Source organism: Phyllobacterium myrsinacearum (genome assembly GCF_002980555.1).
GTDB classification, from domain to species: domain Bacteria; phylum Pseudomonadota; class Alphaproteobacteria; order Rhizobiales; family Rhizobiaceae; genus Phyllobacterium; species Phyllobacterium myrsinacearum.
Genome location: NZ_PVBT01000001.1, coordinates 1363470 through 1416421, shown reverse-complemented (window position 1 = coordinate 1416421; position 52952 = coordinate 1363470). Strand labels below are relative to the sequence as shown.

Sequence of the window (52952 nt, the reverse complement as noted above, 5' to 3'; positions counted from 1 at the left end):
GCAAAGCCGCCATTCAAGGTGAGATCGCCGGTCACCCCCGTCGTATTGATCTTCAATCGCCCGCCGGCATTGGCCGTCACCGCCGCTGCCGTGCCATCGACGGTCAGAAGCCCGGTATCATTGATGACCGATGCCGAAATGATCGAACCGCCCAGCCCGATGCCGAGTTCGCCGCCATTGATCACCGTATCGCCGCGATAGCTGTTTTTGCCCGTCAGCCACAACGAACCCGCACCGGATTTCGTCAGGCCCGCATCATAGGATTTCACGTCGGCAAGCTTGCCGGAGAGATAAGCCGTGCGGGTTTCGGTGAACTGGTATTCTGTTTCCAGTGGCATCATCAGTTCCGCCAGCATTGACTGTTTCAACACTGCAAGCGGATCGTCCTTGCGGTTGGTCTTATAGGCCGCATAATCGAGGCTGGGATCTGTTCCGTAGGTTGTGACTGCTTTCGGATAGGCTTTTGTGAAGTCTGCAAGCAGGACTTTGGCGAGCGGATCTGCTTTGATTTTGCTGTTTGCGAATGCTACATCCAGATTAACTTTAGTGGTAGCGTTAGCAGCCACGGCTTTGAAGAGATTAGCCAACAGGCCCTCAGCGGTTGTGAGCTTGTCCGAGGAAAATTTTGGCTCGATTATCTTCGCCAGCTCCGAGCGCTGCTTCTCGCCAATACCGCTCTCCCAGCCCTGCGCCTTCTTGCGCGCAGCCCACGCCGCCACTTCCTCCGCTTCTTCCCGCTTGCGCTGGTCCAGCGCCACCTGCGAGATGTCGTTGCTCCAGGTGTCCCGCACACCAGCACCCAGATTGGCGTCAAACCGGCCCATGAACTGACCGGGGCCGTTCATGGCTTTCTGCAGGTCAATGAGTCCCCAGCCATAAAGCTTATCAGGTGTGTTTGCATCACCCGTTCCAAGATGATTAGACGTTGTCAGTAATACATCGCGTGCCTGTGCATTTGTAAGGTAGTGAAAGCGTTCGAATACCAATCCCAATGCTCCAAGTACGTGCGGAGCGGCTGCAGACGTGCCGGTAAAATCTTCATAAGTTTCTATTTTTTTGTCACCGCCTCCGTTGAATGAAGACGTGTTTGTCAGATGACCAGGAGCAGAAACGCAATACCATTTCGTATAACCACAAAAGTTGGTATAATTTGCAGGCGATCTTTGGGATGTCAGCGCTACTACGGTGATCCAGTTAGCTTCAATATCCGGCCTGAAATAGGGAAGGCCCGGAATGCTTTCCGGTTCGGAACCGTAATCATTTCCTGCCGCAAAAACTTGCACAATGCCAGCCCGTGCTACTTTTTCGGCGGCGGCATAAGTCCCATGTGTAGGATTGGAATAATATTGAGCAATACCATCGCTCAATTTGTAGGGTTTGGTACCGACGCGGTATAAAGGTGGCGGCAGGTTAATTCCATTTGTTTTTTCATCATAACCGATACCCCAACTGTTGACGATACCTCGCACGCCTGCATTAATGAGAGCATCAAACCCAGCGCGGTATATGTTCTCGTCGTTGCCTTCAACGATGCCGTCCTCTGGTCCTGGGTCGCCGTTGCTTGCGGCAACGATGCTAGAGTTAAATGCAATACCATGCATGCCTTTTCCATTGCGAAGAGCTCCGACAATGCCTGCGACCCCTGTGCCATGATATATACTTCGGGATGCCCAAGGGATTGAATCCCCTCCATCCAATACGAATGGGTCTCCTTTGTTTCCAGATTGTTTGGCAGCCAACACATAAGGATCCGTATAGGCCCGTGTGCCCGTCGTGGTGATGGTTTCTAGTTTGCCGGGATCGGCGAACTCCGAGTGCCCTCTCCACGTTCCGTTATCAAACACTCCAAGTTTTATATGGGCACCACTCAAACCTCTGGCATAAGCGTATTCTGTTTTCATCGCGCCGACGCCAAAATTTCTTCTGAATTCTGGATCGTTCCGCCACGTCGCCGCCGCCTTCTCCAGATCATCCGTCTTTGAACCATCCGCATTGAAATACTTGCCCGGCACATCCTGCGCATGGGCGCCGGAGCCGGAAGCGGCGATGATCAGCGCGGCGCAGACGCTGCTCATCAGATGGTTGCGGAATTTGGACAGACAATCAGAACGCGCGGAAAAAGCCGCACCTGTGGCATGAAAAAACATGAAATACGGTTCCCAATATATATGTCGTTTGAAATGCAGGAATGTAAACAGGCAATATGGAGACAAATAGAGTTGCAATGATGTGTAATAGTCAAGTGCAAATTCTAGAGAAGCGATTTCAACCGCAAATTTTTCCAGTAACTTAGACTAAAGTATTACGAAGTTCCGCCCGTTTTTCTCTTGTAACTAGAAACGGTGAGTGGGCTCTACTTTTCTATGTATCTGTGGATGATTCTCTACAGCGAGAACAATGTGTCCGCTAATTCCTGCGCCGTATCAGCCGGGAACCGACCAGAAGCGCGTAACCGGCGAAGAATACCGCCAATGACACGGCAAATCCGCCGGGGCCCATCGCATCCATGCCAAGCCCGAGTGCCTGCGGGCCGACCAGCATGCCGACGGCATAGCAGAACACGAATGCCGCATTGGCCGAGGCGAGTTCGCGCCCCGTGAGCTGCGAGCCGAGATGCGCAAGGCCCACCGTGTAGAGCCCGGCCACCACGCCGCCCCAGATGAAGAACAGGCCCGCCACCAGATACCAGTTGGCGGTGATGAAGGGCAGGATGCACATGCCGGCAAGCCCGACCAGCGCGCAGGTGAGCAGGATCTTGCGGCGGTCGCGCACATGGTCGCTGAGCAGGCCGATCGGGATCTGCATCAGCACATTGCCGAGGCCGATCGTGGTCAGCAGCAGGGCGGCATCGGCCTCGCTGTAGCCGATGCGCGAGCCATAGACCGGAAACAGCGCGAAGCCGCCGGTTTCCACCGCGCCGAACACGAAGACGGCGGCCGTTGCCGTCGGCACCGCCCAGATGAAGGGCGCGAAGGGCACATGTTCTTCCTCGTGAAAATCGGGGCTTTCCTTCCAGGCAAGGAGAACGGGCAGCATGGCGAAGATGATGATGCCGAAGCCGACGGCGAACGGCGTGATGCCGGTGCTGCCGATGCGCGAAAACAGCCAGGGCCCCAGCGCAAAGCCCATGGACAGCACCGTGGCATAGACGCCGAGCACCAGCCCGCGCTTTTCTGGCGGCGCGGCGGTGTTGATCCAGTATTCCGACAGGATGAACAGCATGGTCAGGGCGAAATGCAGGAAGACGCGCAGCACCACCCACACCCAGAAATCGCTGAAGACATAGAAGCCGAAGAAGGAGCAGGCGCCGATCAAAAGCATCAGCAGCAGGGTCGGCACCACGCCGAGCCGGGCGGCGATGGAGGCGGCGAAGGGCGCGGCAACGATGGAGGCAATGCCGGCAACCGCCGCATTGAGGCCGATCATCGTGGCGGAATGGCCGCGATTCTCCAGGATGACGCTCAGAAGCGGAATGCCGAGGCCGATGGCGACACCGACGGCGCTGATCGTTGCGATGGCCGCAACGAGGGCGCGCCAGGATGACCGGACCACGATCTGGTCGGACGTCTTCTGCATTGCATCCATGAGCTAGAAGACCTCTCGGACGAAACGCCCGTATTTCATGCGGTATTGAACAACGCTGTGGCCGGGCGACAGCTCGGGATTGGCGCCGAGGACCAGCTGCGCCTCCTGGATGATGGCGCGGGTGATCGTCGGAATATCGAGCTTCAGGGCGTCATGGAAGGGCAGCCAGCACAGTTCCTCGAGTTCGAGCGACGGTCCGGTGCCTTCCGGCAGGCTGTCGGCCACCGCCTCGCGGAAGGCCATGAAGAAGCGCGTGTCGAAGCGGCGCGAGCCGCCGGGGGGCGTGGTGGCGCGGGCGAAATAGCGCATGGCCGAAAGGTCGGGCAGGATGCCGCGCTGGTCAAAGGCCGCCCAGTCGGGATGGCCGATGGCGGCGGGTGCGCGCCGGCCGAGGAACAGCCCGGCTTCTTCATAGGTTTCGCGAATGGCGGAAAGGGCGAGGGCGCGGCAGCGCTGGGCGCTGGGGCGCGTGCCCATGCCCTTCAAAAGATTGTTTTCGTCGGAGGGCGTCAGCTCGCCAAAGGCGGCAATGCGGCCATCGGCGCGTTCGGTGCGCCCGCCCGGAAACACGAATTTCCCCGGCATGAAGACATGGCGCATGTGGCGCCGGCCCATGAGGATGCGCAGTTCCTTGCCGGTGCGGTCAACGAGCAGCAGCGATGCGGCATCGCGCGGCCGCAGGCGGGCATGGGCGGCGGCTTTGGCAGGCGCGGATTTGTCGAGGTCGCTCAATGGCATCGTATCACCGTTCCGGCGGTTCCAGCTCATCGGTTTCGCCGCCGAAACCATGCATGTAATTGGCCCATTGCAATCCAATGATCGCGCCCTTTATCGGTTGGAGCAGGGCGATGGACATGGCAACCGTGAGGGGTGCCCAGATTGCCAGATGCACCCAGCTTGAAAGCAGGACGAGCGTTTCCACCGCGAGGAATCCGCCCAGCACAATATGGCCTACAATTGTGATGGTTATATAAGCAGGAAAATCATCGGCTTGCTGGTGGGTATAGTCCTCGCCGCAGACCGCGCAGCGGTCGACCGATTTGACGAAGGCGCGGAACAGTTTGCCTTCGCCGCAATGCGGGCAGCGGCTGCGAAAGCCGCGCCACATGGCCTGACCGACCGGGCGGACGGGTCTTGCCGGGGCCGTATCCGCACCAAAAATCTGTTCCGTCATCCCTTACCTCTTCGCCCGCCGCGGGAGAACCCGCCCGGACGCTTCTGACTTCCGCGCGCAAAGCGCTTGGCCTTGTGATGCGAGCGCACGCCGCTTGGAACGGCATGCGGTTCGGTCAGCATTTCGAACCGCAGTGCACCCGCCACCGGCAGGGCCTCGATCAGGCGCACATCAACGATATCGCCCAGCCGAAAACCCTTGCCGCTTCTTTCGCCCGACAGGGCATGGTTGGTTTCGTCATAAAGATAGTAATCATCGCCGAGGGTTGAAATGGGAATAAAGCCATCGGCACCATATGTCGCAAGGGCAACGAACAGCCCGGCCTTGGTCACGCCGGAAATCCGCCCCTGGAAACTGCTGCCGACCTGTCCGGCGAGGTGATGGGCGATCAGCCGGTCGACCGTGTCGCGTTCGGCCGCCATGGCGCGCCGTTCCGAGGTGGAAATCAGCGCGGCGATCTCCGGCAGGTCTTCCTCTTCCTTGTGGGTGATGCCATCGGGTCCAAGCGCCAGCGCTGCGATCAGCGCCCGGTGCACGATCAAATCGGCATAGCGGCGGATCGGCGAGGTGAAATGCGCATATTTCTGCAGGTTGAGGCCGAAATGGCCAATATTCTCCGGGTTGTATTCCGCCTGCGACTGCGAGCGCAGGACGACCTGGTTGACCAGCTCCTGTTGTTCGCTGCCTTCGACGCGCTTGAGAATGTGGTTGAACTGGTTCGGACGCAGTTCGGCGCCGCGCGCCAGCGAAATATCCAGCGTGCGCAGAAACTCGCGCAAAACTTCCTGCTTGGCCAGCGAGGGCGCATCATGAATGCGGAAGATCAGCGGCTGGCGCTTGCGCTCCAGTGTTTCGGCGGCGGCGACATTGGCCTGGATCATGAATTCTTCGATGAGCTTGTGCGCATCGAGCCGCGGCGGAATCACCACCTTGTCGACCTTGCCTTCCGGCGTCAGCAGGATTTTCTTCTCCGGCAGATCGAGTTCCAGCGGTTCGCGCGAATCGCGCCCGCGCTTGAGCACGGCATAGGCCGCCCAGAGCGGCTTCAGGATGCTGTCGAGAATGGGCGCCGTCTTCTCATCGGTCGCGCCGTCAATGGCCGCCTGTGCCTGCGGATAGGACAGGCGCGCATGCGAGCGCATCATGATGCGGTGGAATGTGTGCGAAATCTTGCGCCCGTCCGCGCCGAAAATCATGCGCACGGCAAGGGCGGGGCGGTCGACCAGTTCCTTCAGCGAACACAGGTCGTTGGAAATGCGCTCGGGCAGCATGGGAACGACGCGGTCGGGAAAATAGACCGAATTGCCGCGCTTCAATGCTTCCCGGTCCAGCGCCGAACCCGGCGTGATGTAGGCGGCGACGTCGGCGATGGCGACGGTGGCGATGAAGCCGCCGGGATTCTTTTCGTCCGTGTCCGCTTCGGCGTAAACGGCGTCGTCATGATCCTTGGCGTCGGCGGGATCGATGGTGACAAGCGGCACCTGCCGCCAGTCTTCCCGGTGCGCCATGGTGGCGGGCTTGGCCTTTTCCGCTTCGGCAATGACGCTGTCGGGAAACACGTGCGGGATTTCATGCTCGTGGATGGCGATCATCGACAGCGCCCGCTCGCTGGCGACGGAGCCGATGATCTGGCTGATCCGGGCAAGCGCCAGCCCGTAGCGGCCGATCTTGCTCACTTCGACTTCAACGAGGTCGTTCGCCTTGGCATTGTTCAGCTGGGCGGGATCGACGGAAAGCTCGGCCTGCCGCCGCTCCACCGGCTCGATCCGCCATTCGCCATTGTCGAGATGGCGCAAAACGCCGAGCACCGCATCCTTGCGGTGTTCGATGCGCTTGATGACGCGGGCCGTATAGGCCGGACCGCTCGGGTCGGCGCCCTGAAAAATGCGGGCGAGAACGCGGTCGCCAACGCCGGGCGTCGGGCCCTTCTGGTTGCGCGAAGCGCGGATGAAAACCGTGGGCGGCCGGTCCTCGTGATCGGCGGGCCATTCGGCCGGCTTGGCTATCAGGCCGCCATCACCGTCGCGTCCGGTGATATCGAGCACGGCAACGCTCGGCAGGCTGCCGGGAACGGCAAGGCGCTTCGCCCGCTTTTCCACGAGGCCGTCATCGGCCAGATCGCGCAGAATGTCTTTCAAGCCGATGCGGGCATCGCCCTTGAGGTTGAAGGCTTTGGCGATATCGCGCTTGCCGGCACGGTCCGGATTCTCCTTGATGAACTGGAGAATTTCCTCGCGGCCCGGCAGATAGGGCTCGCGACCGCTGTCTGCGGAACTGGCAGGCCGCTTTTTTCCTTTGGGTGGAGAGATACGGCGTGCCAATTCTTGGGTCCTTAACTTGCTTTTTTCGCTGCCGCCTTTTTGGCGGCTGGTTTCTTGGCGGCGGGCTTTTTCGCCGCTGGCTTGCGGGCAGGGGCTTTCTTGGTGCCCTTGGCCCCGGCCTTCTCGGTGATCAGGAGCAGGGCTTCCTCAACCGTGACGGTTACCGGGTCCTTGCCCTTCGGCAGGGTCGCGTTGACCTTGCCCCAATTGACATAGGGACCATATTTGCCGTCACGCACGGTGATCGGCCCGCCATCGGGGTGCTCGCCCAGCTCTTTCAGCGCCGCCGGTGTGCCGCGTCCGCGGCCCGGGCCCTTGGCCAGTTTTTCCGCCAGCACGGTGACAGCGCGGTTGAGGCCGATGGAGAACACGTCCTCCGCGCTTTCCAGATTGGCATAGGTGCCGTCATGCGAGAGGTAGGGACCGTAACGGCCGATACCGGCTGAGATCATCTTGGCGGATTCAGGATGCTGGCCCACATCCCGTGGCAGGGACAACAGCGCCAGCGCCTTTTCATGGTCCATGGCGTCGATGGTCCAGCCCTTCGGCAGGCTGGCGCGCTTGGCTTCCTTGCCGTCGCCGCGCTGCACATAGGGGCCGTAGCGGCCGTTGCGCACGCTGACGTCTTCGTCCGTATAGGGATCCTTGCCGAGCAGTTTCGGCTCGTCGCCATTGCCGTTTTCACCGGAGCCTTCACTGCCGCCGAGCTGGCGGGTGAACTTGCATTCCGGATAGTTCGAGCAGCCGACGAACGCGCCGTACTTGCCGAGCTTCAGCGAGAGATTGCCGGTTCCGCAGACCTGGCAGATACGCGGATCGCTGCCATCTTCGCGCGGCGGGAAGACGAGCGGGCCAAGCTGGTCGTTCAGCGCATCGAGAACATTGGTGACGCGCAGTTCCTTGATGCCGTCGACCGAACCGAAGAAATCGGTCCAGAAATCGCGCAGGACATCCTTCCAGCGCAATTTGCCGTCGGAAATCTCGTCGAGCTTTTCCTCAAGATCGGCGGTGAAATCATATTCCACGTAGCGCTGGAAAAAGCTCTCGAGGAAGGCAATGACCAGACGGCCCTTGGCTTCGGGAATGAGCTTGCGCTTTTCGATGGTGATGTATTCGCGGTCGCGCAGGGTGGCGAGGGTCGCCGCATAGGTCGAGGGGCGGCCGATGCCGAGCTCTTCCATGCGCTTGATCAGCGTGGCTTCGGAATAGCGCGGCGGCGGTTCGGTCGAGTGCTGCGTCGCGTTGATCTTTTCGCGGGCGAGGGCCTCGCCGGCACGGATTTCGGGCAGGCGGGCGCCGTCCTCATCGACATCCTCTTCCTCGCGGTGATCCACATAGGCACCGAGGAAGCCGTCGAACTTCACCACGGAACCATTGGCGCGCAGCTGCGCGAAACTGGAGCCGTTCTGTGCGTCAATGTCCACGACAGTGCGTTCGATATCGGCCGACTGCATCTGGCTGGCGATGGCGCGCTTCCAGATCAGCTCATAGAGCCGCGCCTGGTCGGCATCGAGGAACTGGCGCACATCCTTCGGGTGGCGGTTGAAATCGGTCGGGCGGATGGCCTCGTGCGCTTCCTGGGCGTTTTTCGCCTTGGTCGAATAGAAGCGCGGCTTCTCCGGCACATATTTTTCGCCGAACACCTTGCCGATGGTCTGGCGCGCGGCCTGAACCGCTTCGGGCGCCATCTGCACGCCGTCCGTACGCATATAGGTGATCAGACCGGCGGTTTCGCCGCCAAGGTCCATGCCTTCATACAGGCGCTGGGCGATCTGCATGGTGCGCGAAGCCGAGAAGCCGAGCTGGCCGGATGCCGCCTGCTGCAGGGTGGAGGTGGTGAAGGGCGGTCCGGGGTTGCGCTTGGTCGGCTTGGCTTCGACGGATGCCGCCTTGAAGCTCGCGCCCTCCAGCATGGTGCGCAGCGCACCGGCCTGTTCGGCGTTCTTGATATCGAGCTTGGCGAGCTTCTTGCCCTCGACGGAGATCAGCCGGGCTTCGAAGCCGTCATTGCGCGGCGTCTTCAAGAGCGCGGCAATGTTCCAGTATTCCTCGCGCACAAAGCGTTCGATTTCCGCTTCGCGGTCGGCGACCAGCCGCAGGGCGACCGATTGCACGCGGCCGGCCGAGCGGGCGCCGGGCAGTTTGCGCCAGAGCACCGGCGACAGGGTGAAGCCGAAGAGATAGTCGAGCGCACGCCGGGCGAGATAGGCATCCACCAGCGGCATGTCGATGTCGCGCGGATTGGCCATGGCGTCGAGCACCGCGCCCTTGGTGATCGCATTGAACACCACGCGCTTGACCGGCTTGGTGCCGATGGCCTTCTTCTGCCGCAACACTTCCAGGACGTGCCAGGAGATTGCTTCACCCTCGCGATCCGGATCGGTTGCCAGAATGAGGCCGTCACTGTCCTTCAGGGCCTTGACGATGTCGCCGAGACGTTTGGCCGATGCCCCGTCGACTTCCCACGACATGGCAAAATCTTCGTCCGGGCGAACGGACCCATCCTTGGCAGGCAGATCACGGACATGGCCGAACGAGGCCAGAACCGTATAGCCTGAACCCAGATATTTGTTGATTGTTTTAGCCTTGGCGGGCGATTCGACGACGACAACGTTCATTATTGACTTGGGCTTTCCTGCTCTTGTCACATTACAAAAGCACAGTTTTCACTTCGAAACAGGTCTGTGAAATGAACAGGCTTGGTCGGAACGTCAAGGCCTGTGCGTGAAAAATCGTTAAATGCAACTTAAAGTTGCTATTTGAAATATTGCAATTAATGATATTATCCATACGTCTCAAGTGCTTTATTGAGAAAGGCAGCGAGTCCTGCCTTTTTTAAGAAAGCGAATCACTATTTGATTGTTTTTGTGGAGGTTCGGACTGGCAAACTGTGAAATCCACCGGATTAAAGACCTGTATAATATAACTTTATTTATTTCTGTATAAATGCGTATTTAAGGACGAAGTCATGGGTGAGAACAAGTTCAGTCGAACAGAAAACATAAGATATATTCAGCAAATGCTGGGAGAATTGCGGAGCATGGCCAAGTTGAATGACCTGGACATGCTGGCCTATCTCATCGAGATTGCCTATATCGAGAGCAATGATCTTCTTGCAAAAGAGACAAACACTGTCTCTCCTCTAAAGAAGCGAAACACTTCCACCTGAGTGACGCTGCAGCCGGCCGGCCAGATCCAATTCGAGCAGAATAAGCGATATGGCCGCCGGATGAATTCCGCTCATCCTGATCAGTTCATCGATATCGGCCGGGGTTGGACCCAAAAGGGTGATGACCCGGTCGCGGTCTGTCTCATTGGGCGGCGGAATCGGCGGAAATGCGGAGTCCGGTGCGAAAAACGCCGTATCGTCAGGGGGAGGCCGGTCGAGGAGCGGCCCGATGGCCGCGAGGATATCAGCCGTTTCGGTGACGAGGATGGCGCCGGTCTTCAAAAGAGCATTGGTGCCCTTGGCGCGCGGATCGAGCGGCGAACCGGGGACGGCGAAAACCAGGCGGCCGAGTTCCCCGGCAAAGCGCGCGCTGATCAGCGAGCCGGAGCGCTCGGCTGCCTCGACCACCAGCAGGCCGAGGGAAAGCGCCGCGATGATCCTGTTGCGGCGTGGAAAATCCCGGGCGCGCGGCTCCCAGCCGAACGGCATTTCGCTGATGACGGCGCCGCCGCTTGCGGGGATGGCGGCGAAGAGGTCGAGATTGTCGGGCGGATAGGGCTTGTCGAGGCCGCCGGCCATGACGGCAACGGTGCCGCTGTCGAGGCTTGCCTCATGTGCCGCCTTGTCAATGCCGCGGGCAAGCCCGGAAATGACGGCATAACCCGCCTGTCCCAACTCCCGCGCCATGATGCGCGTCAGCTTGATCCCGATCAGCGAGGCATTGCGCGCGCCGACGATGGCGACTGCCGGAAGACGGAACACTGCCGGGTCGCCCTTGATCGCCACGAGCGGGGGCGGATTATCGGCGTGGCGCAGATAGCGGGGATAGTCGGGTTCACCGATGCCGGTGAAGACCGCCCCCATGCGTGCGGCCATGGCCATTTCGCGCCGGGCCTCATCGAGGCTGGCAATCCGGATGGGACGGCGGCCGCCGCCGCGGCGCACGAGTTCGGGCAGCATCTCCAAGGCAGCCGATGCCGAGCCGTAGCGGGCGATCAGGTGGCGGAAGGTGACCGGGCCGACATTTTCACTGCGGATCAGCCGGAGCCAGCTCAGTCGCTGGCTGTCAGAAAGGCGGATGCCTTTCTGGTCCTCCGTCACCCCTTGGACCCGATCTTGCCTTCGGTTCCGGCAAGAAGGCGCTCGATATTGGCGCGATGCTTGATGAAGACGATGACGGTCAGGACGAGGAAGAGCAGGGCGATGGCGTGGTAGCCCATGACATAAAGAATGACCGGGGTGGCAACCGCCGCAATCAGCGCCGATAGGGAGGAATAGCGGGTGGTGTAGGCAATGATCAGCCAGATGGCGGCGAAGATCAGGGCCACCTGCCAGACAAGGCCAAGCAGGACGCCGAGATAGGTGGCAACGCCCTTGCCGCCCTTGAATTGGAGCCAGACCGGAAAAATATGCCCGAGGAAGGCGCCGAGACCGGCGACAATGGCGGCCTGCGGACTGATGGCGCCGGCGATGAGCACGGCAGCGGTTCCCTTGAACATGTCGAGCAGCAGCGTTGCCGCGGCCAGCTTCTTGCTGCCGGTGCGCAGCACGTTGGTGGCGCCGATATTGCCGGAGCCGATGTTGCGCACGTCGCCGAGGCCCGCCAGCCGTGTCAGGATCAGCCCGAACGGAATGGAGCCGAGCAGGTAGCCCAGAACCAGTGCGGCGAAAAGATATCCTGCCTGCCCATTGATGAAATCCGACATGCTCTTTTCCCCGGTTCTATTTTCAGATCGTGAAAACCGACTTGCCTGCCACAAATGTCTGCAGAACACGGCCCTGGAAACGGGCGCTTTCAAAGCAGCTGTTCTTGGAGCGCGACCGCAGCTGTTCTTCCTTCACAATCCATGGCTCGTCAAGATCGACTATGGTCATATCCGCCCGCGCGCCCGGCTTGAGCGTGCCCGCGTCGAGGCCGAAAATTTTGGCGGGGCCGCTGGAAAGCGCTTCGACGACCCGCATCAGCGGCACGTCGCCATTGTGGTAGAGCCGCAGGGCAGCGCCGAGCAGGGTTTCCAGGCCGATGGCTCCGGCCGCCGCATCGGCGAAGGGCAGGCGCTTGGTGTCGACGTCCTGCGGATCGTGCGACGAGACGATGATGTCGATGGTGCCGTTGCGCAGCGCTTCCACCATGGCCAGCCGGTCTTCCTCAAGCCGCAGCGGCGGCTGCAGGCGGAAGAAGGTGCGGAATTCGCCGATGTCATTCTCGTTGAGCGAAAGATGATTGATGGAGACGGCGGCGGTGGCATTGACGCCGTTCTGCTTGGCCCGCGCCACCACCTCGGCGGACATGGCCGTCGAGATTTGCGCCGCGTGATAGGTGCCCTTGGTCAGCGCGGCAAGGCGCAGGTCGCGTTCAAGCGGAATGACTTCCGCTTCGCGCGGCGTGCCGGAAAGGCCGAGCCAGCTGGCATAGAGGCCTTCATTCATCACGCCCGATATGCCGAGATAGGGGTCCTGCGTCTCATGCGCCAGGACAACGCCGAAATCCCTGGCATAGGTGAGGGCGCGGCGTAAGAGCTGCGTGTCGGCGATGGAATGGCGCCCTTCCGTGATCGCCACGGCGCCTGCCGCGCGCAGCAGGCCGATCTCGGTCATTTCCTCGCCCTGCAGACCCTTGGTGACCGCTGCCGCCGGATAGACATTGACCACGGCCGTGTCGCGCGCCGTGCGCCGGACGAACTCGACCAGCGCCACATTGTCGATCACCGGATCGGTATCCGGCATCATGATGATGGAGGTCACGCCGCCGGCCGCAGCCGCATGGCTGGCCGAGGCGATGGTTTCGCGGTGTTCGGCGCCAGGCTCGCCGATGAAGACGCGGGCATCGACGAGGCCCGGCAGCACGGTTTTTCCCGTGCAGTCGACAACCGTCGCGCCTTCTGGCGTACCCTGGTTGCGGGCATCGGCACCGCTGGCAGCGATGATGCCGTCCTTGACGATAATCGTTCCGGTCTCGTCGAGACCGCGGGATGGATCGACGATCCGGGCATTGTGCAGAACGGTCGTGCTCATCCCGCTACTCCTTCCGCGTTGCGGCGCGGGTCAAGCAGCGCTTCCATCACCGCCATGCGCACGGCAACGCCCATTTCAACCTGTTCCTGAATGACGCTCTGCGAGCCGTCGGCCACATCCGAGGCGATTTCGACGCCGCGGTTCATCGGGCCGGGGTGCATGACCAGCGCGTCGGGCTTGGCATGCCTGAGCTTTTCGCGATCAAGCCCGTGATAGTGGAAATATTCGCGCACCGACGGCACGAAGGCGCCCGCCATGCGCTCACGCTGCAGGCGCAGCATCATCACCACGTCGGCGTCCTTCAGGCCTTCTTCCATCGAGTTGAAGACCTCGACGCCCATCTGGCTGATCCCGGCGGGCAGGAGCGTGGACGGGGCGATCACCCGCACCCGTGCCCCGAGGGCATTGAGCAGGAGAATGTTGGAACGGGCCACGCGCGAATGCAGCACGTCGCCGCAGATCGCCACGATCAGCCGCGCAACCTTGCCCTTGGCGCGCCGGATCGTCAGCGCATCGAGCAGGGCCTGCGTGGGGTGTTCGTGCGCCCCGTCGCCGGCATTGACCACCGAGCAGCCCACCTTCTGCGCCAGCAGCGCGGCGGCACCGGCGGAGCCGTGCCGGATGATCAGGATATCCGGGCGCATCGCATTCAGCGTCATGGCGGTATCGATCAGCGTTTCGCCCTTTTTCACCGAGGAGTTGCCGACCGACATGTTCATCACGTCGGCGCCAAGCCGTTTTCCGGCCAGCTCGAAGGATGACTGTGTCCGGGTCGACGCCTCGAAGAACAGGTTGATCTGCGTGCGCCCCCGCAGGACACTCTTTTTCTTCTCCGACTGGCGCGAAACCGCGATCTCGCTGTCGGCAAGGTCGAGAAGAATATTGATGTCCTCGGGGGAAAGGTTCTTGATGCCAAGCAAATGGCGGTGGGGAAACAGGAGGGGGAGCGTTTTTGATGTCATATCAAGTCCCCCCTATAGGCTCGATGCCGCCGCCCCGCAAGCGTTTGGCAGCATATCCTGCCCTGTTCCCCCTAAAAAATCCCGCTCAATGCGCCTCGGCCGCCAGAATGGCCTCGCTGCGGATTTCCTCCGTCAGCTTCAGCCGCATGCCGGTGAACTCGGGGCTGGCCTTCACCGTATAATGCCGGGGATGGCCGAGCGGCACGGGCATGATGGATTTGATCCGGCCCGGCCGCGCCGACATGGTCACCACCCGCGACGCCATGAAGATTGCTTCCTCGATATCGTGGGTGACGAAGATGACGGTTTTCTGCTCGTGCTCCCAGATGCCGAGCAGAAGCTCCTGCATCAGCCCGCGCGTCTGGTTGTCGAGCGCGCCGAAGGGTTCGTCGAGCAGCAGGATTTTGGGATTGTTGGCGAGCGCCCGGGCAATCGCCGTGCGCTGCTGCATGCCGCCCGACAGCTGTTTCGGCCAGTGGTTCTCGAAACCGCGCAGGCCCACCTTGTCGATATAGGAAGCGACGATCTCGCGCCTTTCCTTCTCGCCGATGCCGCGTTCGCGCAGGCCAAAACCGATATTCTGCTCGATGGTCAGCCACGGAAACAGTGTATAGGACTGGAACACCACGCCGCGATCCGCGCCTGGGCCTGTCACCGCCTGTCCGTCAAGCGTCACGGTGCCGCTGGTCGGCCGGTCGAGCCCGGCGACGATGCGCAGGAGCGTGGACTTGCCGCAGCCGGACGGACCGAGGATCGAAACGAAGTCGTTATGGGCAACGGTGAGGTCGGTTGGCTGCAGCGCCTCGGTCGGCTTGCCGCCGTGCACGCCCGGAAAAATGCGGCTGACGCCTTTGATGACGAGCGTGCTCATGCGAGCCTCCAGGCGAAAAGCCAGCGATTGACCGATTTGAACAGGAAGTCGGAAATCAGGCCGATGATGCCGATGACGATGATGCCGAAAATGATCTGCCCGGTGGCGAGCAGCGCCTGGCTGTTGATGATCATGTAACCGATGCCGGAGGATGCGCCGATCATTTCGGCGACGATGACATAGGTCCAGGCCCAGCCCAGCACCAGCCTCAGCGTTTCGGCGATATCCGGCGCATTGGCGGGAATGAGCACGCGCTTGACGATGCCGCTGTCATTGGCGCCGAGCGTATAGGCGGCTTCCACCAGATCGCGGCGCGTATTGGCGACGGCCACGGCCACCATCAGGATGATCTGGAACACCGCGCCGATAAAGATCACCAGCAGCTTTTGCATCTCGCCGATACCGGCCCACAGGATCAGGAGCGGAATGAAGGCCGAAGCGGGGAGATAGCGGGCAAAGGAGACGAACGGCTCCAGCATGGCCTCGATCGGCTTGTAGGCGCCCATGGCAATGCCGAGGGGAACGGCAATGACGGCAGCGATGACAAAACCGCCGACAACCCGCCAGATGGTCATGCCGATATCATGGAGAAAATTCTGCTGGGACAACAGGAACCAGCCGTCATGCAGCATGGTCAGGGGATCGGCGAGGAATGTGCTCGATACGAAGCCGCCGAAGGTGGCTGCGGACCAGGCCGCTATGAACAGGATAAAGAAGAGAACGCCAAGCAGGATGCGTGACGACGCCCCGATCGGCTGGAGAGGTTGAACCATGACTGTCCCGATACAAAGAGAAGGGAAAACGCGGTGCTGCCCGCGTTCCCCTGAATAAAGGCGGATTACTTGATGAAGCTGGTGTCGACGATGGTGCTGATGTCCGGCTTCTTCTTGATGATGCCGATTTCAAGCAGGAGGTCGGCGGCTTCATCGGAGAATTTGGCAAAATCCTTCTCGAAGAAGGCCTGGTTGGCGGCCTTGTCCTGCCAGCGCAGATACTGGGCGGAATTGCCGAACACCTCCGCCGACTGCTTCACGTCGGCGCCCATGATGCCGTAGGCCTTGTCCTTGTCGGCGGCGATGAGTTCCAGCGCGTCGAAATAGCTCTTGGCGAAGGCTTTGGCCGCTTCCGGGTTCTTGTCGAGGAATGCATTGGTGCAGCCGAACGTGTCCATCACGACGGGATAATCCAGCGTGGTGGCGATGATCTTGCCCTTGTCCGGGGCGGCGCGCACGGTGGAGAGATAGGGCTCATAGGTCATTGCCGCATCGTTCTGGCCGGCAACGAAGGCCTGGGCCGCCGGTCCCGGCTCGAGATTGACGACCTTCACGTCTTTCAGCGACAGGCCGTTGTGCTTCAGCATCCATGCCAGGACGAAATAGGGCGATGTACCGGGCGCAGAGGCGGCGATGGCCTTGCCCTTGAGGTCGGCAATCTTGGCGACGTCGCTGCGCACGACCATGCCGTCGGCGCCGAACGACTTGTCCATCTGGAAAATCTGCTTGGTGGCGACGCCATTGGCGTTCCAGGAGATCCAGGTTTCCACCGTGGTCGCGGCGCACTGCACGTCGCCCGATGCCAGCGCCAGATGGCGGCTTGCCTGCGGAATCTTGGTCAGCGTGACGTCGAGACCGTTCTTCTTGAAGATGCCGGCTTCCTTGGCCAGCGTCAGCGGGGCAAAGCCGGTCCAGCCGGAAATGCCGACGGAAACCGCCGTGTCCGCCTGTGACGGGGCGGCGGAGGCCAGAAGCGCTGCGCATGCGGCGCCGAGATACCATTTGATTTTCATGTGATGACCCCTTTGTTCATTTTTTTGGCACGATGAATATACAGGCATGATAGGCGGGCAGGATTTCTTTTGTCTAGACATAAGCTTGCGCCCGGATACAGAAAAAGCTGCCTGAGACATTTTGCATCGGCGCGGCCATTAAGCTAGAAGAAGGTGGATCGGTTAACCGCTTGTCAGAACCTTCATTCCATAAATGCGCGACTCATGATTGCGGCGCTGACGTGTTCGGATGAAACGGGCCATGCCGTAAAGACAGCTCATATTGGATCAGGACATTTTCTTGAAAACCCACGACGTTCTCAACCAGACACCCTCCATGATCGGCCTCAACGCCTATCTCGGCGATCCGTTGCTGATGCAGATCACCAAGCGGTTTCCGCAGGCGACCCGGACGGAGCTGGAACAAAGCGGCCGGTTTGTCCTGTCCGGTGATGCGCAGGATCTGGCGCGGCTCGCCAACACGGAAACGCCGAAGCTGCGCACCCATGACCGCCAGGGCTTTCGCGTCGATGTCGTGGATTACCATCCGGCCTATCATGCGCTGATGCGCCGTTCCGTGGCGCAGGGCCTGCATTCATCCATCTGGGAAGACGGCCCGACGGAAAACGGCCTGCGCCACCAGGCACGCACGGCGCGCTTCTATACGGCAGCGCAGCTGGAATGCGGGCATCTCTGCCCGATTACCATGACCAGCGCGTCGCTGGCGGCATTGATGTCCTCGCCAAGCCTGTACCGCGAATGGTCGCCGCTGGTCCTGCCGCGCAAATATGATTCCAGCAACAAATCCCCGGCCAAGAAGGCAAGCCTGACGCTCGGCATGGGCATGACGGAGAAGCAGGGCGGCACGGATGTGCGCACCAATACGACGCGCGCCGAACCCGCCGGCAGCGGTTTTTACCGGATTACCGGCCACAAATGGTTCATGTCGGCACCGATGTCCGATGCGTTTCTGGTGCTGGCGCAGGCGCGGGAAGGCTTGTCCTGCTTCCTCGTGCCGCGCATCCTGCCGGACGGATCATCCAACGGTTTCCGTTTCCAGCGGCTGAAGGACAAGCTCGGCAACCGCTCCAATGCCTCGTCCGAGGTCGAATTCGACAATGCGCTGGGCCAGATGGTTGGCGGTCCTGGAGACGGCGTCAAAACCATCATCGACATGGTGACGCTGACACGGCTGGACTGCGCCATCGCGTCGGCCGGAATGATGCGCGCCGGTCTTGCCGAGGCGGTGCATCATGCGCGCCATCGCGTCGTGTTTGACGGGCCGCTGATCGACAAGCCGCTGATGCTGCGGGTCATGGCCGACATGGCGCTCGACGTGGCTGGCGCGACGGCACTGACCTTCCGGCTGGCGCGTGCCTTCGACAATGCGGCGCAGAATCGCGGCGAGGCGGCCTTTGCCCGGGTGATGACCCCGGTGGTTAAATACTGGGTCGCCAAGATCGCTCCGGCCCTGTTGTACGAGGCGATGGAATGCCTTGGTGGCAATGGTTACATCGAGGAGGGCAATCTGGCCCGCCATTACCGAGAAGCCCCGGTCAATGCCATCTGGGAAGGTTCCGGCAATGTCATGGCGCTGGATGTGCTGCGCGTGCTCAAGCGCGGGCCGCAGCTGTTCGACGAGGTGTTGAACTGGATCGGCGCACAGCTCGGACGCGGCGGGCAGGGTACGGTCGAGGTGCTGCGCGCGGCCATGCGCGTGGCGGAAAACGACGAGGGCGCTGCGCGCATCCTGACCGAACAGCTGGCGCTGGCCGCAGCGGGTGCGGAACTGCGGCACCTGCATTCGGAAGATATTGCCGATGCCTTCATTGAAACCCGCCTTGGCGGGCAGTGGCGCACGACCTACGGCATGCTCGATGCCCGTCACAACGCCAAGAGCATCGTCAACTCGCTCTATCCCCCGGCCAACTGAGGACCGTTTCCGCCGGCGTGGCGGTCGAACCACGCACAGTGCCCGCTGCGTTTCAGCAGCGCGGACACCACTTTTGTCAAATACGTGCATCGGCCGTTGATCGGCCCTCTCGCAGGGCCAAAAACCGCCCCGGCTAATACCTTCAATTTTAATAAAATTTTTTTAAATTAACCTTAACAAACGGTTTACGTTGCGCCTAAACTCTTAGCAGATATCAATGTGATTCGAAAATACCTCGTGATTTCACGGGGTTACACAACCCGCCACCGTCTTCCCCGCTAGGAGAAATGAATGCGCAGCTTCCTGATATTCTGGGCAGGCCCGTTAAGCTTTCTGTGGGGTTGGTATTTTCTGTCGTACTACGATCTGAGCATGGGGATGTACTTCTTCAGCCGTGAAATGCACGATCTGGTCTTCACCATTTACGGCAATATTCTGGGGATCGCGCCGGACAGCATTCCGCCGCTGGTCGCCCGTGCCTGCATCGTCGATACGGGGCTGGTTTTCTGCCTGATTGCCTTCCGCCGCCGCAAGCAGATCATCGCCTGGGGCAAGGTGTGGCGGGCAAACCGTGCCGCCGCCGCGGCATCGGCCAATACGGCGCTGGCCTATTCGAAGGAATTGCCGTCGGCGTTTTGACGCAGGCTCTGCAACCGGTCCAATGCGCCTTGCAGGATGAATGCCGCCGCAGCGGAATCGATCCGCTCGGCGCGTTTTTGCCGTGATACATCCATGCCGATCAGCGCGCGCTCTGCCGCAACCGTCGACAGGCGCTCGTCCCAGTAGACGAAGGGCAGGTCGGTCAGCTTTTCCATGTTGCGGACAAAGGCGCGGGTGGCCTGCACGCGCGGGCCTTCGCTGCCGTCCATATTGACCGGCAGGCCGATGACGATGGCGCCGACATTGTCGCTTTTCAGCGCCTTCAGCAGATCCTGCGCATCGTGGGTGAACTTGCTGCGCTTGAGCACAGGGCGCGGATTGGCAAAGGAAAAACCCCGGTCCGAAATGGCGATGCCGATGGTTTTCGTGCCGAGATCGAGCCCCGCGACGGTCTGGCCGTCGGCGACATGATCTTCGAGCTGTTCAATGGTCAGAACCGTCAAGGGTGTTTCCTGCACTTGAATTGGCCGGCGAAAGGCCGTTGTAATTCGACGTTGTAATTCGAATGAATGTCACATAGCTGCAATAGACGGTTGTGGCGAGCAAAGACTGACAATGGAAGGGAAAACCCCATGAAGATTACCTGGCTTGGCCATTCGGCCTTTCGCATTGAAATCGCCCAGAGCACGATTCTGATTGATCCTTTCCTCAACGGCAATCCGGGCGCGCGCGGTGTCGATCCGAAGGAAGCGGCGCGCGGCGCCACCCACATCATCCTGACGCACGGTCATGGCGACCATGTCGGCGATACCGCCGCCATCGCCAAGGATACCGGCGCGGTGGTGATCGGCAACGCCGATCTGGTGACCTGGCTCAACAATCGCGGTGTCGCACGGGTCGATCCAACCAATACCGGCGGGACCGTGTCGCACAATGGCTTCACCGTGACCTATGTCAACGCACTGCATTCATCGGCACAGATCACCGAGGATGGCGTGTCGCATTCGCTGGGTTCGGCCAATGGCGTCGTCCTGCATTTCGACAATGAGCCGACGCTCTATCACATGGGCGACACGGACATCTTCTCCGACATGGCGCTGGTCAACGAACTGCACCAGCCGGAGATCGGCATCGTGCCGATCGGTGACCGCTTCACCATGGGCGGTGCCGTCGCCGCATTGGCAACGCAGCGCTATTTCAAATTCGCCAGGGCAATTCCGTGCCATTACGGCTCGTTCCCGATCATCGACCAGACCGCCGACAAATTTGTCGCTGGCATGGAAGGCAGCAAGACGCAGGTCTTTGTCGCCGGGACAAATGATCAGTTTACGGTTTGAGTTTGGGTTGCTAAAGCCGTTGTGAATTTGGTCGTCACCACGACGATGGACTGAGCTATTGGAGGTATTGTGCGTAAACTATTCCTGATTTCCTGCGTCATGGCGCTGTCGGCACCGGCTTTCGCCCAGACGATCGACGCCAAGGGCGCCGATGAACTTGCCAATACCCTGTCGAAATATGTCGGCAAGACCGCGCTCAAGAACGGCATTCTCAAGGTAGCGCCAGAGGCCGACGGCTACCGCATCACCTTCAGCACCGATGCTTTCCTCAAGGCCATGCCGAAGCAGGACCTGCTGAAGGGTAGCCTGGGTGAGTATAGCATTCTGACCAAGCCGCTGGCCGACGGCACGTGGAACGTGACATCGGGCAACATGCCCTCGGCTGCGTTCGAAGTGAGCGGGCCGAAGGGGCCTGAGTCGTTCCAGTGGTCGGTCGATGACGGCAGCTGGACCGGATTGTTCGACCCGAAGATCGGCACGTTCTCGACCTCGACCTTCGCCTATGATGCGTTCAAGCTGTCGCTGAAGTCGGCCGAACAGGATATTGATGCCAGTGCCAGCGCGGCAAAGGGGCAGATGCTTGCCACAGCCGCCGCTTCGGGCGGTGTCGATCTCAACATGACGCAATCCTTCGCCAACTTCAACGAAACGATCGTCACCAAGCTCCCCAATCTCGACGCAGCCTCGGATGAGGGCGAAGCGGCCAAGACTGAAACGCCCAAGACCGAAACGCCGGCCGCCGGTGAACCGGTAAAGGTGACACTGCGCAGCAGCGAACTCGGCAGCGTTGCCGAGGGCAAGGGCTTGCGCAACCGGGAGCTGATGGATTTGTGGGCGTTCGTCATCGCCCATGTGGACGAGAAGAAGCTGAACAAGGCCGGACAGGATGAACTGAAGCAGAAGCTGAAGGCCGCGCTGCCGCTTTGGGACAAGCTCAAGGGCGAGTATCATTTCAAGGACTTTGCCGTTGAAACGCCGCTGGGCAATTTCGCCGCTCAGAACATTTCGCAGGAAACCAACCTCGACGGCATCAGCAAGGATGGCGCCTATCACTACGCCATGCGCACCAACGGCCTGAAATATCCGGCCCTGCCGATCCCTGAATGGGGTGTGCCGTTCCTTCCGACCGATGTGGAACTGGTGATCGGGACGGCCGGTGTCGATCTCGATACGGTCGTCAAGGGCGCCATCGACGATATGGACCTGAACCGCGAAAAGGTTCTCTCTGAGGAGTTTGAAGCTGCAACCGCAGCACAATTCCTGGTTGCGCCGCCCAAGCTCGTGATTTCGAAGAGCCTGGTGCGCACCGCCGATGCGGAGCTGACGGTCGAAGGCGAGATGACCTTTACGGGGTTGAAGCCCGCCAGCCACACCACGTGGGAGATGGCCGGTTTCGACAAGGTCGTGGAACGCCTGAACAAGGCGGCGGAAACCGATGCCGAGATCAAGAACTACATCACCTTCGTCAAGCTGGCGAAGGATTTCGGCACGGAAGTGGACGGCGGACGGGTCCGGTGGGTCGTTGACCAGAAGGCCGACGGTTCCGTTGCCATCAACGGCAATCCTGTGAAGGGCCCGGACCCCGTTGTCGAGCCGGGCAGCGACGACACCATGGATGTGCCTGCGCCCGAGGATGAAGAAGACAATCCGGATGCGCAGACGGACAAGGCGCAGTAATCGGCGCCTGCCGCGCCGACTTGTCCGTTGCGCTTGCCCGCAACGGACACTATAGCTGCTTGATCAAGATTTGAATTTCGGGAATCCCAATGTCTGTCGATATTTCCACCGTCAAACGCGTCGCGCGTCTTGCCCGTATTGCCGTGAGTGAGGACGATGCGACCCGCATGACCGGCGAGCTGAATGCCATCCTCGGTTTCGTCGAACAATTGAACGAAGTGAATGTGGATGGCGTGGAGCCCATGACGTCGGTCACGCCCATGGCGATGAAGAAGCGCCGGGATGTCGTCAATGACGGCGGCAAGGCGGCCGATATCGTTGCCAATGCGCCGGTCACCGAGGAGAATTTCTTCGTCGTTCCGAAAGTGGTGGAGTAGGCGCAGCCATGCCGGTCACCGTCGCCATCGAAACGCCCCTGCAGGATGATGTCCGCGCTCTGGTCGATGCGCTGAATGCGCATCTTCTGCCGCTGTCGCCGGTCGAATTCCAGTTCAAGATGACGGTGGAGGAGATGGCGGGTGACGACACCACGGTTTTCATCGCCCGCGACGAAACCGGACAGGCGGTCGGCTGCGGCGCGCTGAAGCGGCATGATGCTGAAACCGGCGAGATCAAGCGCATGTTCACCCTGCCGTCCGTGCGCGGCAAACGTGTCGGTTCGATCCTGCTTGCGGCCATAACCGGGCTCGCCCGCGACAAGGGCATATCCCGGCTTGTGCTGGAGACGGGCGTTGGCCCCGGATTTGATGCGGCATGGCGGCTGTATGAGCGTTCCGGCTTCACCCGCTGCGGCGTACTCCTCGATTATCCGGATTCGGAACACAGTGCATTTTACGAAAAGCGGCTCGCCCTCGCGCCAGCCCAATAAACAGGACTTGATATGACCGATCTGACCGCTCTCACCATTGCCGAGGCGCGCGACCAGCTGAAAGCCAGGGCGATCACCGCCACCGAGCTGACCAGTGCCTATCTCAAGGCAATCGAGACTGCGAACGGGGCCCTCAATGCCTACATCGCCGTCACGCCTGACAAGGCGCTTGACATGGCCAAGGCATCCGATGCCCGTCTGGCTGCAGGCAAGGCCGGTGCGCTGGAAGGCATTCCGCTTGGGATCAAGGACCTGTTCGGTACCGAAGGCGTCCACACGCAGGCCTGTTCGCACATTCTCGACGGCTTCAAGCCGCATTACGAATCCACCGTCACATCCAACCTGTGGGCCGATGGCGCCGTCATGCTCGGCAAGCTCAACATGGATGAGTTCGCCATGGGCTCCTCCAACGAAAGCTCCTATTACGGTCCGGTGAAAAACCCGTGGCGCGCCAACGGCTCCAATGCCGATCTGGTGCCCGGCGGCTCGTCCGGCGGTTCGGCCGCGGCGGTTGCCGCCCGCCTGTGCGCCGGTGCGACAGCCACCGATACCGGCGGCTCCATCCGCCAGCCCGCCGCCTTCACCGGTACTGTCGGCATCAAGCCGACCTATGGCCGCTGCTCGCGCTGGGGCATTGTTGCCTTTGCCTCGTCGCTGGATCAGGCGGGTCCGATTGCCCGCGACGTGCGCGATGCGGCGATCCTGCTCAAATCCATGGCCTCCGTCGATTCCAAGGATACGACATCGGTCGATATCGCCATTCCCGACTACGAATCCATCATCGGCAAGCCGCTGACCGGCCTCAAGATCGGCATTCCCAAGGAATACCGTGTCGAGGGCATGCCGGAAGAGATCGAAAAGCTGTGGCAGCAGGGCATTGCCTGGCTGAAAGATGCCGGTGCATCCATCGTCGATATCTCGCTGCCGCACACGAAATACGCGCTGCCCGCCTATTATATCGTGGCACCGGCGGAAGCCTCGTCGAACCTTGCCCGCTATGACGGCGTGCGTTTTGGCCTGCGCGTGCCGGGCAAGGACATTGTCGACATGTATGAAAGAACCCGCGCCAGCGGTTTTGGCGACGAGGTCAAGCGCCGCATCATGATCGGCACCTATGTGCTGTCAGCCGGCTACTACGACGCCTATTACCTGCAGGCGCAAAAGGTCCGCACCCTGATCAAGAAGGATTTCGAGGACGTCTTCCATGCCGGCGTCGATGCGATCCTGACACCGGCGACGCCTTCGGCTGCCTTCGGCATTGCCGATCAGGATCTCGCCTCCGATCCGGTGAAAATGTACCTGAACGATATTTTCACGGTGACCGTCAACATGGCCGGGCTTCCCGGCATCGCCGTGCCTGCCGGACTGGACAGCCGGGGCCTGCCGCTTGGCCTGCAGCTGATCGGACGCCCGTTTGACGAGGAAACCCTGTTCCAGACCGCCTATGTCATCGAACAGGCCGCGGGCCGGTTCAACGCGCCGAAATGGTGGTAATCAGGCCTGCCGCGCAAGCCGACATCGCGGCCCTGGCCGCGGTCGGCTCACGGGCCTGGGCTTCGAATATCTTTTCCTTCGAGCCGGAGCTGCCCGGCATGCGTGCCCATGTCGAGCGTGCCTACCAAGCCTTTGCCGAGGAACACTTTGCCCGCGTGCTCGTGGCCGAGGCGGATGGTGTCATTCTCGGCTGGGGTGCGCGCGAAAAGAACGATGATTACATCTCGGATATGTGGGTTGATCCCGTGTATCAGGGGCAGGGCATCGGTTCGCTCCTGCTCAAGGCGCTGAAAGCCGACATTGCCGCTGCGGGATATGCAACCGCGCGGCTTGAATCCCATGCGCGCAATGCCGGTGCCATACGCCTGTACCAGCGCGAAGGCTTTGCAATCGTGCACCGGAGCCTCGAATGGTCCGAGAGCCTCGAGCGCAAGATCGAGAAGGTCAAAATGCTGGCGAAGCTGACGTAGGAATTTTCAATGTTTTTCTTTGTTTCCAAGCTGTTCTGGTTCGTTGCTCAACCTTTGAATTTTTCCATTCTGCTGATGGGCCTCGCATTTTTTGCCGTGTGGTTCTCCTGGCGGCGCATTGCGATGACCGCATCCGCCAGCGCATTTCTGATCCTGGGCCTCGCCGTCTGGAGTTCGCTGGGTGCGCTTCTCCTGCATCCGCTGGAAGACCGGTTCCAGCGCCCGTCGCCCGCACCCTCGCATGTCGATGGCATCATCGTCCTTGGCGGCGGTTTTGAAGGCGGGGTCAACCTCGTGCGCGGCGGCTATGAGCTGAACGCCAGCGGCGACCGTTTTGTCGAAACGGCGGTGCTGGCGCGGCGTTACCCCGAGGCAAAGGTCGTGGTGACAGGCGGTGGCGGTACGCTGGTGCTGGAGGGCGAGGGCGATGCCGCCACGGCGCCGCGCCTGCTGACGGCCCTCGGCGTGTCCGCCGACCGGCTGGTTCTCGAGAATGAATCGCGCAACACCTACGAGAATGCCCAGTTCACCAAAAAACTGCTTGATATCAAACCCGGTGAGACATGGCTGCTCGTCACCTCAGCCTTCCACATGCCCCGTTCGGTCGGGCTGTTCCGTAAGGCGGGTTTCCACGTGGTGCCGTGGCCTGCCGATTACCGTACCTCCGGCATCGAATATCCTGGCTTTGCCCAGGACAACCCGATTGACTCCCTGCAGAACCTGACGATCGTCCTGAAGGAATGGGTCGGGCTTTTCGCCTATTGGGCCACCGGCCGCACCGATGAACTGCTGCCGTCGCCATGATGAAGCAGGTGGACGTTCTCATCATCGGCGCGGGCGCCGCGGGCATGATGTGCGCTGTCGAGGCGGGCAAGCGCGGCCGCTCGGTGCTCATTGTCGATCACGCCAGGGCGCCGGGCGACAAGATCCGCATTTCCGGCGGCGGGCGCTGCAATTTCACCAATCTCAACGCTGCCCCGCAGAACTACATCAGCAAAAACCCGCATTTCTGCATTTCCGCGCTGCGCCGCTACACCCAGCGCCATTTCATCGCGCTGGTCGACCGCTATGGCATCGCCTGGCACGAGAAGACGCTGGGCCAGCTGTTCTGCGACGGTTCGGCCAAGCAGATCATCGATCTGCTTGTGACGGAGATGAAGCAGGCCAATGTCGATCTGCAGTTGCAGACGGTGGTGGAGTCCATTGAAGCAACGGCGGACGGTTATACCGTCGTGCTGTCCGGCGAGCGTGTGCGCTGTACCTCGCTGGTGGTGGCCTGCGGCGGTAAATCCATCCCCAAAATGGGTGCAACCGGCTTTGGCTATGATGTTGCCAAGCAGTTCGGTCTGGCGCTGACCGGCATCCGCCCGGCGCTGGTGCCGCTGACCTTCGATGACAACACGCTGGCACCCTTGAAACCCCTGTCCGGTATTTCCGTCGATGCCGTCGTCAGCCACGGCAAGACAAAATTTGCCGAAGCCATGCTCTTCACCCATCGCGGCCTCAGCGGTCCGTCGATCCTGCAGATTTCGTCCTACTGGCGCGAGGGCGACACGATCAGCGTCGCCATGCTGCCGGGCGTCAACATCCTTGACGCGCTGCGTGCCGCCCGCGCGCGCAATGGGCGGCAGGCGCTGCAGACAGCCCTGTCGGAGCTTTTGCCGAAGCGGCTGGCGCAGCTGATCGCCGAAAATAGCGGCATCCACAGCCATCTCGCCGATGTCTCCGACAAGCAGTTGCTCGGCGTCGAAAAGGCCATCAATGAGTGGCAGGTCAAACCGGCGGGGTCCGAGGGCTACCGCACGGCGGAAGTCACGCTGGGCGGTGTTGATACGGATGGGCTCGACCAGAAGACGATGGAAGCCAAATCCGTCAAAGGCCTCTACTTCATCGGTGAAGTGGTCGACGTGACGGGCTGGCTCGGCGGCTACAATTTTCAGTGGGCCTGGTCATCCGGCTGGGTGGCGGGACAGGCGGTCTAGGAGAGAAACGTGAGTGATGATCTGAACTGGCGTGCCGAGGAAGCCTGTTTCAATGCGTGGCCGTCGCCGCGGCAGATTCTGCATGGCGGCTGGCTGATGCGGTTTGCCGGCGGCGGTGTTCGCCGCACCAACTCGGTCAACCCCTTGCGCGGACCGCGTGCCGCGCCCGCCGGCGTGATCGATGCGGCGGAAAAACTCTATGGCGCGCTTGGCCGCGACTACATTTTCCGGGTGCCGACCATTGCCGATGACATGGAAGCCATGCTGGTCGAGCGCGGCTACCGCTTCGAGGGCGGCAGCACGGTTTTGCACTGCGACCTCAGCCGCCATCGCATGGGCAGTGCAGCCGCTGCCGACCTGTCGCGTGAGATGACGCCGGGCTGGGCGCGTGACGGCAAGCGCATCTCCGGCTGGCCGGATGATGAGCAGGCGGTTTTTACCGATATGATCGCCTCCATCGTCGTGCCAAAGGCTTTTGCCTCCGTCACCATGGATGGCCGGATCGTCGCCAAGGCCTACGGCGCCATCAGCAACGGCCTGCTCGTGCTGGAATCCGTTGCCACCGATGCGGATTACCGCAAGCGCGGCTATGGCCAGCGGGCGGTCGGAACCTTGCTTGACTGGGCGCGGGACGAGGGGGCCGAGGGTGCCTGCCTGCAGGTTCTCACCGACAATCAGCCGGCGCGGGCGCTCTATGCCTCGCTGGGTTTCGAGCGCGAACTCCACAGTTATCACTATCGCCGGAAACCATAGACGGCAAGAATCTCCGCTAATGCCGTTAATCGAATTGCCTGATTGCGGGAATCCTGCTTCCTTGACGGCAGCAGCGTGTCTGTTCAAGCCGCTGCTGCAGTCAAACTGGGAGGTAAGACAGCCATGTGGATCAAACTGACCGACGTTAACGGCGATCTCATCACACTCAATTTCGCCCATGTCGTTTCGTTCAACCCTTACGGGACAGGAACACACATCGTTACGACAACCGCTGGTTTGACCTTCTTCGTCAAGGAAACCATTGACCAGATCCAGAGCAAGGTCGGCATCGAGTCCATTTAAGCCGCCACGCGCTCACCCCCGTTGCAATGCCTTGGTGCGTGGTTCCCTGAACCACGCGCTCACCCCCGGCCACACCTCTGCATTAACCATAAGGGTAGAGGAATCCCGCCCCAAAACGGTGTTTTACTGTTGTTTCATAATGTAATATTTGCGTGATATTTACGGACGGGGAACCTTTTTACGATTTATTGGTTTTATTCAAACGAGAGTCAAAATCGGATACAAATAGTGATTTGTTAAATCGTTTGAATTTTCTTAATGTCACAATGCATCCGAAATACAGACGCATGCTGAAACAGGATTATTCTCTTGGCGAGAATAGTTTAACTAGAGGTGTGAACAATGCTAACAATAAATAAAGAAACGTCGTCGCCGTCTGAAGCACGTGTCATCAAATTGCCGAAGGTCGGCGTGAAGTCGAGCGCAACAATGGTCAAGGCCGCCGCCAAAATGGCAGAGCCATGCGACAAGCGCACCATCTCGCAGATCCTTCGCGAATCCAGCGGCGGCTTCAGCTTCCGCCGTTAAATCCCCGATATTCTTTTTGTCTTGAACTGCCGATATCCCGCCTTAAAGCGGGATATTGTCATGTTTCTTCCAGGGATTTTCGAGATCCTTGTTGCGCAGCATGCGCAGTGCCCGTGAAACCCGCTTGCGCGTGGAATGGGGCATGATCACCTCATCGATATAGCCGCGCTCGGCCGCCACGAATGGCGACAGGAACCGGTCCTCGTAGCGTTTCGTGTGCGCCGCGATTTTCTCCGCATCGCCAATATCCTTGCGGTAGATGATTTCCACCGCGCCCTTGGCACCCATCACCGCGATCTGCGCCGACGGCCAGGCATAATTGATGTCGCCGCGCAGATGCTTGGACGCCATCACGTCATAGGCGCCGCCATAGGCCTTGCGCGTGATGATGGTGATTTTTGGCACCGTGGCCTCCGCATAGGCGAACAGAAGCTTGGCGCCATGTTTGATCAGGCCGCCATATTCCTGCGCCGTACCGGGGAGGAAGCCCGGCACATCGACGAAGGTGACGATGGGAATGTTGAAACAGTCGCAGAAGCGGACGAAGCGCGCCGCCTTGCGCGAGGCATCGCTGTCGAGCACCCCGGCAAGAACCATCGGCTGGTTGCCGACGATCCCGACGGTGCGGCCCTCGACGCGGCCGAAGCCGACGACGATGTTTTTGGCAAAGCTTTCCTGAATCTCGAAAAAGTCGGCCTCATCCACGGTTTTGCGGATCAGTTCCTTGATGTCATAGGGCTTGTTGGCATTGTCCGGCACCAGCCGGTCGAGCGAATAGTCCGGTTCATCCGTATCCTGGAAACATTCGATCTCGGGAATATCGGCGGTGTTGGATGCCGGGAGAAAATCAATGAGGCGGCGCATCTGCAACAGCGCCGCCACGTCATTGTCATAGGCGCCGTCGGCAATCGACGATTTGGTGGTGTGGATCGACGCGCCGCCCAGCTGTTCGGCCGTCACCGTTTCATTGGTCACGGTCTTCACCACATCAGGCCCGGTGACGAACATGTAGGAGGTGTCGCGCACCATGAAGATGAAATCGGTCATGGCGGGGGAATAGACATCGCCGCCCGCACAGGGGCCCATGATGACGGAGATTTGCGGGATAACGCCCGATGCAAGCACATTGCGCTGAAAGATTTCCGCATAGCCGCCGAGCGCCGCCACGCCCTCCTGGATGCGCGCGCCGCCCGCATCGTAAAGCCCGATCACCGGCGCGCGGTTGCGCAGGGCCATGTCCTGGATTTTCTGCACCTTTTCCGCATGCGCTTCGGACAGCGAGCCGCCGAACACGGTAAAATCCTTGGCGAAGACGAACACCGTGCGCCCGTTGATGGTGCCCCAGCCGGTCACGACGCCATCGCCGGCAAATTTTGTCTCTTCCATGCCGAAATCGGTCGAGCGGTGTTCGACGAACATGTCGAACTCCTCAAAGGAGCCTTCATCGAGAAAAATGTCGATGCGCTCGCGCGCCGTCAGCTTGCCGCGCTTGTGCTGGGCCTCTATCCGCGCCTTGCCGCCGCCCTCCCGCGCAATGGTCCTGCGGCGCTCCAGCTCGATCAGCACATCCTTCATGGCATCCTCCTCATTGTGACATTTCTGATATCAGGACAAACCGGCCTGTGAAAGCGGTTTGTCGGCGATATCAAACGGCTGTTGAAGCGAAATTCCGGCCGCGCGATTGCTATCCCGCCCCAAGTCGGGCTAAGCAAGTCGCAGTGTCCAGTTCGACAATTCTGTTTCGGGGGAAACATGGAAGGCTCGCCACACGTACAGTTCGGCCGTCCGGCTGAATATACAGGTCACCGGTTTGCCTTTTCCGGCACCGGCAAAGAGTATTTCGGCATCTGGATCGTCAATATATTGCTGACGATTGTAACGCTCGGCATCTATTCTGCCTGGGCAAAGGTGCGGCGCAATCGCTATTTCTTCGGCAATACCAAGCTGGCCGATGGCTGGTTCGATTATCATGCCCGGCCGAAACAGATTCTGATCGGACGCATCCTCGTCGTCGGCTATCTCATCCTCTACAATCTGCTCCTGCGGTTTTCGCCGCTCCTTGGCGGACTGCTCGGCCTGGTGTTCATCGTCGCGATCCCCTGGCTGATCGCACGCGGCCTGCGTTTCAGCGCGCGCGTCACCAGCTACCGCAATGTGCGCTTCGATTTCACCGGCGGTTACTGGGGCGCTGTCCGGGCCTTTTTCCTCAGCAGCCTGGTGGCTGGGCTCAGCTTCGGCCTGCTTGCGCCCATCGCCAGCCGGTGGACGCTGCGCTACACCCTCGGCAACCTGCGCTATGGCGGAAAGGTGTTTTCACCCGATCCGACCCTCGGTGCGCTCTACCGCGCCTGGGTGCTGCCCGCAGTGCTGACGGTCGGCGGCCTTGTCCTGCTCGGCATCATCATCGGCGGTTCGGCCGCCGGCCTGCAGGCGCTGAAGGCCAATGACTTTGCCAATGATCCTGCCCGCAACGTCGCCTTCATCGTCACGCTCTATCTCATGCTCCTGCCGGTCCTGCTGCTCTACGCGGTTGTCGGGCTGCTGTATTCGGCGGGTGTGCGCAATGCCGGTTTTAGCGCCACCACATTCGACGGGCGCCATTACCTCTTCTCCGACATGCCGCGCTGGACCTATGCCTGGGTGATGGTCTCCAATCTGGTTGTCACCATCCTCACACTCGGCCTGATGCGGCCCTGGGCCGCCGTCCGGCTGGCGCGCTTTCACGCGGACTATACGGCTATTGTCTTTGACGGCGATGTCGGCGAGATTTTCTCGGATATCAAGGACAGCGGTTCGGCTGTCGGTTCGGAATTCATGGATATCGAAGGTATCGATTTTGGTTTCTGACATGGGGAAACTGACGACAGGCCTCTGGTACCGCGAAGGATCGAGCGCGGGACGGGGAGCCAGTCTGGTTTTCGCCGACGATGCCGTATCCGTCGTTGCCGTGGACGGAACCATCCTGTCCGCCGCCGCCTTCGGCCAGATCGGCATCAGCGACCGCGTCGGATCGATACCGCGGCGCCTGACCTATCCCGACAGGACCAGTTTCGAGACGATGGACAATGACGCCATCGATGCGCTGGTGGCGGCGCAAAAGGGGCGCAGCGCCGGGTGGATACACCGGCTGGAGCGGTTCCACCCCCGGCTGCTGGTGCTTGTCCTCCTGACCTTCGCCTTTGCCTTCTCGATTTACCGCTTTGCCGTGCCCGCTCTGGTCGAAGTTGCCGTTCTGGTCACGCCGCCGGTTGTCCCGGCACTCATGTCGAAGGGAACGCTGCAAACGCTCGACACCACGGTTTTCTCGCAAAGCACCCTGACAGATGCCGACAAGGCCGGGCTGAAGGACGGTTTTGAGAAACTCGCGGCCAAATCCGGCCTCGGCGCTGGCGGCTTCAACCTGAATTTTCGCGATGGCGGCATCATCGGCCCCAATGCCTTTGCCTTGCCGGATGGCACGGTTGTCATCACCGACCAGCTGGTCAAGCTGGCGGATGGCGACACGGAAATGCTGCTCGGCGTGCTTGCCCATGAAATCGGCCATGTGGAGCTGAAACACAGCCTGCGCCAGCTCTATCGTGCCGCCGGGGTTGCCGGGCTGATCATGCTGATCGGCGGCGATATCGGCGGCAGCACCCATGATGTGCTGGTGCAGGGCGGCGGTTTACTGGCCTTGTCCTACTCACGCGCCGATGAAAGCGCCGCCGACCGGCACAGCGTCGAATTGATGCAGAAGGCCGGGTTTGATCCCGCCGCCATTGCCCGCTTCTTCGCGCTGGTGGAGGACAAGCTCAACGACCACAGTCCCACCAGCATGCTGGAAACCCATCCCGGCACGCCCGAGCGGCGCAAAATGGTACTCGATTATGCCGGGGAACTGAAGGCGAGGGCCGGGACAAGCAACTAGCTCAGGCCAGTTGCTGGACGAAGGCTGCCAGCTGGCCAATGGCGGTGCCCCAGCCCTCCTCAAATCCCATCTCTTCATGCTTGCGGGCGTCGGCGGCGTCCTTGTGCAGAACGCGCGAGGCGTAGCGGGTGCCGCTGCCCTCCGCCTCGAAGGTGATGATCGCGGTCAGGGCCAGCCAGGGTTCGGCCGGTTTCCAGCCGCCGGTCATGACGGTGGTGAAGACGAGTTTTGCTTCCGGCACGATCTCCAGGAAACAGCCATCGACATGCGGTTGGAAATCGCCGCCGTCCTCGCGCATGCGCGTTTCGAACGCGCCGCCGGGGTGAAGATCGAGCTTGACCACCTTGCATTCGATGGGGGCGGGGATCCACCATTTCGCCAGATGTTCCGGTGTGCTCCAGGCCTTCCACACGAGGGCGGGCGGCGCCTTGATGAAACGCGCAATGGTCAGTTCGGATGGGTTAGCCGGCATCGTCAACACTCCCGTTCATCTGGGTTTCCACATAATCGGCCAGCCGGTCCGCCCGGCCCTGCCAGAGGGCCCGCTGCTCGGCGAGCCAGGTTTCAGCGGCCGCGAGCCTTTCGGTATCCACCCAGCAGGTGCGCACGCGGCCGGTCTTTCTGGAATGGATCAGCCCGTCGGCCTCAAGCACCCGCAGGTGCTTCATGAAGGACGGCAATCCCATGGCAAAGGGTTCCGCCAGTTCCTTGACCGGGGCAGGGCCGCGGGTCAGGCGGCTGACCACGGCCCGGCGGGTGGGGTCGGCGAGGGCGTGAAAGGCGGCATCCAGCGAAGTCTGATAGTTTTCCATATGGAGAACTATAGACAAAAGTTTTCCATTTGGCAAACTGTTTTAGCTGCAGACGTGAAATGCGCTAATCCGCCAGCCGCACCCCTGCGCCGCCGGCACGCTCGGCGCCCTTGTCGAGAAAGACCACGCCGGCGGCCGACAAGGCATTCTTGAGATCATCAAGCGTCCGGTCATAGGGGATGCGTTTGCCGGTTTCGAAGGTTGCAATGGTCGCCGGTGCAACCTTTGCCACCTCCGCAAGCCTGGATTGCGACCAGCCAATCAGGGCGCGTGCAGCGCGGCACTGCGCGGGGGAGAGCGTCATGCTATTTCAGCCTGACGCCCGGCCCGCCATCGACCGTCTGGCCATCGGCGAGGAAGACCACGGACTTGGCTTCAAGCGCCGCTTGAATAGCCCGCAAAGTGGACGCCTTGGGGTCGGCCAGACCGCGTTCGATATTGTTGAGACCGGTTGTCGACAGGCCAGCCAGTGTAGCCAGTTCCGCCTGGGTCAGACCCAGCATCGCCCGTGCACCGCGTATTTGCTCAGGAGTAATCACGTTCTTCGTGTCGGGCGGCCACGCGCGGCGATTTCCTTGTCGATTTCACGCGCAAGTTCGGGAAACACCTCCCTGAACGGCCGCATCTGCCGCATTTCGTCGTCGGTCAGTTCGGGGTTGTCGACGGCATCCCAGTCTTCTCTTGTATAGCCGCGGTCCGGTTGGAACGCTTTCTGCAATTCGCGTTTGACAGCCATCAGATGAGCTTCCCTTCATCTTTCCGGGCGGCTGCGCGCGGCGATCTCCTTGTCGATTTCACGCGCAAGTTCGGGAAACACCTCCCTGAACGGCCGCATCTGCCGCATTTCCTCATCGGTCAGTTCGGGATTGTCCGCATCTTCGGCAATGCCCCGCTGTATCCGGACTTCCTCCTCATCGCTGAAAGGGAGCAGGTTTTTGAGTTTGCCGTTCATCACAGGCTCCCTTTCCTTCCAGTCGCCATTTGCAAGGCGTGCGGTGCGTGGTTCGCGCTTCGGCACGCTCAGGAAGCTCACCATGAGGGACGACGAGGATTGCAAGAAACTCTATTCTGCAACATTTCCGATCAGCTTGGCAGCTATCATTTTGGCTAACTTTGCAGCCCGCGACCTTGCATCAAACACCATCCGTCACCGCCGCCCCGTTGAGGACGGCGGTGGCGTCGGCATAAAATTACCAGCTGCCGGTGTTCGGCATTGACAGCCAGGGTTCCTGCGGCGGCAGCGGTGCGCCCTTCTGCAGGATTTCGATGGAAATGCCGTCGGGCGAGCGGACGAAGGCCATGTTGCCGTCGCGGGGCGGGCGGTTGATGATGACGCCGCTGTCCTGCAACTTCTGGCAGGTGGCGTAGATATTCTCGACGACATAGGCGAGGTGGCCGAAATTGCGCCCGCCCGTATAGGTTTCCGGGTCCCAGTTATAGGTCAGTTCCAGTTCCGGCGCCCGTTCGGCCACGGCGCGGCCCTTATCGTCGGGAGCAGCCAGGAAAATCAGCGTGAAACGGCCTTTTTCGTTTTCCGTACGCCGAATTTCCTCAAGGCCGAATTTGTTGCAGTAGAAATCCAGCGATTCATCGATATCGCGGACGCGGACCATTGTGTGAAGATAGCGCATCGTTTTCCCTTGATGTGTGCGTCAGTGTGTGAAAGGCGGCAGCAACCGTCCAATTGCCGGGTTCATCGTGCAATTGCCACCGGGTCCATCATGCGATCGCCCAGGCTGCGCGCCTACATCTTTTTGGTAACATTATTTTCATGACGTCACAAATTGACATGCATGCAACGGGTGGTTGAACCGGTGATCACAAGATTTGCACCTGTTTTTCAACAAAAACAGCCAGATGATACTTGCCCTCATCCATCGGACAGGTGTTATTCTGAATGAAGAGAATCAGTGGTTGCTTTCAGGAGAGGAGGGGCTCGCTTCATGTCAGACAGACCAGTATCAGCCCGGCATTCCCCCGATGATGAACAATTAGCCGATGGCCTCGACCTCATCGAGGTTGCGGGCGCTATCAAATGGTTCGACGTCGCCAAGGGATATGGTTTTGTAATCCCCGACAATGCTGATCTGCCTGATATTCTGCTGCATGTGACCTGCCTGCGCCGCGACGGTTTCCAGACCGCGCTCGAAGGCGCGCGCGTCGTCTGCGAAGTCAAGCAGGGCGAGCGCGGCATGCAGTGCTTCCGCGTGCTGTCCATGGACAGTTCCACCGCCGTTCACCCGACCGAACTGCCGCCGGTGCGCACCCATGTCTCCGTCACGCCGTCGAGCGGACTGGAGCGGGTTCTGGTCAAGTGGTTCAACCGCACCAAGGGCTTTGGGTTCCTTACCCGCGGCGAAGGCACCGAGGATATTTTCATCCATATGGAAACCCTGCGCCGCTTCGGCCTGACCGAACTGCGCCCGGGACAGGTGGTGCTGATCCGCTTCGGCAATGGCGACAAGGGCCTGATGGCTTCGGAAATTCACCCGGATATCGGCACGCAGCTGCCGGCATCCCACTAAGACATCCCATGAACAGGCTCTTGCGCGTGTGCCGGTCTTTGCTGATCGGCCTCCTTGCGCTGGTCTTCGCCGCAACGGCCGCGCCCGCCGCCGACCAGCAGCCGATGCATCTGCCCATCGATGCGGCGCCGCTGGTGATCAACACCGCCAAAGGCGATGTTCCCTTCCAGGTCGAGGTGGCCGATACCGACGAGGCGCGCGAGCGCGGACTGATGTTCCGCACCGACCTCAAGGACAACAGCGCCATGCTGTTCGTGTTCGAGGACAGCCGTCTCGTCACCATGTGGATGGAGAATACCCCTTCGGCGCTCGACATGATTTTCCTCGATGAAAACGGCCGTGTGTCGGCAATTCGCGCCAATGCGGTGCCGTTTTCCCGCACGACGATTTCCTCCGGCGGTCCGGCGCGGTTCGTCATCGAAGTCAAGGCGGGCACGGCCCGGCGGCTCGGTGTTGCGGTCGGCGACAAGGTCCGCCACCCCGCGATTGCGGCGGTCTGCGGTACCTGCAGCAAGAAATAGGTTTGATATGCAGTTTTTTGAAAATGACGGACTGAAGCTCGCATATCTCGATGAGGGCGCGGGCGAACCGGTCCTGCTGATCCATGGTTTTGCCTCGTCGCACTTCTACAATTGGGTGCAGCCCGGCTGGGTGCCGGCCCTGACTGCTGCGGGCTACCGGACCATCGCCATCGACAATCGCGGCCATGGCCAGTCGGACAAGCCGCACGAAAAATCGCTGTATACGCCAACCCTGATGGCGGGCGATGCCGCGGCCCTGCTCAGGCATCTCGGCATCGCCAAAGCCCATGTGATGGGCTATTCCATGGGCGCGCGCATCACCGCTTTCCTGGCGCTGGAACATCCCGAACTGGTGCATGACGTGATTTTCGGCGGGCTTGGCATCGGCATGGTGGAAGGCGCGGGCGACTGGACCCCCATCGCCGAGGCACTGCTGGCGCAAGACGCCGAAACGGTGACGCATCCGCGCGGAAAAATGTTCCGCATGTTCGCCGACAAGACCAGAAGCGACAAGATCGCCCTGGCGGCCTGCGTCATCACCTCCAAGGAGGAAATCAGCGAAGCCAATATGGCGCGCATCACCCAGCCCGCGCTGGTGGCAGTGGGAACCAGGGACGACATTGGCGGCAGCCCGCAGCGGCTGGCGGCGCTGATGCCGCAGGGCGAAGCCATCGATATCCCCAACCGCGATCACATGCTTGCCGTCGGCGACAAAGTGTTCAAGGAAGCCGTGCTCAGGTTTTTGAAAGCCCATCCGCTCTGAGGGCGGCGGTGTAAACCGCGACACTGTTTCAGTCCGCTGAATTTGAGGTGTCAACACATCGCTTTTGCCGTATGCTGGTGGCAACGCAAGACGATTGGCTGATTGCCTGGAGTAGGACATGTCCGCAAGCAACCCGATGAAAATGACCGGATCGGTCAAGCAGATGGATCCGATCTGGCTGTCCATCCGTGCCGAAGCCGAGGAAACCATCCGTCAGGAGCCGCTGCTGGCGACGTTCCTGTACACCACGATTCTCAACCACCAGTCGCTGGAGCAGGCGGTCATTCACCGCATTTCGCAGCGGCTCGATCATCCCGATGTGGAATCGGAGCTGCTGCGCCAGACCTTTACCGCGATGATGGACGCCACGCCATCCTGGTCGCAGATTCTGCGCGTCGACATCCAGGCCGTCTATGATCGCGATCCCGCCTGCACCCGCTTCATCGAGCCGATCCTCTATTTCAAGGGGTTCCAGGCGATCCAGACGCACCGGCTGGCCAACTGGCTGTGGAATGAGGGCCGCAAGGACTTTGCCCTCTATCTGCAGAGCCGCTCGTCCTCGGTGTTTCAGACCGATATCCATCCCGCCGTGCCGATGGGGCAGGGCGTGTTCTTCGACCATGCCACCGGCATCGTCGTCGGCATGACCGCCGTCATCGAGGACAATGTGTCGATCCTGCAGGGTGTCACCCTCGGCGGCACCGGCAAGGAAACCGGCGACCGTCATCCAAAAATTCGCCACGGCGTGCTGATCGGCGCCGGAGCCAACATTCTTGGCAATATCGAAATCGGCCATTGCTCGAAAGTTGCCTCCGGGTCCGTGGTGCTCAAGCCCGTGCCGCACAATGTCACCGTCGCCGGGGTTCCCGCCCGCGTCGTTGGCGAAACCGGCTGCGCCGAACCGTCGCGCGCCATGGACCAGCTCATCACCAATTTCGACTGAAACCGGGCGCTTCAGCGATTGAAACGACTGCACCGGCCCTTTACAGGGCCGGTTGCTGCATGCCACAAGCCCGCTTCACTATTTTGCATTCGACAGGAGAAACCGCGTGAAACCCGAAGAACTGAAAAAACTCGACAGCTATTTCAAGCGTACATTCAGAAACACGGAACTCACGGTAAAGGCCCGTCCCCGCAAGGACGATTCGGCTGAACTCTATCTTGGCGATGAATTTCTCGGCCTGATCTACAAGGACGAAGATGAGGGCGAACTGTCCTACAACTTCTCCATGGCCATTCTCGACATGGATCTCTGACGGTAAATGCCGTTTGAAAATGGAGGCGTCACTTCGGTGTCTTGAGGTGACCCTCGGCAAAGGCCAGGACCTTTTGCTCCAATTCCTGCCAGTTGGCGAGAAATTCGCGCGGGAAACGGTAGGTCAGCTGCAAATCCTCACCGATGAAAACATCGCGCTGGCAGGAGGCGAGGTTGCTTTTCGATGTTGCTTCATCGAGGCAGCGCGCCACAAAGAAGCTGCGGCCCTTGCTTTCCGGTGAGGAGATGAGCTGCTCGCTGACGAAACCGCTGGTGGCTCGAAAATTCTGGATGGTGAGGCCCGCCGGACCTTTGATGCCGGGGCCGTCCGTCAGGGTACTGTAGACCGGACCGTAGCGGCCGGACATGTCGCGCGAGGTTGCGCGCGGCTCGAACGTCAGGAAGAGCAGCGCTTTCTTGTCCCCTGCACCGTTGAAATCCCGGATGAATTCCGGCCGGTAACCCTGCATGTCGGGCCAGTGCAGATAAAGGTCAACCCGCTGTGCCACGCCGTCGCGCCGCTGCGCCCGGAAGCGAATGGTGTTGGCCGGCAGCGCCAGCACGCTGTTGCCGATGACGACCTCATGCACATCGGTGTCTTCCGTATGCCCGCCAAGGGAAATCGTGTGGCCGACATAATGTCCGGCAACGACCAGCACCACGGTCAGGAGCGCCAGCGCCGCCGCGCCATAGAAAAGGCGTTGCAGAAAGGGGCTGCCCGTTATCGATTCCACGCGCTGTGCGGAAGTCTGCATCAACCTTCAGGTCCTGTTGCCTTGGTTGATGGGGAGACTAACGTTAAAGTGCTGATTTATGGTTAACCACACGTGAAAGTTGTACTCGTATCGGCATCGCCAAGCGGGCGGCAGCTCGCTAAGCTTGCCGCACAGAATCTCAGGAGGAACGATGCCCCTATTCACGCTCGACGGCCACGCGCCCGAATTTGAACACCGGAAATCCAACTGGATCGCGCCCGACGCGACGCTGGTCGGCAAGGTCTTTCTCGGCGAAAATGCCGGCATCTGGTTCGGTGCCGTTCTGCGCGGCGACAATGAACGGATCCATGTCGGCCGCAACACCAATGTGCAGGAACATACGGTGATGCATACGGATATGGGCTATCCCCTTGATATCGGCGAGGGCTGCACCATCGGCCACCGCGCCATGCTGCATGGCTGCACCATCGGCGAGAACACGCTGATCGGCATCGGCGCCATCATTCTGAACGGCGCAAAAATCGGCAGGAATTCGCTGGTTGGTGCCGGGGCGCTGGTGACGGAGCGCAAGGAGTTCCCCGACAATGCGCTGATTGTCGGATCGCCGGCGCGGGTCATCCGCACGCTGGACGATGCTGCCATCGAGCAGCTCCGGCTTTCCGCCGCCCATTATGTCGAGAACGGCCGGCGCTTCATGCGCGGGCTTGAGGTCAGCTGACCTCGTCCGGCATTATTTCCCGATGCTGCCGACCAGAACCTGGCGGTCGTCGGTGATCGATACCCATGCGCCGGTATACTGCGTCGACTGGCGCTTCAGATAGTCATAGCTCGTTTCGTTCCACGGCTTGATCTGCGGTTCCAGATTGTCGAGGATATAGTCGCCCCGGTCGGTGCGTACGGTCAGAACCGCATGGCCTTCGCCATTCATCTGGCGCACGACGGTGATCAGCAGCGAACTGACGGGCAGGCCACGCTGCATCAGCATCCGGCGCTTGAGCAGCACATAGTCTTCACAGTCGCCAACTGTGGTCGGATAGGACCAGACCTCTTCCTTGCCCCAGATTTCCATATCGGTCGCCGGCTTGATATCCGTGTTGACCTGGGTGTTGACCTGAACCAGCTGCGCCCAGAGCTTTGGCGTCAGGCTTACCGGCGTATCGCTGATGCTGCGGATGCGGCATTCGTCCTTGTAAATCTGGCAGAAGTCGTAATGGCCGATGGGCTGCGATGTGCGCCCGCCGGTCTGCATCACCGTCGCCGTGGACCGTGCCGGACCCGCCTGGGTGCCTATGCTCATCAACAGAAGGGCTGCGCCCGCAAGAATTATGCTTTTTATCATACCGTCGTCTCCCCGGTTGAGGCGACAATGACATGCAGACCTTGATCTGATGGAAATCTGAAGCAGTAAATCTGAACAATGCGGGTAGCAAAAAATAAACTATTGCGCGTTGCAATGTATTATTGAATGTTACTGTTTTATTTAAAGTAAGAATTGAATGAAGTATACAAGGTATATACCGGTTAAAGTTTGGTTTTTCTCATAAAACAATCATTTATGATTGCTTAAGGCTCTCCAATACACGGAGTGCGCGCTGAAGTCATTTGGTAACCAAGCAAGGGAGATTTAATTCTGCAGGGAGAGTTCGATGGCTTCGCGGCTCTGGACCGTGGCGAATTCGATGGCAATGCCTTCCTCGAAATGGCGCACGACGCGCCCGCGCATGGTGCCGAGAACGACCTGGCTGTGCAGGGCAGGGCGCATGCGGATTTCGACCGCCGCGCCGGAGATCGACAAATCGATGATGCGGCAGGGATATTCGCGGCCATCCGCCATGCCGAGCTTGGCAATGGGATTGCGCGGCGCGATGCGCTGGTGGCGCCGGTCTTCCGGCATGTCCAGCTCATGCTTGTTGGCAAGCCAGGTCAGCTGTGCCGCGATCTTGTTCTTCTTGCGCTCCGATGCGACGAGCGAAAGGTAAAAGCCGTTGCTGACGAGGCGCTCCACCGTGCCCTCGATGCGGCCGATGTGATCGACATAGGCAATGACGCGCTCGCCCGGGGCGGCCATGACCTCGGTGGTGAACAGGGCTTCGCCCGGCGACATTTCACTGATCTGGCCGACATGCTCGGTCCGGTCCTCCAGCATGAAACGGCCGTAGAGCTCGACCTTCACGCGATGGAATTTTCCCGTCGTGGCGATGGTCTGGGTTGAATCGTCACGGGTCAGATGCATGAAGTGTGTCCGAAAGCTTATAATGATCTTTATGTCTAAAGATTAGAACACAAGTCTTAACGGCGATGTAACAGATGCACGTCTTGCTTAGGTTTTACTAACCTAGAGCAAATTTTGTTTATACGAAGCCAGTTCTGTTTCTCGGATGGCGAGACAATCCACGCGGAAGGTAGCGAGGCCGATGTTTACCCATCGGACGAAGCTGCCTGACAAAGTGGGTGTCCGCCAGCCGGAAACCCGGAGGGCCGGGTGAATTTGGCCCAATTCCATCGGGCTTCGGCTTCGCCCGATGGAAAGACATCGGTCTCGCCAAACCCCTCGACCTTGAACCAAATTCCCTCCGGCAGAACGGCTCCGTATAAACAAAACTTGCTCTAATCCAAGATTTTCCCGCCGTCGAAGACCATGAGATGCCTGACCCGGCGGCTGCCGCTGGGAGCAGGCAGGAGTGTATTGGATATCAGGGGTTTATGATCTTCAGCCCGGTGGCCACCGGCAGGCCTGTTGGCCGGTTTGCGCGGATCGATCATCGAGATCGAGCGCAGGCTGTTTTCGATGATCGCGTCGGATTCCAGCCAGAACGGCTTGCCTGCCGGTGCGATCATGCCGAGAAGATGCCGTTCATGCACCTCGTTGGCGAGGGGCAGCAGGATGAGATTGAACAGCATTTTGCGCCCGCGGCTGCTCTTGCCCTCATAGGCCGACTGGACGACGGTCTTGCTGGTCAGGCTGCTGGCGACGATGCGCGCGATGACGGCCTTGTCCTTGGCCTGCCAGATGGAGCTGAAGCTCTGGCCTTTCAGTTCGCGGCCATAGATCGAACAGATACGGGTTCCCGCCAGCCGGAACCGCGCTTCGCCGGGGCCGCTGGCACGCAGGATGAACGTGTCGGACAGGCGCGAGCGGATGAGGGCGGGTGAAATCTCACGCCGTTCCGGCGCTGCGCGGGTGCCGCGCAGATCATTCCAGTAGGCGAAGATCTCGCTGGTTCCGTCGTGCCGCATCTGCCGCTTCCTGTTGCCATGCCTGTTCGGGTGGTGAGCGCGTTGCATCGCGCACCATCCAATATCGCAGGCTTTGGTAATGCCGGCACTTTGGCACCGGCGGCCGGGAAGCGCCATTGGCGAAGCGGCGGCGTCCACCGCAGGGAGCGATTAAGGTTAACAAATGGTTTAGATTGAGCCTGTGCTGCCGGTATGCGATAAGGGGGGCGAGTAGAGTTCTATGTTCATGTATCCAGCTTGAGGCCGTTCAACATCATTGAACGGCCTTATTTTTGTTTGGAGAGTTTGCTGCTAAGCACAGTTTCCATGAATCGGCTGCGGGAAGAATGACTGACCTATGAGCACCCCTGATCAAGCACCGGCCCGCGAGCCGATCTTCAACATTCCCGGCGTGATCCTCGCCATATTCGCGATCTGCGCGGCGGTGTTTCTGGTCGAGACCTATGTGCTGACCGAGGCGCAGGACAATAATTTTCTGCTCGACTACGCCTTCATTCCAGCCCGGTTTTCCCAGTTTGGCGGATGGCATTCGCCCGCCGCCTGGCTGACCGCCATCACCTATTCCTTCATGCATGGCAGTTTTGCCCATATAGCGCTGAACATGGTCTGGCTTGCCGCCTTCGGCTCGCCGCTGGCGGCGCGCATCGGGCCGCTGCGCACCTCGCTGTTCTGGATCGTCACCGCGGTTGCTGCCGTCATGATGCATTTTGCCATTTACCCCGACAGTCAAATTCCCCTGGTCGGTGCCTCCGGCGCCATATCCGGCATGATGGGGGCGGCCGCGCGTTTCGGTTTCCGCCGTTCCACCCAGCGCAATTCCGCAGCCTTTACCGGGCCGATCCTGCCGATTGCCGTCGCGCTGCAAACCCGCACCGTTCTTGTTTTCGTCGCCGTCTGGTTCATCACCAATATCGGCACCGGCCTCTTCGCCGTGGCGCCGGGGGAGTCCGCCACCATTGCCTGGGAGGCGCATATTGGGGGCTTTCTCATCGGTTTTCTGGGCATTGCCCTGTTTGACCGCAGCGACCGGCGCTGAATTGCTGGTATGATTGCAAAGCTGTTGCATTGGCGGCAACATACGCGCACCATGGCGCATTGACCGGCGGGATAAAGGAGGATCGCGGCGGTCAGCGTTAGGACTTATGTGCAAGGAGGACGTACATGACAGTCAAAATGATACTGGAACGCAAAGGCTACGACGTTTTTAGTGCAGCACCGGAAACGACCCTTGGCGACGCGGTCGCCGCACTTGCAAAGCATAAGATCGGCGCCATTGTCATCGTCGATGACAAGAAGGCCATCAAGGGCATTCTCTCCGAGCGCGACGTCGTGCGCGCCCTTGCTGCCGATGGCGCCGATGTGCTCTGGCGTCCCGTTTCCGAAATCATGACCATCAAGGTCAGCGTGTGCACGGAAAGGCATACGGTCAATCAGGTCATGGAAATGATGACCCGCGGCCGTTTCCGCCACTTGCCGGTCGAGAAGGATGGCCAGTTGCACGGCATCGTGTCCATCGGCGACGTGGTCAAGCTGCGCATCGAGGAAGTGGAGCGCGAGTCCCAGGAAATTCGCAGTTACATCGCAACCGCCTGAAGCGGTTGCGCTGACAGATCGGGTCAGAACACGACCTTCTGCATGCGCTCGAGCTCACCGAGCCGGGCCATGGTTTCCTCATAGCCGAGTTTGATCGCCTCGTCGGCGCGGTGAAACTCGGCAAGCCCCACATGGCCGATTTTCGGCAGCAGCGCGATGTCAGGCGGATCGCCGGCCATGCGGGCGCGGGAAATCCGGTCCTGAATGATGTTGAACGATTCCATCATCACGCCGGTAATGCCAAGCCGCGTGGCCCGCGCCGCACGGAAATGCGCCACCGCGCCCTCGCGTTCCGCATCGGCGGCAAGCGGTGCTCCAGCGGAATGCTTGATCACAGCGGCACGGCCGAACTGGTCGTAATGCAGGTTCACCGCCACCACCAGCGGTTGTTCGTAGGAACGGCAGACGGAAACCGGCACCGGATTGACCAGCGCACCGTCCACCAGGATGCGGCCGTTGCATTCAACCGGCTCGAACACGCCGGGCAGGGCATAGGATGCCCGCATGGCGGTGATCAGATTGCCGCGCGTCAGCCAGATTTCGTGGCCGGTATTGATTTCCGTGCACACCGCGATGAACGGCTTTGGCAGGTCTTCGATGGAAAGCTCGGAGAGATGATCGCGCAGGCGCTTGTCAAGCTTCATGCCGCCGAACAGGCCGCTGCCGCCAAACCGCAGGTCCAGCAGCGAGAAAATGCCGCGCTTGGTCAGGCTGCGCGCGAATTCCTCCAGCTGGTCGAGCTTGCCGCCGAGATAGCAGCCGCCGACGAGGGCGCCGATCGAGGTGCCCGCAATCATCGAAATCTCGATGCCGGCCTCGTCGAGCGCGCGCAGCACGCCGATATGTGCCCAGCCGCGCGCCGCGCCGCCGCCCAGGGCCAGCGCAATCGGGGCTCTCTTGTCACTGTGGGGGGACGGGTCCATGACCGGTGTTTCAGGACCGTTCGTAACGCCAATCGGTTCTGCCGCACGTAGCCGTCGCGATGCCCATTCGAGCATGGCATGCACTCCTAAAGTCGTATTCGCACATTATCCCCTCACTTTGGTATCCAAAGGATGAATATTGCGGAATTATGGCCGCTTAGCCAACCAATCAAAAATGAGACAGGGGAGTACAGGGCGCCGGAGAGCAGAAACGTGCTACGCCTCCGGTGTCATGACCAGGTGGGATGTGCCATTTTCGCTGATGACCTGACGGTAGAAACATGATCGGCGGCCAGTATGGCACGTCGGGCCGTTTCCAGCCACCGTTACCTCCAGCCAAAGCGCGTCCTGATCGCAATCGGTGCGCATTCTGACGACGGTCTGCAGATTTCCGGAGGTTTCGCCCTTCTTCCACAGCGACTGGCGCGACCGCGACCAGTAATGCGCAATGCCGGTCTCCAGCGTCAGGCGCAATGCCTCCGCGTTCATATGCGCGACCATCAGCAGATGGCCGTCACGCGCATCGGTGACGACGGTGGTGACGAGACCGGCGGCATCGAAGCGCGGTGCGAACACCGCGCCTTCTTCGTTTGCATGCTTGTCGGCGAGGGCCGGTGAAAAGGAACTGTTGGACATGACTGCCAATTCTGGAAAAGACTGGTTTAGTGGAACGAATTTGACATTCGCATCCCATTTGACATGACGCGCAGCATGCGAATGTCAAATTCAAAGTTCCACTAGAATCTTATAGTTGCTAGTGGTCCTTTGATTCTGACATTTGCCTGAACGGCCTGTATCAACGGGATGCAAATGTCAGAATCGGACCACTAGCGACCCTTGAGAAGGGTCATGAAGCGCACCTGTTCGTTGACGTCACTCTTGAAGGCACCGGTAAAGGTGGTGGTGGTCGTCGTTGAACCGGACACGCGGATGCCGCGCATGGCCATGCACATATGCTCGGCCTCGATCATGACGGCCACGCCGCGCGGGCGCAGCGCTCCCTGGATCGCATTGGCGATCTGGGCGGTCATGCTCTCCTGCGTCTGCAGGCGGCGGGCATAGATATGCACGACGCGGGCGATCTTTGACAGGCCGACCACTTTCTCGCCATCGGGCAGATAGGCGACATGCGCCTTGCCGATGATGGGCACCATGTGATGCTCGCAGTGCGAAAAGAACGGTATGTCCTTGATGAAGACGATGTCGTCATAGCCGGCAACTTCTTCAAAGGTGCGTCCGAGCACCTCTTCCGGGTCTTCATGATAGCCCGAAAACAGTTCCTTATAGGCTTTTGCCACGCGCTGCGGCGTGTCGAGCAGGCCTTCGCGGTCCGGATTGTCGCCAGCCCAGAGCAGCAGCGTGCGAACGGCGGCTTCCGCTTCTTCCTGGGTTGGGCGTCGTAGATTATTCTGATTGCCAGTCGGTGACTGCAAACTTTTGATTACCGCATCCATCGCGATCTCCCGTAGTCGCCCTCGATGGAGCGACGAGTTAAACGGCAATACACGATAGTCGTTGCGAAACGAATACGTGGTGTATTGAAGCCGGCTTGGCCCTGAGGCTTGAACCTGGGCCATTACATCTACCACTGGCGCAGAATTTACGCCATGGCGCTTTGTGCTCGCCCGCTCACATACTATATAGAGAGTGAATTTGGGATTCATAGGGCCTAAGCGATAGACAATTGTCTGTTTGCGCTTCGCTTCGGGCCGTGCCACCAGCGGAAGCTCATTATGATCAATGATGTCTACAACACGCGCATTCTGGAGTTTGCCGGAAACATCCAGCGCCTCGGCCGTCTGGACAATCCCGATGCGACGGCAAAGGCCCATTCGAAGCTGTGCGGATCGACCGTGATCGTCGATCTCACGATGAAGGACGGCGTGGTGACGGATTTCGCCCACGACGTCAAAGCCTGCGCGCTCGGGCAGGCATCCTCGTCGATCATGGCGCGGCATGTGATCGGCGCCACCGGCGGGGAATTGCGCGCGGTGCGTGATGCCATGTTCAAAATGCTGAAAGAGAATGGTGCGCCGCCGGAAGGCCGTTTTGACGACCTGAAATTCCTCGAACCGGTGCGCGATTACAAGGCCCGGCACAATTCCACCATGCTGACCTTCGAGGCGGTGGTGGATTGCCTCGACCAGATCGAGAAGAAAAACGCCGAAGCAGCCGCCTGAGCCGCCAATGTGCGCTGACCCGGCCCACAACCATCCGCCTGCGGCGGGCAAAAAATATTCCCGCAACTGGAGCGGGCCGTGGCGCAAGACGCCGGGGCGACTGTTCGGCACGGCGTTTGTCCGGCTGTACCAGCTGACGCTGTCGGGTTTCATCGGCAATTCCTGCCGCCACCTGCCAACCTGTTCCGAATATGCCTATGAATCCATCGCCCGCCATGGCCTGTGGACCGGCGGGTGGATGGGCCTGTTCCGGTTCGTGCGCTGCGGGCCTGGCGGCACCAGCGGCCTTGATCCGGTACCGGCAACGCTGGACAAGCGTTTCGTCTGGTACATGCCCTGGCGGTATTGGGGGGTGAGCAAAAATAGATAGAATGGGTTGTCAGCATTGATCTAACGCCACCCGGGTGCCGATTAAGCGCGGGTCATCTCGGATTCGGCCCATGCGGCGTATTCTTCGAGTTGGGTTAGCAGTGACTGGGCGTCAGAGAGCAGCATGAAACGCCCGCCATATTGGGCCAAGTCCTTATTCCCGAGTATTCGGGCCAATCTCGTTTCTTGGGCCTTTGGTAGGCGATTTAAGCCGTGGCTGGCGTCAACTGCTTTCGTGGAGCCGCTTCTTGTCACGTTGGAATTGCCTTATCAGGAACTGCTTGAAAGATGGATGTGGGGCGCGGACCGCTGACCACCAAAGCATCGGCCGCAAGTGCTTGCCACAACGGATCATTGTTTCCCATTAATCGTCTAAGATCGGCGCGTGAAAGCGTATTGACCGATGGTGAGAACGATAGGTCCTCACCTCTGGCCAATAGAAAATCGACGCTCCCGCTTTGCACAGACGAAACATCGGCGTCTTGAGCGATAAGGACGATATCAAGATCGCTTTCCGCACGATCTTCTCCCCGGGCGACACTGCCATAAATCCATGCCGCTATCACTTTGTTGCCGAGTGAGGCTACGCACTCTCTTAGAGCATCGATAACAGCATTGAAGCGTGCCTCTTCTGCGTCGAAGAGAGACAGAATGGACGTGTTGAGCGGCGATGTTCGGCTCATGCTGAAAAGCCGAGTGCGTCCACTGCCCACTTCGTCAAGTATGCCGAACGCGACGAGAATGGAAAGCGCATTGAGCACCGAAGGCAGCGTCAGTTTTGTTCTCTTGACGAGAGTGGATGCATCCAGTTGACCGCCATGGCGTGACAGTTCACGCACGACCCTGACGTTGGCTTCGGTTCCGAAAACCGAAGAGAGAGGAAAGCGAATAGCGCTCTGGGGCTTTGGGCGGGCCACGATAACTCCTGAAAGATATCTGCCTTTATATATGAATATCTTTATAAAACAATAGATATCTTTAGTTTACTATTGTTATCTATATAATGGTGCGTTCGATCCCGATGCGTAGGGTTGCCGATTTGTGCCAGCGCCACAACGCGGTAAAACCCAAATAAAAGTGTCTGGAGTATGCATGCCGGTATCAGGGAACCAGATCAAAGCGGCGCGTGCCTTGGCGGGGATGGACCAGAAAGCCCTTGCCGACGCTGCCGGGGTTGGCATCAACACGATCCGTAATTTCGAGGGGGCAGGCCAAGCAATCGTTCGCGGCAGGATCGACACGCTGGAAGCCATTCGCAGCGCGCTGTTCACCGCCGGTGTCGAACTGCTTGACGACGGCCAGGCCTCCGCAAGCGGTCCGGGCGTGCGCTTGCGCCGGGAATAGCCCACACGCATCCTTGACCGTAAAACCCGCTTTTCCGCAACCGCCACTTTACGCCGGGCAAAACTGCGCATAAAAGTCCGCTCGCCGGAGCCGTTCCGGTCATGAAACACCACCCGCGATTGTTGGCGGGACTGGATAGGAGCAACTGATGTCACAGACAGTTTCCAAAACTGTATCCATGCAATTCCCCGATGGCTCGAAGCGCGACTACGACGCGGCCCTGTCCGGTGCGGAACTTGCCGAATCCATTTCGAAATCCCTGGCCAAGAAGGCCGTGGCCTATGCGGTCGACGGCGTCGTGCGCGATCTGTCCGATCCGCTGCAGGACTCCGGCAAGATTGAAATCCTGACCCGCGACGATCCGCGTGCGCTCGAGCTGATCCGGCACGATTGCGCCCATGTCCTTGCCGAGGCCGTGCAGGAGCTGTTTCCGGGCACCCAGGTCACCATCGGCCCGGTGATCGAGAACGGGTTCTATTACGATTTTGCCAAGAACGAGCCGTTCACGCCCGATGACCTGCCGCTCATCGAGAAGAAGATGCGCGAGATCATTGCGCGCAACCGGCCGTTCACCAAGGAAATCTGGTCGCGCGAAAAAGCCCGCAAGGTTTTTGCCGACAAGGGCGAGGCCTACAAGGTCGAGCTGGTCGATGCCATTCCCGAAGGGCAGGACCTGAAGATTTACGCGCAGGGCGACTGGTATGATCTGTGCCGCGGCCCGCACATGGCCTCGACCGGCCAGATCGGCAATGCCTTCAAGCTGATGAAGGTGGCCGGCGCCTACTGGCGCGGCGACAGCAACAACCCGATGCTCAGCCGCATTTACGGCACCGCTTTTGCCACCGATGCCGAGCTGCAATCCTACCTGCACGTGCTGGAAGAGGCGGAAAAGCGCGATCACCGCAAGCTCGGCCGCGAAATGGACCTGTTCCATTTCCAGGAGGAGGGCCCCGGCGTCGTGTTCTGGCACGCCAAGGGCTGGCGCATGTTCCAGACGCTGGTCAGCTACATGCGCCGCCGTCTCGACGGTGTCTATCAGGAAGTCAATGCGCCGCAGGTGCTGGACAAATCCCTGTGGGAGACGTCGGGTCACTGGGGCTGGTATCGCGACAACATGTTCAAGGTCACGGTCGCCGGCGATGAAACCGATGACGAACGTGTTTTTGCGCTCAAGCCGATGAACTGTCCGGGCCACGTGCAGATCTTCAAGCATGGCTTGAAGTCTTACCGCGATCTGCCGGTGCGGCTTGCGGAATTCGGCAATGTGCACCGCTATGAACCATCGGGCGCGCTGCACGGCCTGATGCGCGTGCGCGGCTTCACGCAGGACGATGCGCATGTCTTCTGCACGGACGAGCAGATGGCGGCCGAATGCCTGCGCATCAATGACCTGATCCTGTCGGTCTACAAGGATTTCGGCTTCGACGAGATCACCATCAAGCTGTCGACGCGCCCGGAAAAGCGTGTCGGTTCCGATGCGTTGTGGGATCGGGCTGAAAGCGTGATGATGGGCGTGCTGGAGCAGATCCAAAAACAGTCGAACGACATCAAGACCGGCATTCTGCCGGGCGAGGGTGCCTTCTACGGTCCCAAGTTCGAATACACGCTGAAGGACGCCATCGGCCGCGAATGGCAATGCGGCACGACGCAGGTCGATTTCAACCTGCCCGAGCGGTTCGGTGCCTTCTATATCGACTCCACGTCGGAAAAGAAGCAGCCTGTCATGATCCACCGCGCCATCTGCGGTTCGATGGAGCGCTTCCTCGGCATTCTCATCGAGAACTTTGCCGGTCATCTGCCGCTGTGGTTTGCGCCGGTGCAGGTGGTGGTGGCCACGATCACCACGGAAGCCGACGATTACGGCAGGCAGGTCGCCAAGGAACTGAAGGCGGCGGGGCTGCAGGTCATCACCGACTTCCGCAATGAGAAGATCAACTACAAGGTGCGCGAGCACTCCCTGCAGAAGGTCCCGGTCATTCTCGTCTGCGGCATGCGCGAGGCGGAGGAGCGGACGGTGAACATGCGCCGTCTGGGTTCGCAGAACCAGACGTCGCTCAGCCTTGACGATGCGATCCGCCAGCTCGGCGAGGAAGCCACGCCGCCGGACCTGCTACGCGCCGCGGCGCAGTAAGTCCGTACATTGCTTTGTGACAGCGTGGTGACGTTCATCACGCTGTCATGGCGTTGCGTGCGCCGGGTTAATACAGCTGTTTCAGTGGGCGCTGAGCAAGGCGGGCTTGTATGCCTCGGTAGCTCTGCGGATTCCTGGGATGCACATCGCCTGATAAACTGCCTCCACAAATGCAATGTGGATGGGCACGCCATGGCCGGGGAAAACGAAGCAGTTTCATGCTATCCCGGCGACTTTGGCGGGTCGTTCTTGAAAATTGCTCTGACGGATTCTCAATCACTTTGGCATGAAATCGGCTGAGAGATTATCTTGATAAATCTTTCCGATATTCTTCCGCGAGCGGCTATTTTGTGTAATCCGGCGCTCGCCGGAAGCTACTATGTCGTTGTCGCAAAGACATTAGACTGGATAGATGCGGGGAGTTTTTTGTCCCTTGAAGCCTTGTTCTTGTTTCCGATTTCCATTGGGATTCTCGTCTTCCATCTGAAGGAACTGGATAGAGATACAGTGGTTTCAGGCCTCTTGCTGGGATCCGTATTGTTTTTGAACATGTTCATAAGCGTATGGTCGATTTCTTTCACGATGGTGACGAACGCGGGTTTTTATCCTGCACTCATTGGTCCCATGACAGTCTTCGCTGCATGGCTTGTTTTCGGCATAGAGCTTCTATCGCGCCATCTTCTGGCCGCGCTTATTGCATTCGCTGGAGCAGTGGTCCTCATCTCCAGCGGTTTCAATGCCAGTGGCAATTGGCGTGGAGACATTTTAGCATTTGTCGCAACGGCTGTTTTTGTTCTCTATATTCTATTGCTGGAACGCCGGGCTGGGGAGAGAGCCAATTCGCTGATCTTGTGGGCAGCACAAATGCTTACGGTTTCTGCACTTGCGATTGTTGTTTATATTGGAATCGGAACCGCGCCACTTCAGGTGTTTCATAGCAGGGACTTTGTATTTGTTGGTGCTTACTCGGCTATATTTACGACGATGCTGCCGGTTTTGTTCTCGACATATGCTCAAAAGCACCTGTCTGCGGTATTCGTATCGTTTACTTATTTACTGGAACCTTTGTGGGCTGCAGGTCTGGCGTTCCTGATCATTGGCGAGCGCCTGGGATATCTGCAATTTCTCGGTGGAGTTTTGATTTTAACAGCCTCGCTCATTATGTGGGCAGGAGATCGCCGTGAAAAAGCAGCAGTGCAGGCCACGGTCAGAACGGGAGCTTGAATTGCCTATGGCAAGGGTCGAAGCGGTTAAGATTAATCTGATCGGCCCCCAAAAAGCATCCAACGGAGCGCGACGAGATTGTCCTTCGCAAAAGCTGTCCGAAGAAATAATTCTTGCCAATTGGCAATAATCTGTTAGGTTTATGCCAGAAAGGGAGGTTGCCATGCAACTCCAGCCTATCGCTTCGACTCCATTCAACCGGTCATCTGCTGAAATCACCGATGTGGAAGCAGGGGCGCTTGCCCGCACGACGGTGAACCTCTTCAACGCCTGGAAACTCACCGACGCACAAGCCTGCACCTTGCTCGGTGGTTTGTCGGCCCGCACCTGGGCGCGTTGGAAAGAAGGCAATGTAGGGCGTGTCGATCGAGACCTGAAAATGCGGATGGCGCATCTGATGGGGATTCATAAGGGCGTCCGGCACCTGTTTAAGGACCCGGCAAGAGGATATGAGTGGATTAAAGCGCCCAATACGGCCTTTGGCGGTAAGTCAGCGCTCGATGTGATGCTTCAAGGCGAGCTTTCTGATCTGGCGGTAATGCGTGAATGGCTCGATGCGGAGCGCAGTGCGTGGTAAGTGGCCTTGCTGTCCGAACCCAGGTACAGTGGCCCAAAACCTACCGCATTATCCGATCCATCTATCCG

61 protein-coding genes and 1 pseudogene (1 of these 62 only partly in view) are annotated in these 52952 nt (G+C 59.9%); 32 read left to right on the top strand and 30 right to left on the bottom strand.

What is annotated here, in order from left to right; all coding sequences use genetic code 11:
• The 6 genes from C5750_RS26335 to topA all read right to left on the bottom strand — a co-directional run.
• A partial coding sequence (locus C5750_RS26335; protein WP_146118182.1) for a S8 family serine peptidase occupies positions 1 to 2147 on the bottom strand: 2147 nt, incomplete at its 3' end.
• 259 nt (positions 2148 to 2406) lie between these two features.
• Positions 2407 to 3585, bottom strand: a complete 1179-nt coding sequence (locus C5750_RS06930) for an MFS transporter (protein WP_105733029.1) — start codon at positions 3583 to 3585, stop codon at positions 2407 to 2409.
• Between the two features lie 3 nt (positions 3586 to 3588).
• Positions 3589 to 4323 carry an NUDIX hydrolase gene (locus C5750_RS06925; RefSeq protein ID WP_105733166.1) on the bottom strand — a complete coding sequence of 245 codons (735 nt, stop codon included), beginning with the start codon at positions 4321 to 4323 and terminating at the stop codon, positions 3589 to 3591.
• Between the two features lie 4 nt (positions 4324 to 4327).
• The gene (locus C5750_RS06920; RefSeq protein ID WP_105733028.1) at positions 4328 to 4759 is read right to left on the bottom strand and encodes a DUF983 domain-containing protein; all 432 of its coding nucleotides are present in this window, start codon (positions 4757 to 4759) and stop codon (positions 4328 to 4330) included.
• Positions 4756 to 7080 carry a ribonuclease R gene (gene rnr, locus C5750_RS06915; RefSeq protein ID WP_162800140.1) on the bottom strand — a complete coding sequence of 775 codons (2325 nt, stop codon included), beginning with the start codon at positions 7078 to 7080 and terminating at the stop codon, positions 4756 to 4758. The genes C5750_RS06920 and rnr overlap by 4 nt, the downstream gene beginning before the upstream one ends.
• 11 nt (positions 7081 to 7091) lie before the next feature.
• Positions 7092 to 9698 carry a type I DNA topoisomerase gene (gene topA, locus C5750_RS06910; protein WP_105733027.1) on the bottom strand — a complete coding sequence of 869 codons (2607 nt, stop codon included), beginning with the start codon at positions 9696 to 9698 and terminating at the stop codon, positions 7092 to 7094.
• Positions 9699 to 10048: 350 nt separating this feature from the next.
• Between topA and C5750_RS06905 the strand changes: the two genes are divergently transcribed.
• Positions 10049 to 10249, top strand: a complete 201-nt coding sequence (locus C5750_RS06905; protein ID WP_105733026.1) for a hypothetical protein — start codon at positions 10049 to 10051, stop codon at positions 10247 to 10249.
• Here the strand turns inward: C5750_RS06905 and dprA are convergent.
• From dprA to C5750_RS06870, 7 genes are all read right to left on the bottom strand, one after another.
• Positions 10223 to 11350, bottom strand: coding sequence for a DNA-processing protein DprA (gene dprA, locus C5750_RS06900; protein WP_105733025.1), 1128 nt, complete (start codon positions 11348 to 11350; stop codon positions 10223 to 10225). The genes C5750_RS06905 and dprA overlap by 27 nt on opposite strands.
• Positions 11347 to 11955: a glycerol-3-phosphate 1-O-acyltransferase PlsY gene (gene plsY, locus C5750_RS06895; RefSeq protein ID WP_105733024.1), complete on the bottom strand. Its 609-nt coding sequence runs from the start codon at positions 11953 to 11955 to the stop codon at positions 11347 to 11349. Before plsY ends, dprA begins: the two co-directional genes overlap by 4 nt.
• 22 nt (positions 11956 to 11977) lie before the next feature.
• Entirely contained in the window at positions 11978 to 13264 is a 1287-nt protein-coding gene (locus tag C5750_RS06890) for a dihydroorotase (protein ID WP_105733023.1), read from the bottom strand.
• A complete protein-coding gene (locus C5750_RS06885) occupies positions 13261 to 14226 on the bottom strand; it encodes an aspartate carbamoyltransferase catalytic subunit (RefSeq protein WP_105733022.1) in 966 nt (321 codons plus the stop codon). Before C5750_RS06885 ends, C5750_RS06890 begins: the two co-directional genes overlap by 4 nt.
• An 85-nt stretch (positions 14227 to 14311) precedes the next feature.
• The gene (locus C5750_RS06880; RefSeq protein WP_105733021.1) at positions 14312 to 15097 is read right to left on the bottom strand and encodes an ABC transporter ATP-binding protein; all 786 of its coding nucleotides are present in this window, start codon (positions 15095 to 15097) and stop codon (positions 14312 to 14314) included.
• The gene (locus C5750_RS06875) at positions 15094 to 15870 is read right to left on the bottom strand and encodes an ABC transporter permease (RefSeq protein WP_105733020.1); all 777 of its coding nucleotides are present in this window, start codon (positions 15868 to 15870) and stop codon (positions 15094 to 15096) included. Before C5750_RS06875 ends, C5750_RS06880 begins: the two co-directional genes overlap by 4 nt.
• A gap of 65 nt (positions 15871 to 15935) precedes the next feature.
• Positions 15936 to 16883, bottom strand: coding sequence for an ABC transporter substrate-binding protein (locus tag C5750_RS06870; RefSeq protein ID WP_162800141.1), 948 nt, complete (start codon positions 16881 to 16883; stop codon positions 15936 to 15938).
• Positions 16884 to 17163: 280 nt separating this feature from the next.
• Between C5750_RS06870 and C5750_RS06865 the strand changes: the two genes are divergently transcribed.
• Positions 17164 to 18795: an acyl-CoA dehydrogenase family protein gene (locus tag C5750_RS06865; protein WP_162800142.1), complete on the top strand. Its 1632-nt coding sequence runs from the start codon at positions 17164 to 17166 to the stop codon at positions 18793 to 18795.
• 291 nt (positions 18796 to 19086) lie between these two features.
• Positions 19087 to 19434, top strand: coding sequence for a DUF6105 family protein (locus C5750_RS06860; protein WP_105733018.1), 348 nt, complete (start codon positions 19087 to 19089; stop codon positions 19432 to 19434).
• On the opposite strand, the gene ruvX is transcribed toward C5750_RS06860, so the two are convergent.
• Positions 19404 to 19898, bottom strand: coding sequence for a Holliday junction resolvase RuvX (gene ruvX, locus C5750_RS06855; protein ID WP_105733017.1), 495 nt, complete (start codon positions 19896 to 19898; stop codon positions 19404 to 19406). The two genes, C5750_RS06860 and ruvX, sit on opposite strands and share 31 nt — an antisense overlap.
• Positions 19899 to 20027: 129 nt before the next feature.
• Between ruvX and C5750_RS06850 the strand changes: the two genes are divergently transcribed.
• The 11 genes from C5750_RS06850 to C5750_RS26330 all read left to right on the top strand — a co-directional run bounded on the left by C5750_RS06850 (position 20028) and on the right by C5750_RS26330 (position 28807).
• A complete protein-coding gene (locus tag C5750_RS06850) occupies positions 20028 to 20732 on the top strand; it encodes a metal-dependent hydrolase (RefSeq protein WP_105733016.1) in 705 nt (234 codons plus the stop codon).
• Between the two features lie 69 nt (positions 20733 to 20801).
• Complete coding sequence (locus tag C5750_RS06845) at positions 20802 to 22409, top strand: hypothetical protein (RefSeq protein WP_130502051.1); 1608 nt, start codon at positions 20802 to 20804, stop codon at positions 22407 to 22409.
• Between the two features lie 89 nt (positions 22410 to 22498).
• Positions 22499 to 22786: an Asp-tRNA(Asn)/Glu-tRNA(Gln) amidotransferase subunit GatC gene (gene gatC, locus C5750_RS06840; RefSeq protein ID WP_105733014.1), complete on the top strand. Its 288-nt coding sequence runs from the start codon at positions 22499 to 22501 to the stop codon at positions 22784 to 22786.
• Between the two features lie 8 nt (positions 22787 to 22794).
• A complete protein-coding gene (locus C5750_RS06835; RefSeq protein ID WP_105733013.1) occupies positions 22795 to 23277 on the top strand; it encodes a GNAT family N-acetyltransferase in 483 nt (160 codons plus the stop codon).
• A gap of 12 nt (positions 23278 to 23289) precedes the next feature.
• Positions 23290 to 24771 (top strand): Asp-tRNA(Asn)/Glu-tRNA(Gln) amidotransferase subunit GatA, encoded by a 1482-nt coding sequence (gene gatA, locus C5750_RS06830; protein WP_105733012.1) that lies wholly within the window; start codon positions 23290 to 23292, stop codon positions 24769 to 24771.
• Entirely contained in the window at positions 24762 to 25241 is a 480-nt protein-coding gene (locus tag C5750_RS06825; RefSeq protein ID WP_105733011.1) for a GNAT family N-acetyltransferase, read from the top strand. The genes gatA and C5750_RS06825 overlap by 10 nt, the downstream gene beginning before the upstream one ends.
• 9 nt (positions 25242 to 25250) lie before the next feature.
• Positions 25251 to 26045 carry a YdcF family protein gene (locus C5750_RS06820; RefSeq protein ID WP_105733010.1) on the top strand — a complete coding sequence of 265 codons (795 nt, stop codon included), beginning with the start codon at positions 25251 to 25253 and terminating at the stop codon, positions 26043 to 26045.
• Positions 26045 to 27223, top strand: coding sequence for a BaiN/RdsA family NAD(P)/FAD-dependent oxidoreductase (locus tag C5750_RS06815; RefSeq protein WP_105733163.1), 1179 nt, complete (start codon positions 26045 to 26047; stop codon positions 27221 to 27223). Before C5750_RS06820 ends, C5750_RS06815 begins: the two co-directional genes overlap by 1 nt.
• A 9-nt stretch (positions 27224 to 27232) precedes the next feature.
• Positions 27233 to 27976 carry a GNAT family N-acetyltransferase gene (locus tag C5750_RS06810; RefSeq protein ID WP_245420995.1) on the top strand — a complete coding sequence of 248 codons (744 nt, stop codon included), beginning with the start codon at positions 27233 to 27235 and terminating at the stop codon, positions 27974 to 27976.
• A 123-nt stretch (positions 27977 to 28099) separates the two neighbouring features.
• The gene (locus C5750_RS06805; RefSeq protein ID WP_105733009.1) at positions 28100 to 28279 is read left to right on the top strand and encodes a hypothetical protein; all 180 of its coding nucleotides are present in this window, start codon (positions 28100 to 28102) and stop codon (positions 28277 to 28279) included.
• Positions 28280 to 28621: 342 nt separating this feature from the next.
• Positions 28622 to 28807, top strand: a complete 186-nt coding sequence (locus C5750_RS26330; RefSeq protein WP_130269205.1) for a hypothetical protein — start codon at positions 28622 to 28624, stop codon at positions 28805 to 28807.
• A gap of 42 nt (positions 28808 to 28849) precedes the next feature.
• Here C5750_RS26330 and C5750_RS06800 read toward each other — a convergent pair whose 3' ends face one another.
• Positions 28850 to 30382 (bottom strand): acyl-CoA carboxylase subunit beta, encoded by a 1533-nt coding sequence (locus C5750_RS06800; RefSeq protein WP_105733008.1) that lies wholly within the window; start codon positions 30380 to 30382, stop codon positions 28850 to 28852.
• Positions 30383 to 30559: 177 nt separating this feature from the next.
• Here C5750_RS06800 and C5750_RS06795 point away from each other — a divergent pair, with 177 nt between their 5' ends.
• Both C5750_RS06795 and C5750_RS06790 read left to right on the top strand, forming a co-directional pair.
• The gene (locus C5750_RS06795; RefSeq protein ID WP_105733007.1) at positions 30560 to 31654 is read left to right on the top strand and encodes a YjgN family protein; all 1095 of its coding nucleotides are present in this window, start codon (positions 30560 to 30562) and stop codon (positions 31652 to 31654) included.
• A 1-nt stretch (position 31655) separates the two neighbouring features.
• Positions 31656 to 32714, top strand: a complete 1059-nt coding sequence (locus C5750_RS06790; RefSeq protein WP_199537971.1) for a M48 family metallopeptidase — start codon at positions 31656 to 31658, stop codon at positions 32712 to 32714.
• Position 32715: 1 nt separating this feature from the next.
• On the opposite strand, the gene C5750_RS06785 is transcribed toward C5750_RS06790, so the two are convergent.
• From C5750_RS06785 to C5750_RS06760, 6 genes and pseudogenes are all read right to left on the bottom strand, one after another.
• Positions 32716 to 33186, bottom strand: a complete 471-nt coding sequence (locus C5750_RS06785; protein ID WP_105733005.1) for an SRPBCC family protein — start codon at positions 33184 to 33186, stop codon at positions 32716 to 32718.
• Positions 33176 to 33544 (bottom strand): ArsR/SmtB family transcription factor, encoded by a 369-nt coding sequence (locus tag C5750_RS06780; RefSeq protein ID WP_425350415.1) that lies wholly within the window; start codon positions 33542 to 33544, stop codon positions 33176 to 33178. Before C5750_RS06780 ends, C5750_RS06785 begins: the two co-directional genes overlap by 11 nt.
• Positions 33545 to 33596: 52 nt before the next feature.
• Positions 33597 to 33830 (bottom strand): annotated as a pseudogene (locus C5750_RS06775) (helix-turn-helix domain-containing protein); the annotation flags it as partial.
• A 1-nt stretch (position 33831) separates the two neighbouring features.
• Positions 33832 to 34065 carry a helix-turn-helix domain-containing protein gene (locus C5750_RS06770; RefSeq protein WP_105733002.1) on the bottom strand — a complete coding sequence of 78 codons (234 nt, stop codon included), beginning with the start codon at positions 34063 to 34065 and terminating at the stop codon, positions 33832 to 33834.
• The gene (locus tag C5750_RS06765; RefSeq protein ID WP_105733001.1) at positions 34062 to 34262 is read right to left on the bottom strand and encodes a hypothetical protein; all 201 of its coding nucleotides are present in this window, start codon (positions 34260 to 34262) and stop codon (positions 34062 to 34064) included. Before C5750_RS06765 ends, C5750_RS06770 begins: the two co-directional genes overlap by 4 nt.
• A gap of 15 nt (positions 34263 to 34277) precedes the next feature.
• Positions 34278 to 34478 (bottom strand): hypothetical protein, encoded by a 201-nt coding sequence (locus tag C5750_RS06760; protein WP_130502052.1) that lies wholly within the window; start codon positions 34476 to 34478, stop codon positions 34278 to 34280.
• Between C5750_RS06760 and C5750_RS26325 the strand changes: the two genes are divergently transcribed.
• Complete coding sequence (locus C5750_RS26325; protein WP_130502053.1) at positions 34462 to 34743, top strand: hypothetical protein; 282 nt, start codon at positions 34462 to 34464, stop codon at positions 34741 to 34743. The two genes, C5750_RS06760 and C5750_RS26325, sit on opposite strands and share 17 nt — an antisense overlap.
• On the opposite strand, the gene C5750_RS06755 is transcribed toward C5750_RS26325, so the two are convergent.
• Positions 34717 to 35157, bottom strand: coding sequence for a VOC family protein (locus C5750_RS06755; protein WP_105732999.1), 441 nt, complete (start codon positions 35155 to 35157; stop codon positions 34717 to 34719). The two genes, C5750_RS26325 and C5750_RS06755, sit on opposite strands and share 27 nt — an antisense overlap.
• A gap of 312 nt (positions 35158 to 35469) precedes the next feature.
• Here C5750_RS06755 and C5750_RS06750 point away from each other — a divergent pair, with 312 nt between their 5' ends.
• From C5750_RS06750 to C5750_RS06730, 5 genes are all read left to right on the top strand, one after another.
• A complete protein-coding gene (locus tag C5750_RS06750) occupies positions 35470 to 36051 on the top strand; it encodes a cold-shock protein (protein WP_105732998.1) in 582 nt (193 codons plus the stop codon).
• Between the two features lie 8 nt (positions 36052 to 36059).
• Entirely contained in the window at positions 36060 to 36572 is a 513-nt protein-coding gene (locus C5750_RS06745) for a DUF192 domain-containing protein (protein WP_105732997.1), read from the top strand.
• Between the two features lie 7 nt (positions 36573 to 36579).
• On the top strand, positions 36580 to 37335 hold the full coding sequence (locus C5750_RS06740; RefSeq protein WP_105732996.1) for an alpha/beta fold hydrolase: 756 nt from the start codon (positions 36580 to 36582) through the stop codon (positions 37333 to 37335).
• 118 nt (positions 37336 to 37453) lie between these two features.
• On the top strand, positions 37454 to 38278 hold the full coding sequence (gene cysE / locus C5750_RS06735) for a serine O-acetyltransferase (protein ID WP_105732995.1): 825 nt from the start codon (positions 37454 to 37456) through the stop codon (positions 38276 to 38278).
• A 106-nt stretch (positions 38279 to 38384) separates the two neighbouring features.
• Positions 38385 to 38591, top strand: a complete 207-nt coding sequence (locus C5750_RS06730) for a DUF3126 family protein (protein ID WP_105733161.1) — start codon at positions 38385 to 38387, stop codon at positions 38589 to 38591.
• Between the two features lie 28 nt (positions 38592 to 38619).
• Here the strand turns inward: C5750_RS06730 and C5750_RS06725 are convergent, their stop codons facing one another.
• Entirely contained in the window at positions 38620 to 39345 is a 726-nt protein-coding gene (locus tag C5750_RS06725) for a hypothetical protein (RefSeq protein WP_105732994.1), read from the bottom strand.
• Positions 39346 to 39496: 151 nt separating this feature from the next.
• Here C5750_RS06725 and C5750_RS06720 point away from each other — a divergent pair, with 151 nt between their 5' ends.
• Complete coding sequence (locus C5750_RS06720; protein WP_105732993.1) at positions 39497 to 40024, top strand: gamma carbonic anhydrase family protein; 528 nt, start codon at positions 39497 to 39499, stop codon at positions 40022 to 40024.
• A gap of 12 nt (positions 40025 to 40036) precedes the next feature.
• Here the strand turns inward: C5750_RS06720 and C5750_RS06715 are convergent, their stop codons facing one another.
• The 3 genes from C5750_RS06715 to C5750_RS06705 form a co-directional block, all read right to left on the bottom strand.
• Entirely contained in the window at positions 40037 to 40645 is a 609-nt protein-coding gene (locus C5750_RS06715; RefSeq protein WP_105732992.1) for a transglutaminase-like cysteine peptidase, read from the bottom strand.
• Between the two features lie 285 nt (positions 40646 to 40930).
• Positions 40931 to 41539 carry a PilZ domain-containing protein gene (locus tag C5750_RS06710; RefSeq protein ID WP_105732991.1) on the bottom strand — a complete coding sequence of 203 codons (609 nt, stop codon included), beginning with the start codon at positions 41537 to 41539 and terminating at the stop codon, positions 40931 to 40933.
• Between the two features lie 374 nt (positions 41540 to 41913).
• A complete protein-coding gene (locus C5750_RS06705) occupies positions 41914 to 42543 on the bottom strand; it encodes a PAS domain-containing protein (protein ID WP_158531253.1) in 630 nt (209 codons plus the stop codon).
• A 337-nt stretch (positions 42544 to 42880) separates the two neighbouring features.
• On the opposite strand from C5750_RS06705, the gene C5750_RS06700 reads away from it, so the two are divergent.
• The gene (locus tag C5750_RS06700) at positions 42881 to 43579 is read left to right on the top strand and encodes a rhomboid family intramembrane serine protease (protein WP_105732989.1); all 699 of its coding nucleotides are present in this window, start codon (positions 42881 to 42883) and stop codon (positions 43577 to 43579) included.
• A gap of 125 nt (positions 43580 to 43704) precedes the next feature.
• Positions 43705 to 44136 carry a CBS domain-containing protein gene (locus C5750_RS06695; RefSeq protein ID WP_105732988.1) on the top strand — a complete coding sequence of 144 codons (432 nt, stop codon included), beginning with the start codon at positions 43705 to 43707 and terminating at the stop codon, positions 44134 to 44136.
• A 23-nt stretch (positions 44137 to 44159) separates the two neighbouring features.
• Here the strand turns inward: C5750_RS06695 and C5750_RS06690 are convergent, their stop codons facing one another.
• The 3 genes from C5750_RS06690 to folE form a co-directional block, all read right to left on the bottom strand.
• Positions 44160 to 45134 (bottom strand): patatin family protein, encoded by a 975-nt coding sequence (locus C5750_RS06690; RefSeq protein ID WP_165401815.1) that lies wholly within the window; start codon positions 45132 to 45134, stop codon positions 44160 to 44162.
• 141 nt (positions 45135 to 45275) lie between these two features.
• A complete protein-coding gene (hisI, locus tag C5750_RS06685; protein WP_105733160.1) occupies positions 45276 to 45695 on the bottom strand; it encodes a phosphoribosyl-AMP cyclohydrolase in 420 nt (139 codons plus the stop codon).
• A 191-nt stretch (positions 45696 to 45886) separates the two neighbouring features.
• A complete protein-coding gene (gene folE / locus C5750_RS06680) occupies positions 45887 to 46513 on the bottom strand; it encodes a GTP cyclohydrolase I FolE (RefSeq protein WP_105732986.1) in 627 nt (208 codons plus the stop codon).
• Positions 46514 to 46792: 279 nt separating this feature from the next.
• On the opposite strand from folE, the gene C5750_RS06675 reads away from it, so the two are divergent.
• On the top strand, positions 46793 to 47239 hold the full coding sequence (locus C5750_RS06675) for an iron-sulfur cluster assembly scaffold protein (protein ID WP_105732985.1): 447 nt from the start codon (positions 46793 to 46795) through the stop codon (positions 47237 to 47239).
• A gap of 7 nt (positions 47240 to 47246) precedes the next feature.
• The gene (gene yidD, locus C5750_RS06670; protein WP_105732984.1) at positions 47247 to 47609 is read left to right on the top strand and encodes a membrane protein insertion efficiency factor YidD; all 363 of its coding nucleotides are present in this window, start codon (positions 47247 to 47249) and stop codon (positions 47607 to 47609) included.
• A 250-nt stretch (positions 47610 to 47859) separates the two neighbouring features.
• Here yidD and C5750_RS26745 read toward each other — a convergent pair whose 3' ends face one another.
• Entirely contained in the window at positions 47860 to 48525 is a 666-nt protein-coding gene (locus C5750_RS26745) for a nucleotidyltransferase domain-containing protein (protein WP_199537970.1), read from the bottom strand.
• 175 nt (positions 48526 to 48700) lie between these two features.
• Between C5750_RS26745 and C5750_RS06655 the strand changes: the two genes are divergently transcribed.
• From C5750_RS06655 to C5750_RS06635, 5 genes are all read left to right on the top strand, one after another.
• Complete coding sequence (locus tag C5750_RS06655) at positions 48701 to 48952, top strand: helix-turn-helix domain-containing protein (protein ID WP_105732982.1); 252 nt, start codon at positions 48701 to 48703, stop codon at positions 48950 to 48952.
• Positions 48953 to 49100: 148 nt separating this feature from the next.
• Entirely contained in the window at positions 49101 to 51083 is a 1983-nt protein-coding gene (thrS, locus tag C5750_RS06650; protein ID WP_105732981.1) for a threonine--tRNA ligase, read from the top strand.
• 309 nt (positions 51084 to 51392) lie between these two features.
• Positions 51393 to 52307, top strand: a complete 915-nt coding sequence (locus C5750_RS06645) for a DMT family transporter (protein WP_105732980.1) — start codon at positions 51393 to 51395, stop codon at positions 52305 to 52307.
• A gap of 163 nt (positions 52308 to 52470) precedes the next feature.
• Complete coding sequence (locus C5750_RS06640) at positions 52471 to 52884, top strand: MbcA/ParS/Xre antitoxin family protein (RefSeq protein ID WP_105733158.1); 414 nt, start codon at positions 52471 to 52473, stop codon at positions 52882 to 52884.
• Positions 52878 to 52952, top strand: partial view of an RES family NAD+ phosphorylase gene (locus tag C5750_RS06635; RefSeq protein WP_105732979.1) — the beginning only. The gene runs 624 nt beyond the window's last position; the window shows 75 of its 699 coding nt (coding positions 1-75); its start codon is at positions 52878 to 52880; the stop codon falls past the right edge of the window. Before C5750_RS06640 ends, C5750_RS06635 begins: the two co-directional genes overlap by 7 nt.

Coding starts and splice junctions, on each gene's coding strand:
- C5750_RS06760 (WP_130502052.1), bottom strand. CDS start 34,478: ATGAACGGCAAACTCAAAAACCTGCTCCCTTTCAGCGATGAGGAGGAA.
- C5750_RS06790 (WP_199537971.1), top strand. CDS start 31,656: ATGGGGAAACTGACGACAGGCCTCTGGTACCGCGAAGGATCGAGCGCG.
- C5750_RS06925 (WP_105733166.1), bottom strand. CDS start 4,323: ATGCCATTGAGCGACCTCGACAAATCCGCGCCTGCCAAAGCCGCCGCC.
- C5750_RS06655 (WP_105732982.1), top strand. CDS start 48,701: ATGCCGGTATCAGGGAACCAGATCAAAGCGGCGCGTGCCTTGGCGGGG.
- C5750_RS06890 (WP_105733023.1), bottom strand. CDS start 13,264: ATGAGCACGACCGTTCTGCACAATGCCCGGATCGTCGATCCATCCCGC.
- C5750_RS06860 (WP_105733018.1), top strand. CDS start 19,087: ATGCGCAGCTTCCTGATATTCTGGGCAGGCCCGTTAAGCTTTCTGTGG.
- hisI (WP_105733160.1), bottom strand. CDS start 45,695: ATGTCCAACAGTTCCTTTTCACCGGCCCTCGCCGACAAGCATGCAAAC.
- C5750_RS06690 (WP_165401815.1), bottom strand. CDS start 45,134: ATGCTCGAATGGGCATCGCGACGGCTACGTGCGGCAGAACCGATTGGC.
- C5750_RS06755 (WP_105732999.1), bottom strand. CDS start 35,157: ATGCGCTATCTTCACACAATGGTCCGCGTCCGCGATATCGATGAATCG.
- C5750_RS06800 (WP_105733008.1), bottom strand. CDS start 30,382: ATGAAGGATGTGCTGATCGAGCTGGAGCGCCGCAGGACCATTGCGCGG.
- C5750_RS06695 (WP_105732988.1), top strand. CDS start 43,705: ATGACAGTCAAAATGATACTGGAACGCAAAGGCTACGACGTTTTTAGT.
- C5750_RS06705 (WP_158531253.1), bottom strand. CDS start 42,543: ATGCGGCACGACGGAACCAGCGAGATCTTCGCCTACTGGAATGATCTG.
- C5750_RS06750 (WP_105732998.1), top strand. CDS start 35,470: ATGTCAGACAGACCAGTATCAGCCCGGCATTCCCCCGATGATGAACAA.
- C5750_RS06700 (WP_105732989.1), top strand. CDS start 42,881: ATGAGCACCCCTGATCAAGCACCGGCCCGCGAGCCGATCTTCAACATT.
- thrS (WP_105732981.1), top strand. CDS start 49,101: ATGTCACAGACAGTTTCCAAAACTGTATCCATGCAATTCCCCGATGGC.
- C5750_RS06825 (WP_105733011.1), top strand. CDS start 24,762: ATGGTGGTAATCAGGCCTGCCGCGCAAGCCGACATCGCGGCCCTGGCC.
- C5750_RS06710 (WP_105732991.1), bottom strand. CDS start 41,539: ATGCATCTGACCCGTGACGATTCAACCCAGACCATCGCCACGACGGGA.
- C5750_RS06795 (WP_105733007.1), top strand. CDS start 30,560: ATGGAAGGCTCGCCACACGTACAGTTCGGCCGTCCGGCTGAATATACA.
- C5750_RS06880 (WP_105733021.1), bottom strand. CDS start 15,097: ATGAGCACGCTCGTCATCAAAGGCGTCAGCCGCATTTTTCCGGGCGTG.
- C5750_RS06675 (WP_105732985.1), top strand. CDS start 46,793: ATGATCAATGATGTCTACAACACGCGCATTCTGGAGTTTGCCGGAAAC.
- C5750_RS06765 (WP_105733001.1), bottom strand. CDS start 34,262: ATGGCTGTCAAACGCGAATTGCAGAAAGCGTTCCAACCGGACCGCGGC.
- C5750_RS06815 (WP_105733163.1), top strand. CDS start 26,045: ATGAAGCAGGTGGACGTTCTCATCATCGGCGCGGGCGCCGCGGGCATG.
- C5750_RS06870 (WP_162800141.1), bottom strand. CDS start 16,883: ATGAAAATCAAATGGTATCTCGGCGCCGCATGCGCAGCGCTTCTGGCC.
- folE (WP_105732986.1), bottom strand. CDS start 46,513: ATGGATGCGGTAATCAAAAGTTTGCAGTCACCGACTGGCAATCAGAAT.
- C5750_RS06885 (WP_105733022.1), bottom strand. CDS start 14,226: ATGACATCAAAAACGCTCCCCCTCCTGTTTCCCCACCGCCATTTGCTT.
- C5750_RS06920 (WP_105733028.1), bottom strand. CDS start 4,759: ATGACGGAACAGATTTTTGGTGCGGATACGGCCCCGGCAAGACCCGTC.
- C5750_RS06640 (WP_105733158.1), top strand. CDS start 52,471: ATGCAACTCCAGCCTATCGCTTCGACTCCATTCAACCGGTCATCTGCT.
- C5750_RS06875 (WP_105733020.1), bottom strand. CDS start 15,870: ATGGTTCAACCTCTCCAGCCGATCGGGGCGTCGTCACGCATCCTGCTT.
- yidD (WP_105732984.1), top strand. CDS start 47,247: ATGTGCGCTGACCCGGCCCACAACCATCCGCCTGCGGCGGGCAAAAAA.
- C5750_RS26330 (WP_130269205.1), top strand. CDS start 28,622: ATGCTAACAATAAATAAAGAAACGTCGTCGCCGTCTGAAGCACGTGTC.
- C5750_RS06850 (WP_105733016.1), top strand. CDS start 20,028: ATGAAGATTACCTGGCTTGGCCATTCGGCCTTTCGCATTGAAATCGCC.
- C5750_RS06835 (WP_105733013.1), top strand. CDS start 22,795: ATGCCGGTCACCGTCGCCATCGAAACGCCCCTGCAGGATGATGTCCGC.
- cysE (WP_105732995.1), top strand. CDS start 37,454: ATGTCCGCAAGCAACCCGATGAAAATGACCGGATCGGTCAAGCAGATG.
- C5750_RS06930 (WP_105733029.1), bottom strand. CDS start 3,585: ATGGATGCAATGCAGAAGACGTCCGACCAGATCGTGGTCCGGTCATCC.
- plsY (WP_105733024.1), bottom strand. CDS start 11,955: ATGTCGGATTTCATCAATGGGCAGGCAGGATATCTTTTCGCCGCACTG.
- gatC (WP_105733014.1), top strand. CDS start 22,499: ATGTCTGTCGATATTTCCACCGTCAAACGCGTCGCGCGTCTTGCCCGT.
- C5750_RS06785 (WP_105733005.1), bottom strand. CDS start 33,186: ATGCCGGCTAACCCATCCGAACTGACCATTGCGCGTTTCATCAAGGCG.
- C5750_RS06820 (WP_105733010.1), top strand. CDS start 25,251: ATGTTTTTCTTTGTTTCCAAGCTGTTCTGGTTCGTTGCTCAACCTTTG.
- C5750_RS06720 (WP_105732993.1), top strand. CDS start 39,497: ATGCCCCTATTCACGCTCGACGGCCACGCGCCCGAATTTGAACACCGG.
- C5750_RS06725 (WP_105732994.1), bottom strand. CDS start 39,345: ATGCAGACTTCCGCACAGCGCGTGGAATCGATAACGGGCAGCCCCTTT.
- gatA (WP_105733012.1), top strand. CDS start 23,290: ATGACCGATCTGACCGCTCTCACCATTGCCGAGGCGCGCGACCAGCTG.
- C5750_RS06740 (WP_105732996.1), top strand. CDS start 36,580: ATGCAGTTTTTTGAAAATGACGGACTGAAGCTCGCATATCTCGATGAG.
- topA (WP_105733027.1), bottom strand. CDS start 9,698: ATGAACGTTGTCGTCGTCGAATCGCCCGCCAAGGCTAAAACAATCAAC.
- C5750_RS06905 (WP_105733026.1), top strand. CDS start 10,049: ATGGGTGAGAACAAGTTCAGTCGAACAGAAAACATAAGATATATTCAG.
- C5750_RS06745 (WP_105732997.1), top strand. CDS start 36,060: ATGAACAGGCTCTTGCGCGTGTGCCGGTCTTTGCTGATCGGCCTCCTT.
- C5750_RS06805 (WP_105733009.1), top strand. CDS start 28,100: ATGTGGATCAAACTGACCGACGTTAACGGCGATCTCATCACACTCAAT.
- C5750_RS06715 (WP_105732992.1), bottom strand. CDS start 40,645: ATGATAAAAAGCATAATTCTTGCGGGCGCAGCCCTTCTGTTGATGAGC.